The organism is Bradyrhizobium sp., assembly GCF_027451485.1.
GTDB lineage: Bacteria > Pseudomonadota > Alphaproteobacteria > Rhizobiales > Xanthobacteraceae > Bradyrhizobium.
On record NZ_DAIDJE010000132.1, the window covers coordinates 56,769 to 112,335 of the forward strand.

General features: G+C 62.4%; 55 protein-coding genes and 1 pseudogene (2 of these 56 only partly in view). 31 read left to right on the plus strand and 25 right to left on the minus strand.

The features are described from left to right. A protein-coding gene (locus NEZ08_RS16970; RefSeq protein ID WP_298109164.1) for an HlyD family secretion protein crosses the window boundary here: on the minus strand, positions 1-385 show its 5' end (the start). Its footprint begins 830 nt before the window's first position; 385 of the gene's 1,215 nt are visible here — the first part of the coding sequence; its start codon is at positions 383-385; its stop codon lies beyond the left edge, outside the window. A gap of 152 nt (positions 386-537) precedes the next feature. Here NEZ08_RS16970 and NEZ08_RS16975 point away from each other — a divergent pair, with 152 nt between their 5' ends. The 3 genes from NEZ08_RS16975 to pdxA all read left to right on the plus strand — a co-directional run bounded on the left by NEZ08_RS16975 (position 538) and on the right by pdxA (position 3,575). Beyond that, positions 538-1,212 (plus strand): TetR/AcrR family transcriptional regulator, encoded by a 675-nt coding sequence (locus NEZ08_RS16975; RefSeq protein ID WP_298109167.1) that lies wholly within the window; start codon positions 538-540, stop codon positions 1,210-1,212. Between the two features lie 192 nt (positions 1,213-1,404). After that, positions 1,405-2,493, plus strand: a complete 1,089-nt coding sequence (locus NEZ08_RS16980) for a four-carbon acid sugar kinase family protein (protein ID WP_298109169.1) — start codon at positions 1,405-1,407, stop codon at positions 2,491-2,493. A 59-nt stretch (positions 2,494-2,552) separates the two neighbouring features. Then, complete coding sequence (gene pdxA / locus NEZ08_RS16985; RefSeq protein ID WP_298109173.1) at positions 2,553-3,575, plus strand: 4-hydroxythreonine-4-phosphate dehydrogenase PdxA; 1,023 nt, start codon at positions 2,553-2,555, stop codon at positions 3,573-3,575. A gap of 158 nt (positions 3,576-3,733) precedes the next feature. On the opposite strand, the gene NEZ08_RS16990 is transcribed toward pdxA, so the two are convergent. The 5 genes from NEZ08_RS16990 to NEZ08_RS17010 all read right to left on the minus strand — a co-directional run bounded on the left by NEZ08_RS16990 (position 3,734) and on the right by NEZ08_RS17010 (position 8,352). Further along, positions 3,734-4,783 carry an ABC transporter substrate-binding protein gene (locus tag NEZ08_RS16990; RefSeq protein ID WP_298109176.1) on the minus strand — a complete coding sequence of 350 codons (1,050 nt, stop codon included), beginning with the start codon at positions 4,781-4,783 and terminating at the stop codon, positions 3,734-3,736. 100 nt (positions 4,784-4,883) lie between these two features. After that, on the minus strand, positions 4,884-5,816 hold the full coding sequence (locus tag NEZ08_RS16995) for an NAD(P)-dependent oxidoreductase (protein ID WP_298109179.1): 933 nt from the start codon (positions 5,814-5,816) through the stop codon (positions 4,884-4,886). Positions 5,817-5,819: 3 nt separating this feature from the next. After that, entirely contained in the window at positions 5,820-6,620 is an 801-nt protein-coding gene (locus NEZ08_RS17000) for an N-acyl homoserine lactonase family protein (protein WP_298109181.1), read from the minus strand. 12 nt (positions 6,621-6,632) lie between these two features. After that, positions 6,633-7,607, minus strand: coding sequence for an NAD(P)-dependent oxidoreductase (locus NEZ08_RS17005; RefSeq protein WP_298109184.1), 975 nt, complete (start codon positions 7,605-7,607; stop codon positions 6,633-6,635). Between the two features lie 25 nt (positions 7,608-7,632). Continuing rightward, complete coding sequence (locus tag NEZ08_RS17010; RefSeq protein WP_298109186.1) at positions 7,633-8,352, minus strand: enoyl-CoA hydratase/isomerase family protein; 720 nt, start codon at positions 8,350-8,352, stop codon at positions 7,633-7,635. Positions 8,353-8,642: 290 nt separating this feature from the next. On the opposite strand from NEZ08_RS17010, the gene NEZ08_RS17015 reads away from it, so the two are divergent. Then, positions 8,643-10,139 carry an aldehyde dehydrogenase family protein gene (locus NEZ08_RS17015; RefSeq protein ID WP_298109189.1) on the plus strand — a complete coding sequence of 499 codons (1,497 nt, stop codon included), beginning with the start codon at positions 8,643-8,645 and terminating at the stop codon, positions 10,137-10,139. Positions 10,140-10,208: 69 nt separating this feature from the next. On the opposite strand, the gene NEZ08_RS17020 is transcribed toward NEZ08_RS17015, so the two are convergent. Genes NEZ08_RS17020 through NEZ08_RS17030 form a run of 3 tightly spaced genes read right to left on the minus strand, consistent with a single transcriptional unit; the run spans position 10,209 to position 11,582 of the window. Continuing rightward, the gene (locus NEZ08_RS17020) at positions 10,209-10,379 is read right to left on the minus strand and encodes a hypothetical protein (protein WP_298109193.1); all 171 of its coding nucleotides are present in this window, start codon (positions 10,377-10,379) and stop codon (positions 10,209-10,211) included. 12 nt (positions 10,380-10,391) lie between these two features. Then, on the minus strand, positions 10,392-10,787 hold the full coding sequence (locus NEZ08_RS17025; protein ID WP_298109196.1) for a hypothetical protein: 396 nt from the start codon (positions 10,785-10,787) through the stop codon (positions 10,392-10,394). Positions 10,788-10,790: 3 nt separating this feature from the next. After that, complete coding sequence (locus tag NEZ08_RS17030) at positions 10,791-11,582, minus strand: sterol desaturase family protein (RefSeq protein ID WP_298109354.1); 792 nt, start codon at positions 11,580-11,582, stop codon at positions 10,791-10,793. A gap of 123 nt (positions 11,583-11,705) precedes the next feature. On the opposite strand from NEZ08_RS17030, the gene NEZ08_RS17035 reads away from it, so the two are divergent. Continuing rightward, on the plus strand, positions 11,706-12,023 hold the full coding sequence (locus tag NEZ08_RS17035) for a DUF6166 domain-containing protein (protein ID WP_298109199.1): 318 nt from the start codon (positions 11,706-11,708) through the stop codon (positions 12,021-12,023). Positions 12,024-12,049: 26 nt separating this feature from the next. Beyond that, the gene (locus tag NEZ08_RS17040; protein ID WP_298109201.1) at positions 12,050-13,159 is read left to right on the plus strand and encodes a Zn-dependent alcohol dehydrogenase; all 1,110 of its coding nucleotides are present in this window, start codon (positions 12,050-12,052) and stop codon (positions 13,157-13,159) included. Here NEZ08_RS17040 and NEZ08_RS17045 read toward each other — a convergent pair whose 3' ends face one another. Together NEZ08_RS17045 and NEZ08_RS17050 are read right to left on the minus strand one after the other, a co-directional pair. Beyond that, positions 13,160-13,924: a GntR family transcriptional regulator gene (locus NEZ08_RS17045; protein WP_298109204.1), complete on the minus strand. Its 765-nt coding sequence runs from the start codon at positions 13,922-13,924 to the stop codon at positions 13,160-13,162. A 93-nt stretch (positions 13,925-14,017) separates the two neighbouring features. Next, complete coding sequence (locus NEZ08_RS17050) at positions 14,018-15,424, minus strand: MFS transporter (protein ID WP_298109206.1); 1,407 nt, start codon at positions 15,422-15,424, stop codon at positions 14,018-14,020. A gap of 177 nt (positions 15,425-15,601) precedes the next feature. On the opposite strand from NEZ08_RS17050, the pseudogene NEZ08_RS25810 reads away from it, so the two are divergent. After that, a pseudogene (locus NEZ08_RS25810) lies at positions 15,602-15,691 on the plus strand (RidA family protein); the annotation flags it as partial. A 7-nt stretch (positions 15,692-15,698) separates the two neighbouring features. Here NEZ08_RS25810 and NEZ08_RS17055 read toward each other — a convergent pair. Further along, the gene (locus NEZ08_RS17055; RefSeq protein WP_298109209.1) at positions 15,699-16,280 is read right to left on the minus strand and encodes a TetR/AcrR family transcriptional regulator; all 582 of its coding nucleotides are present in this window, start codon (positions 16,278-16,280) and stop codon (positions 15,699-15,701) included. 302 nt (positions 16,281-16,582) lie between these two features. Between NEZ08_RS17055 and NEZ08_RS17060 the strand changes: the two genes are divergently transcribed. Then, positions 16,583-17,413 carry an IclR family transcriptional regulator gene (locus tag NEZ08_RS17060; protein WP_298109212.1) on the plus strand — a complete coding sequence of 277 codons (831 nt, stop codon included), beginning with the start codon at positions 16,583-16,585 and terminating at the stop codon, positions 17,411-17,413. A gap of 25 nt (positions 17,414-17,438) precedes the next feature. After that, the gene (locus NEZ08_RS17065; protein WP_298109215.1) at positions 17,439-18,605 is read left to right on the plus strand and encodes a zinc-binding dehydrogenase; all 1,167 of its coding nucleotides are present in this window, start codon (positions 17,439-17,441) and stop codon (positions 18,603-18,605) included. A gap of 77 nt (positions 18,606-18,682) precedes the next feature. Here NEZ08_RS17065 and NEZ08_RS17070 read toward each other — a convergent pair whose 3' ends face one another. Together NEZ08_RS17070 and gspD are read right to left on the minus strand one after the other, a co-directional pair. Next, positions 18,683-19,162, minus strand: coding sequence for a tetratricopeptide repeat protein (locus tag NEZ08_RS17070; RefSeq protein WP_298109218.1), 480 nt, complete (start codon positions 19,160-19,162; stop codon positions 18,683-18,685). After that, complete coding sequence (gspD, locus tag NEZ08_RS17075; RefSeq protein WP_298109220.1) at positions 19,143-21,527, minus strand: type II secretion system secretin GspD; 2,385 nt, start codon at positions 21,525-21,527, stop codon at positions 19,143-19,145. Before gspD ends, NEZ08_RS17070 begins: the two co-directional genes overlap by 20 nt. Before the next feature lie 284 nt (positions 21,528-21,811). On the opposite strand from gspD, the gene NEZ08_RS17080 reads away from it, so the two are divergent. From NEZ08_RS17080 to NEZ08_RS17125, 10 genes are read left to right on the plus strand one after another with little or no spacing between them, the layout of a single operon-like run. Next, positions 21,812-23,497, plus strand: coding sequence for a GspE/PulE family protein (locus NEZ08_RS17080; RefSeq protein ID WP_298109223.1), 1,686 nt, complete (start codon positions 21,812-21,814; stop codon positions 23,495-23,497). Between the two features lie 11 nt (positions 23,498-23,508). Continuing rightward, positions 23,509-24,720: a type II secretion system F family protein gene (locus NEZ08_RS17085; protein WP_298109226.1), complete on the plus strand. Its 1,212-nt coding sequence runs from the start codon at positions 23,509-23,511 to the stop codon at positions 24,718-24,720. Between the two features lie 19 nt (positions 24,721-24,739). Then, positions 24,740-25,228: a type II secretion system major pseudopilin GspG gene (gene gspG, locus NEZ08_RS17090; protein WP_298109228.1), complete on the plus strand. Its 489-nt coding sequence runs from the start codon at positions 24,740-24,742 to the stop codon at positions 25,226-25,228. Continuing rightward, positions 25,221-25,682: a prepilin-type N-terminal cleavage/methylation domain-containing protein gene (locus tag NEZ08_RS17095; protein ID WP_298109231.1), complete on the plus strand. Its 462-nt coding sequence runs from the start codon at positions 25,221-25,223 to the stop codon at positions 25,680-25,682. The genes gspG and NEZ08_RS17095 overlap by 8 nt, the downstream gene beginning before the upstream one ends. Continuing rightward, entirely contained in the window at positions 25,669-26,070 is a 402-nt protein-coding gene (locus NEZ08_RS17100; RefSeq protein WP_298109234.1) for a prepilin-type N-terminal cleavage/methylation domain-containing protein, read from the plus strand. Before NEZ08_RS17095 ends, NEZ08_RS17100 begins: the two co-directional genes overlap by 14 nt. Then, entirely contained in the window at positions 26,067-26,867 is an 801-nt protein-coding gene (locus tag NEZ08_RS17105) for a type II secretion system protein (protein WP_298109237.1), read from the plus strand. The genes NEZ08_RS17100 and NEZ08_RS17105 overlap by 4 nt, the downstream gene beginning before the upstream one ends. Continuing rightward, positions 26,864-27,799, plus strand: coding sequence for a general secretion pathway protein GspK (locus tag NEZ08_RS17110; RefSeq protein ID WP_298109240.1), 936 nt, complete (start codon positions 26,864-26,866; stop codon positions 27,797-27,799). The genes NEZ08_RS17105 and NEZ08_RS17110 overlap by 4 nt, the downstream gene beginning before the upstream one ends. Further along, positions 27,796-28,872, plus strand: a complete 1,077-nt coding sequence (locus tag NEZ08_RS17115) for a PilN domain-containing protein (protein ID WP_298109243.1) — start codon at positions 27,796-27,798, stop codon at positions 28,870-28,872. The genes NEZ08_RS17110 and NEZ08_RS17115 overlap by 4 nt, the downstream gene beginning before the upstream one ends. After that, positions 28,869-29,417: a type II secretion system protein GspM gene (gene gspM / locus NEZ08_RS17120; protein ID WP_298109245.1), complete on the plus strand. Its 549-nt coding sequence runs from the start codon at positions 28,869-28,871 to the stop codon at positions 29,415-29,417. The genes NEZ08_RS17115 and gspM overlap by 4 nt, the downstream gene beginning before the upstream one ends. Continuing rightward, positions 29,414-30,079, plus strand: a complete 666-nt coding sequence (locus NEZ08_RS17125) for a hypothetical protein (RefSeq protein WP_298109248.1) — start codon at positions 29,414-29,416, stop codon at positions 30,077-30,079. The genes gspM and NEZ08_RS17125 overlap by 4 nt, the downstream gene beginning before the upstream one ends. 7 nt (positions 30,080-30,086) lie before the next feature. Here the strand turns inward: NEZ08_RS17125 and NEZ08_RS17130 are convergent, their stop codons facing one another. The 5 genes from NEZ08_RS17130 to NEZ08_RS17150 form a co-directional block, all read right to left on the minus strand. Beyond that, entirely contained in the window at positions 30,087-30,551 is a 465-nt protein-coding gene (locus tag NEZ08_RS17130; protein WP_298109251.1) for an A24 family peptidase, read from the minus strand. Positions 30,552-30,637: 86 nt separating this feature from the next. Next, a complete protein-coding gene (locus NEZ08_RS17135) occupies positions 30,638-30,916 on the minus strand; it encodes a hypothetical protein (RefSeq protein WP_298109254.1) in 279 nt (92 codons plus the stop codon). Between the two features lie 131 nt (positions 30,917-31,047). Then, complete coding sequence (locus tag NEZ08_RS17140; RefSeq protein ID WP_298109257.1) at positions 31,048-31,935, minus strand: hypothetical protein; 888 nt, start codon at positions 31,933-31,935, stop codon at positions 31,048-31,050. A 113-nt stretch (positions 31,936-32,048) separates the two neighbouring features. Beyond that, positions 32,049-33,914, minus strand: coding sequence for a molecular chaperone HtpG (gene htpG / locus NEZ08_RS17145; RefSeq protein ID WP_298109260.1), 1,866 nt, complete (start codon positions 33,912-33,914; stop codon positions 32,049-32,051). A 67-nt stretch (positions 33,915-33,981) separates the two neighbouring features. Continuing rightward, positions 33,982-34,737, minus strand: a complete 756-nt coding sequence (locus NEZ08_RS17150; protein WP_298109263.1) for a GntR family transcriptional regulator — start codon at positions 34,735-34,737, stop codon at positions 33,982-33,984. A gap of 209 nt (positions 34,738-34,946) precedes the next feature. Between NEZ08_RS17150 and NEZ08_RS17155 the strand changes: the two genes are divergently transcribed. The 10 genes from NEZ08_RS17155 to NEZ08_RS17200 all read left to right on the plus strand — a co-directional run bounded on the left by NEZ08_RS17155 (position 34,947) and on the right by NEZ08_RS17200 (position 44,269). Continuing rightward, the gene (locus NEZ08_RS17155) at positions 34,947-36,179 is read left to right on the plus strand and encodes a S9 family peptidase (protein WP_298109265.1); all 1,233 of its coding nucleotides are present in this window, start codon (positions 34,947-34,949) and stop codon (positions 36,177-36,179) included. Positions 36,180-36,187: 8 nt separating this feature from the next. After that, positions 36,188-36,850, plus strand: coding sequence for a cysteine hydrolase (locus tag NEZ08_RS17160; protein WP_298109268.1), 663 nt, complete (start codon positions 36,188-36,190; stop codon positions 36,848-36,850). 35 nt (positions 36,851-36,885) lie between these two features. Further along, a complete protein-coding gene (locus NEZ08_RS17165) occupies positions 36,886-37,767 on the plus strand; it encodes a polysaccharide deacetylase family protein (protein ID WP_298109271.1) in 882 nt (293 codons plus the stop codon). Next, positions 37,764-38,468, plus strand: a complete 705-nt coding sequence (locus tag NEZ08_RS17170) for a fumarylacetoacetate hydrolase family protein (protein ID WP_298109274.1) — start codon at positions 37,764-37,766, stop codon at positions 38,466-38,468. Before NEZ08_RS17165 ends, NEZ08_RS17170 begins: the two co-directional genes overlap by 4 nt. A 6-nt stretch (positions 38,469-38,474) precedes the next feature. Continuing rightward, positions 38,475-39,353, plus strand: a complete 879-nt coding sequence (locus NEZ08_RS17175) for a polysaccharide deacetylase family protein (RefSeq protein WP_298109276.1) — start codon at positions 38,475-38,477, stop codon at positions 39,351-39,353. A 4-nt stretch (positions 39,354-39,357) separates the two neighbouring features. Further along, on the plus strand, positions 39,358-40,215 hold the full coding sequence (locus tag NEZ08_RS17180) for a branched-chain amino acid ABC transporter permease (RefSeq protein ID WP_298109278.1): 858 nt from the start codon (positions 39,358-39,360) through the stop codon (positions 40,213-40,215). Further along, positions 40,212-41,228 carry a branched-chain amino acid ABC transporter permease gene (locus NEZ08_RS17185; protein ID WP_298109281.1) on the plus strand — a complete coding sequence of 339 codons (1,017 nt, stop codon included), beginning with the start codon at positions 40,212-40,214 and terminating at the stop codon, positions 41,226-41,228. Before NEZ08_RS17180 ends, NEZ08_RS17185 begins: the two co-directional genes overlap by 4 nt. A gap of 148 nt (positions 41,229-41,376) precedes the next feature. Further along, positions 41,377-42,636, plus strand: coding sequence for an ABC transporter substrate-binding protein (locus NEZ08_RS17190; RefSeq protein WP_298109284.1), 1,260 nt, complete (start codon positions 41,377-41,379; stop codon positions 42,634-42,636). 180 nt (positions 42,637-42,816) lie between these two features. Continuing rightward, complete coding sequence (locus NEZ08_RS17195; RefSeq protein WP_298109287.1) at positions 42,817-43,572, plus strand: ABC transporter ATP-binding protein; 756 nt, start codon at positions 42,817-42,819, stop codon at positions 43,570-43,572. Continuing rightward, positions 43,565-44,269, plus strand: a complete 705-nt coding sequence (locus tag NEZ08_RS17200) for an ABC transporter ATP-binding protein (RefSeq protein ID WP_298109290.1) — start codon at positions 43,565-43,567, stop codon at positions 44,267-44,269. The genes NEZ08_RS17195 and NEZ08_RS17200 overlap by 8 nt, the downstream gene beginning before the upstream one ends. Positions 44,270-44,295: 26 nt before the next feature. Here the strand turns inward: NEZ08_RS17200 and NEZ08_RS17205 are convergent, their stop codons facing one another. Then, entirely contained in the window at positions 44,296-45,231 is a 936-nt protein-coding gene (locus NEZ08_RS17205) for a GNAT family N-acetyltransferase (protein ID WP_298109293.1), read from the minus strand. Between the two features lie 113 nt (positions 45,232-45,344). On the opposite strand from NEZ08_RS17205, the gene NEZ08_RS17210 reads away from it, so the two are divergent. Further along, on the plus strand, positions 45,345-46,373 hold the full coding sequence (locus NEZ08_RS17210; RefSeq protein ID WP_298109295.1) for a trypsin-like peptidase domain-containing protein: 1,029 nt from the start codon (positions 45,345-45,347) through the stop codon (positions 46,371-46,373). Positions 46,374-46,493: 120 nt separating this feature from the next. On the opposite strand, the gene NEZ08_RS17215 is transcribed toward NEZ08_RS17210, so the two are convergent. The 5 genes from NEZ08_RS17215 to NEZ08_RS17235 form a co-directional block, all read right to left on the minus strand. After that, entirely contained in the window at positions 46,494-47,276 is a 783-nt protein-coding gene (locus NEZ08_RS17215; RefSeq protein ID WP_298109298.1) for an alpha/beta hydrolase, read from the minus strand. Between the two features lie 168 nt (positions 47,277-47,444). Then, on the minus strand, positions 47,445-48,740 hold the full coding sequence (locus NEZ08_RS17220) for an O-acetylhomoserine aminocarboxypropyltransferase (protein ID WP_298109302.1): 1,296 nt from the start codon (positions 48,738-48,740) through the stop codon (positions 47,445-47,447). Positions 48,741-48,779: 39 nt separating this feature from the next. Further along, positions 48,780-50,084 carry a nicotinate phosphoribosyltransferase gene (gene pncB, locus NEZ08_RS17225; RefSeq protein WP_298109305.1) on the minus strand — a complete coding sequence of 435 codons (1,305 nt, stop codon included), beginning with the start codon at positions 50,082-50,084 and terminating at the stop codon, positions 48,780-48,782. Between the two features lie 42 nt (positions 50,085-50,126). Continuing rightward, the gene (locus NEZ08_RS17230; protein ID WP_298109308.1) at positions 50,127-53,675 is read right to left on the minus strand and encodes a molybdopterin cofactor-binding domain-containing protein; all 3,549 of its coding nucleotides are present in this window, start codon (positions 53,673-53,675) and stop codon (positions 50,127-50,129) included. Further along, entirely contained in the window at positions 53,675-54,142 is a 468-nt protein-coding gene (locus NEZ08_RS17235; RefSeq protein WP_298109357.1) for a (2Fe-2S)-binding protein, read from the minus strand. Before NEZ08_RS17235 ends, NEZ08_RS17230 begins: the two co-directional genes overlap by 1 nt. Before the next feature lie 372 nt (positions 54,143-54,514). Here NEZ08_RS17235 and NEZ08_RS17240 point away from each other — a divergent pair, with 372 nt between their 5' ends. Further along, on the plus strand, positions 54,515-55,567 hold the 5' portion of the coding sequence (locus NEZ08_RS17240; protein WP_298109310.1) for a 6-hydroxynicotinate reductase. The gene runs 396 nt beyond the window's last position; the window shows 1,053 of its 1,449 coding nt (coding positions 1-1,053); the start codon lies at positions 54,515-54,517; its stop codon lies off the right edge, out of view.

Below are 55,567 nucleotides of genomic sequence, written 5' to 3' on the forward strand. Positions count from 1 at the left end.
GGTCGAGTGCGACCTTGAAGTCGCGGTCGTCGATCCGCGCCAGCACCTGCCCGGCGTGGACGCGCTCATTGTCGCCGACCAGCACTTCATGCAGATAACCGGAGACCTTCGGGGCGACGGTGGTGTTATCGGCCTTGACATAGGCGTCGTCGGTCGAGATCAGGAAGCGGCCGACAGTCCAGTAGTCAAAGCCGTACCAGGATCCGCCGGCCATTAGGGCAAACGCGGTCCCCGCCATCAAAAGCCGCCGCAGCCTGTTCTTTCCGGAGGTGCCTGTTGCGGGCGCAGGGATTTCCGTTGACGGGGATGTTGAGGGAACCAGCTTTTGAGCGGCTTCGGCGGAAAGAGGCCGTTCGGTCTCGAAAGCGGTAGAATGGCGGGTCATGACGATCCTCGCTGTAGCTAACCCATTGCCGTAAAAGTGGAATTCTTCGATGTTCACGGCGGGGTAATTAGGAAACTTGATATTTTCCAAAATACAGCGCATAGTCGGACTGTCAATGGAATGACAGTCATCATCTAAAAGCATGGCTCGCTATGACGGCGAAGACTGACCGAACGAAGCAGGGAGATTCGTGCGCAGAAGCGCGGCGCGGTCGCGGACGTCCGCAGACGCGGTGCGACGAGGAAACGCGTGCCATCATCTTTGAGGCGGCGAGGCACGAATTTGCCGCGAGTGGCTATGCTGCCACCTGTATGGACGGGGTCGCGCGGCGCGCCGGCATTTCCACCAAGACGCTCTACCGGCTGATTCCGAACAAGGCCGCGCTGTTCGAGGCGATGATCACCGACCGCATCGACACGTTTGCGTCGGTCGTGCGCTTAAGAGCGTGCGACGGTAGCGACACTGAGAAGTCGTTGCGCGAAGCCCTGATCGTTTGCGGCGAGCTCATCCTGGATGGCGACGTGATCTCGCTGCAACGCGTGATTCTCGGTGAGAGCGAGAAATTTCCGGAAATCGCCGAAACCTTCTACCACAAAGCGATCCGGCGGACCGAGCGCACGCTCGCGAGCTGGCTGCAAGCGCAGAAGGAGCGGGGGCTGATCAAAATCGAGGACGCGGAAGCTGCGGCCGGCATGCTGCTCGGTATGCTGGTTTTCCAGCCGCAGCGCGCAGTATTATTCGGTCATGCCCCGACGCTGACCCGAGCGGAGCTGGAGCGGCGCGCGCACTCCGTGGCGGCATTATTCCTGCGCGGCTGCGCAGCGTGAAGGCAGGCCGCCCAGCCTGACTCAAGCCTCCATCGTTTTCCAACAGGACGCAGAACACGCCCCCGGTTCCATCTGCCGCAGGCAAACTTGGAACGTGGGCCGGCCCTGCCGCAATTATCAGGTGATTACCCGATATTATTCAGGTATCTCCCAGCCACTTGTAGCTCGCTCGCGACGCGGGACGCGGATGATATGCCTTCTCTGAGACTTCTCGCCGACGATTTGACGGGAGCGCTTGATACGTCAGCCGAGTTGGTCGGGCGGTTTGGCGCGCTGGAAGTCTGCTGGTCTGCATCTTCGATCGCACCTAACCTCTCGAGTTTCGCCATCGATAGCGGCACACGCGAGCAATCGTCCGACCAGGCCTTCGCCATCGTGCATGACCTCGCACACCGATTGTCAGGCGCCACCATCGCCTACAAGAAAATTGATAGTCTGCTTCGCGGCCCCTGGATCGCCGAACTCGATGCGTGCCTTCGCATCGGGACGTGGGACGCCTGCATTCTGGCGCCGGCGTTCATTCACCAGGGCCGGCGCACCATCAATGGTCAGCAATATGCGCGGGCAGCGGACGGTAGCTGGAGTCCCGTCGGCGAGAAGATCGTCGAGCAGCTCAGGGAACAAAAATTGCCAGCGAGGCAATCCAGCGCATCGGCTGGGCTACAACCCGGGATCAACGTGTTCGATGCTCAAACCGATGACGATCTGGAGCGGATTGTTGAGACCGGGAGAAGCTACTCGGGAAAGGTGCTGTGGTGCGGCAGCGGAGGACTTGCCGGCGCGCTTGCTGGCCGATCAGCTGTTCCCGTATCTCACGAGCTGAAGGGGCCGGTGCTTGGCGTCTTCGGCACCGATCACCGCACGACCTTGCTCCAGCTTGCGGCCTGCGAACGCGTGGTGATCCGAAGCGAAGGCATCGCGCGCGATCTCGACCGGATCAGCAAGGCGCTGGAAAAGGGCGTAGCGTTCGTCAAACTCGACGTGCCGTCTGCCGCTTCGCGAGACGAGGTGGCACAGCGATTTTCAAGGGAAATCGCGCTGCTCAGCCGATCGATCGAGCCGCCCGGAAGCCTGATCATTGCCGGCGGCGAAACGCTCAAGGCGCAGATGGTCGCGGTCGGCGCGCGAGCCTTGCGGGTGATCGGGCGTTTGGAGCCCGGGATTCCCAAATCGGTGATTGAAGGGGGGAACTGGTCCGGCGTGGAGGTGATCTCGAAGTCGGGAGCCTTCGGTACTGCTGACGTGTTGCGGAAAGTTTTGAAACAGAACGGCTTGATATAATAGAGTGGAGCGGATTTGACCTTCGCATCACCGCTACGCGCTCGCGATAAGAGAAAACAATGACCAAACGACATCTGGCGATCACGATGGGCGATCCGGCCGGCATCGGTCCGGAGATCATCGTCAAATCATGCGCGAAGCTGCGCGATCGCCTCGCGAGTGGTGACCTCAAGCTTCTAATCATTGGCAGCCGCCGCGCCTTCGATCGGGCGAGGCTTCAACTCGCTGCGGATCTCGATGTGCCGGACGTTACTGCCGAGGATACGGATTGGCCAAATTTGAGTTTTCTGCAGGCTGATACCGAGAGCGAGCGCATCGAGCCCGGCGTGCTCTCTGCGGACGGCGGCCGTTTCGCCTATAAGGCCGTGGAGCAGGGGGTTCGGCTTTCGCTGTCGAAGCGGGTCGGCGGCATCGTAACCGCGCCGCTCAACAAGGAAGCTCTCAACAAAGCCGGCTATCACTACCCCGGGCACACCGAGATGCTGGCCGAACTTACCGGCGTCCGCGGCTCGGTGATGCTGCTCGCCCACGGCAACATGCGCGTCAGCCATGTCTCAACCCATGTGGCGCTTCAGGACGTTCCGGCGCGGCTGACGCCACAGCGCTTGCGTCTCGTCATCGACCTCACTCATAAGGCGCTGCTGGGACTCGGTATCCCGCGGCCGAAAATCGCGGTGGCTGCGCTCAATCCTCATGCCGGTGAAGGTGGGCTGTTCGGACGGCAGGACATCGACGTATCGCAACCTACGATCGCGCAAGCCGTCAGCGACGGTCTTGATGTCGTGGGGCCGGTCCCCGGAGATACGGTTTTCGTCAAGCTGCGCGCCGGCCAGTACGATGCGGTCGTAGCGATGTATCACGATCAGGGCCACATCCCGGTCAAGCTGCTTGGCTTCGAGGTCGATCCGAAAACGGGCAAGTGGCAGGAGCTTTCCGGCGTCAACATCACCCTGGGCCTGCCGATCATCCGCACGTCGGTCGATCACGGCACCGCGTTCGACATTGCCGGGAAAGGCATTGCCAATGAGCGCAGCATGATCGAGGCGATCGAGTATGCCGAGCGTCTGGCGGGCGCCTGCTAAGGTCAGTCAATCCCGGGCCAGCACGGGCCCGCGCGATTGACGAAGCTGCGTAATTTGCCACGCCCGGTCGCGACGGCGACACTGTACCCAGTCAGTCACCGTTGGTCTTCTGCGGCGCCTTCGCGATGTTGCGAGGCATTCTGCCCGCGTCTGAGTTCTCATTGCGATACGGGCGAGTGATATTTACGCAGCGCGGTCTCGACAAGGTTGTTGTCATAGGTCAGGCTGAAATTGATGTTCGCGTGCTTTAGTACCGGATCGAGCACCGCAATCGAATCCAGCACGTTCTGGGCCGCTTCCTGTTTAACGATGCCATCCCACTGGAAGGCGGGCAGGTTTCGCTGCAACGACACCCGATAAAGCGCCTCGCCGCTCTTATAATAAGAGGGTGGCAGCGATTTCATGATGTCGTCGATCGACGCCGTCTTCAGCCATTGCATGGCGTGAACGATCGCATTGACAATCGCCTGCGACGTGTTCGGGTTGGCTTTCAAAAAATCGCTTTTTACCATAAGGCAATCCGCCAGATAATCACCGCCGAAGGCCTGGTGCGTGCCTTCCGCCGTCCGGCTGTCGGATAAAACGACCGCATCGCCATCCTCGACCAGCGTGTTGATGGCAGGGTCGAGGTTCACCAGGGCGTCGAGTTCGCCACCCGTCTTCATTGCCGCCACCGCGCTTGGGCCGGTACCGATCGAGACATAGCTTGCGTCCTTCCAGGAAACGCCGGCGCGTTCCATCAATCCGGCGACGAAGTTGTGGGTCGAGGATCCCGGCGCGGAGACGCCGATCTTCTTGCCCTTGAGATCGGCAATTGCCTTGATCTTGTCAGCTTCCGACTTGCGGACCACCAGCACATTGCCGGGATAGCGGCCGTAAGGCACGAGACAGGTGAGATTCACGCCCTTGGTCTGCATGCGCAGCGTATGTTCGTAGGCACCTTCCGCAACATCGGCGCTGCCGCCGACGAGGCTTTGCAAGGCCGCAGTGCCCGACGCGAAGGCATTGGATTCGATGGCGAGACCTTCCTGTTCGAAATACTTGCGGTTCAGGGCCACGAAATAGGCGACCTTGTTCATCTGGCTGATCGAGCCGCCGACCGCGATGGTGAGGTTCTTCTTTTCGAGCGAAGGATGATCCGCCGCCGCAGCTCCGCTCGCGGCCAGTACTGCGAGGCTGGCGGCCGAAATCGCCAAAGCGTGTCTCATTGTTCGTTTTCTCCCTGAGCGTCTGGTTCTCGGTTTTTGATTTTGAAGCGGCGCCTTTCCCTAACCCTTTTGTTGATCCCTGCTGAAATGCATCGCCCGCTCAGAGCGGTTCGTTGTTCAAGATGTCCAGCAAGACGTTGCGGGGAACGCGGATATCGAGACCGGTGCGTTCTTCCTGAATTAGCATGGCCGAGCGCGAGTCGCGTTTGCCCCAGCCCTTGTTGAGAGCCTCCGTCATCTCGGCGAGTGTCATGTTGGCAAAGCGCATCGGAACACCGATCTCACGGCCCAATGCGGTTGCCAGCGACACGTCTTTGTGCGCGAGCTCGAGCGCGAATGCCGGATTGTCGAATTCGTGCGGCAGGAACTGATCGGCCATACGGTCGATCGCGCGCTGCCGCCCGAGCGAGCCCTGGCGGATTGCGCTGAAAAGCATCACCGGGTCGACGCCAGCTTTCACGCCCAGCGTGAATGCTTCAGCCAGAACCATCTGGATGCCGTAATTGGCGCAGTTGTGCACGAGCTTGGCGACCGAGGCATTGCCGCTGTCGCCGAGATAGCGCACCTGATCGCCGAGCAGATCGAGGATCGGCTTGCAATTATCGTAAGTGGCTTTCTCGCCGCTGACCCAGATCGCGAGCTTTCGCGACGCTGCTCCCTTCGGACCGCCACTGACGGGCGCGTCCAGCATGGAGACGCCGATCTTTGAAAGATCGGCGGAGAGCTGGCGCACCAGCGCCGGCGAATTGGTGGAGCAGTCGATGTAGGGCGTTCCGGGCTTGAACCCGGCACGCAGGCCGTCTTCGCCCGCCATGATCGCTTCGATTTCAGGCGGGCCGGGGAGAACGGTAAAGACGAGCTCGGAATTCGCCGCCAGATTCCTCGGCGTATCCGCCCAGATCGCGCCGTTGGCAATTGCGGCCGCCGCTGATTCGCGGCGCCTTGTCAGGACATGAAGCGTGTGTCCCGCGCCGAGCAGGTGGGCGGCCATCGGGCCGCCCATGGCCCCCAGCCCGGCAAAGCCGATTTTCATCGCTTACTCCTTCGGTGGATCGTCAAGCCGTACCACAATTCCCTCCAACTCGGGGCGCGGCGCCTTGTAGCGCGTCATGACAAGAGGGTCGTGACCAGGAATGATGTGCTGGGGCGAGGGCGCTGCTGACCGCAGCTTGTCGAAGCCTTCGAGCATCTGGCCGATATGGAATGCCGTGACATAGGGCTTGTGCGCTTCCATGTTCTCGTAGAAGTGCGTGACGTCGGACGCGAGAACCACCCAGCCGCGCTTGGTATGCACCCTCACGAATTGCAGTCCCGCGGAATGGCCGGGGGCGGGATGGATCGTGACGCCCGGCGACAGCTCCGCGGGTCCTTCATAGAAATTGACGCGGCCGGCATAGTTGGCACGGACCATGCCGACGACGTCCTCTACCTCGTAGGAGTGCTGCAATTTCTTGTATCGCATGTAGCGGCCGACGGCATAATGCAGTTCGCTTTCCTGCAGGTGAAAATGAGCCGCGGGAAGCTTATCGAAATTGCCGACATGATCGTAATGCAGGTGGGTCAGGATGACGTCGGTTGCCTGACCCGGATCGATGCCAATCAGCTTCAGCGCCCCGATCGGACAGCGCAGATAGTCGCGCTTGCGCTTGGCGGCGATCTCCGCCGTGAAGCCGGTGTCGATCACATAGCTCCGGTCCGGCCCGATCGCGGCCCACACATAATAATCGAGCGGCATCGGTCCATCGTGCGGATCGCCGCCGATGAAATTATCCGACCGCTTCGAGGCGCGCGTGGCGTAGCGGATGGCATAGACTTCGTAGTTCGGAAGGACGGACATTGGTGTGCTCGTTCAGGACCGGGAGAGGTGGTGCCGAAAGGTTTCGGCATATTCCGCTATGCCTTTCTCAAGCGGCCATTGCGGCGACCAGTTCAAGAGGCGTTTGGCGGCAGCGACGTCGAGCGAGGTTCGCATCTTGACGTTCTGCTCTTCCAGCGGTGTCAGACCGTCGCCGATTTCGATGTCGGCGCCGGGGATGATAGCGCGGACGATTTCGGCGACTTCGCTGGCGGTTCGCGCGTGACCGCTGGCTACGTTGATGACGCGCTGTTCGCCGGCTTTCCACTTGGGCGCCTGAAGCGCGGCGATGATGCCGTCGCTGCAATCCGCCACATGCGTGTAATCGCGCTTCATCCGTCCGCCGGCCGCAAAGCGCGTCGGCTTCCCCAGCACTGAATTCTCGACCATCGGCTTGATATACATCGGGCTGCGCATGCCGAAGCCGTAAACCGCGGTGATGCGGATCGCGAGAAAGTCAAGGTTCTGGAAGTCAGCGTAAGCCAGCCCGATCGCTTCGCCGGCCATTTTGGAGGTGCCGTAGTGTCCGGCCGGATTGGCCTCGCGGATCGAAAAGGCCGGATCGGTTTCGACCAGGGTTGCACCGGAGCCTTTGTGATAGGCTGCATTGCTCGAGACGAACACGACCCGCCGCATCGATAGTTGCCGCGCGACCTCGCAAACGTGAACCAGGCCCATGATATTGGTCTGGTAGGTTGCGATCGGCTGCTCCAGCGACGCCTCGAGCCCCACCATGCCTGCCGAGTGAATGATCGCCTCGATATTCTCGCTGCGGCAGACCGCGAAGAGCCGGGCAAGGTCGCTGATCTGGGCTGAACGAAAGCGCGCCGCGATCTCAGGTGAGACCGCCAACGTCTCGGCGTTCGGCGGCGCGATGTCGTAAGCGAAGGGCTCATGTCCCCGTCGCAGCAGGGCCGCCATTATGTAGCTGCCCAGAAAACCTGCGCCACCCGTCACCAACACGTTCATTGGCTTTGCCTGTTGTCGAAAGGGCTCAGTGGGCGGCGTTCCGTTCGGCCAGCATGACGCTCATCAGCGCGACCGCGTGCTCGCTCATATGGCTGGAATGCAGCTCAGCCGATTGGCGTCCGAATCTGCGAAGCAGGCCCATCGCGTTGGGATCGAAAGCCGCCATCTGGCCGGCGATCTCCAGCGCGCGCTTCAGCGCGGCACCGGCCGGTACGATTTCAGTCAGGATGCCGGCGTCCAGCGCTTCCTTCGCCGCGATCTGCCGGCTGGTCACAGCGAGCTCGAAGGCACGCTTGTACGGCACGAAGCGGAATAGATAAGTGAAGACAATCAACGGCGGGAGGCCGTGCGACATCTCCAGCAGCGAGAATACCGCGTTTTCCGCCGCGACCGCATAATCGACCTGGGCCGTCATGCCAAAGCCAAATCCGTAGGCCTTGCCTTCGACTGCGGCGATGACAGGAACGCTGAGCGCATTGAGCGCGGCGTTGACTTTCAGAATGGCATTGAGATCTTCCGCGACCTCGGAGGCCCGCGTCAGGCCTTTGGCGCCGACCCGACCGCCGCAGAACATGTCGTTGCGCCCGGTAATCACGAGCGCCCGCAATTCCTTGTCAGAGGCGCATTTGGTCAGTGCCGTGGCCAGATCCAGCAGGTCCTTGGTGTAGAGGAAATTGTTCGCTTCCTGGCCTGCCAGGGTGATAACGGAAACGCCCTTTCCCTGGGCACTGATCTCGATCGCCATCGCGGGCATCCTCCCTTTATCGGCTTTTATATCGTTATTACGCCCGGGACTTTCGCCAGGACGCCACCATCGGAGAGTTGTCTAACAACCCGGCAATCCCTTGTCACGCCGGCTGAAACCTACGCGTTCGCATCTTGCGGCTCCGCGCCGCGATGGGACGGTGCTTATGCATGACAGATCGTCGTTCGGCGTATCGGTTCAGTTGCTTTACGGCCCCTGGGTGTCATCATAAATTCCGAAGATACGGGGATAACGGTGTCGCAAGACGCGGTCAGGAGGACAGAGCAACAATGGCTGTTTCGCATGCTACCCAGATTGCCCGCCATCCTTATGCCGACGGTTCATACAAGAAAATGCTGATTGACGGGCAATGGGTCGATGCCGCTTCGGGCAAGAAGTTCGAGACGCTTAATCCCGCGACCGGCGAAGTGCTGGCGACCGTGGCCGAAGGCGATGTGGAGGACATCAACCGTGCGGTGGCTGCCGCCCGCCGCGCCTTCGAAGGGCCGTGGGGCAAGGTTAGGCCATTCGAGCGGCAGAACCTGCTGTTGAAGCTCGCCGATCTCGTCGAGAAGCATTTCGAAGAGCTGTCGCAGCTCGACACGCTCGACATGGGCGCGCCGATCAGCCGCACCCGCGGCAACAAGCTGCGCGTACTCGGCATGCTCCGCTATTATGCGGGGCAGGCGACGGCGATCCACGGCGAGACCATCGAGAACTCGCTGCCTGGCGAAATCTTCTCCTATACGCTGAAGGAACCCGTCGGCGTCGTCGGTGCCATCATTCCCTGGAATGGGCCGCTCGGTGCCACTGTCTGGAAGATCGGCCCGGCGATTGCGACCGGCTGCACTGTGGTCCTGAAGCCTGCCGAAGAGGCGCCGCTGACCTCGCTGCGGCTCGGAGAACTCTGCATGGAAGCCGGTATTCCAGCCGGCGTCGTCAACGTCGTGCCGGGTTACGGCGAGACCGCAGGCGCCGCGCTCGCCGCGCATCCAGAAGTCGACAAGGTCGCCTTCACTGGCTCGCACCTCACGGGACAGGCGATCGTGCGCGCCTCGGCGGGCAACCTGAAGCGTGTGTCGCTCGAACTGGGCGGCAAGTCGCCCGATATCGTGTTCGCCGATGCCGATCTCGATGCGGCAGTGCCGGGCGCGGCGATGGCGGTGTTTGCCAACTCCGGCCAGATTTGCAGCGCCGGAACGCGCCTCTTTGTGGAGAGCAAGATCTACGACGAGTTCGTCGGTCGCGTCGCTGAATTCGGCAAGAAGCTCAACATTGGCAACGGACTCGATCCGAACACCCAGATCGGACCGCTGGTTTCGCAGCAGCAGCTCGAGCGGGTCTCGGGCTATCTCGACATCGGTCAGAAGGAGGGGGCGAGAGCGCTCGCCGGCGGCGCACGGCTGACCGAGGGGGCGCTGTCGAAAGGCTATTTCGTCCCGCCAACCGTGTTCGCCAATGTGCAGGACAACATGCGGATCGCGCAGGAGGAAATCTTCGGCCCGGTGATCTCGGCGATTTCGTTCAAGGACAGTGACGATCTGATCAGGCGCGCCAATGCCACGACGTTCGGCCTCGGCTCCGGCGTGTGGACCACCAATGTCAGCAAGGCGCACCAGGTCGCGAAAGCGCTGCGTGCGGGGTCGGTCTGGGTGAACTGCTACCAGGCTATGGACCCGGCAGTTCCGTTCGGCGGTTACAAGATGAGTGGCTACGGTCGGGAGTCCGGCAAGCAGCACGTCGAAGAATACCTCAACGTCAAGTCGGTCTGGGTGAAGACGGCGTGACGGCGTCCACCCCCGAAACAATAGTGCCGGCCTGATGGCCGCCACTATTTCTCTCCTTGGGGCCGGAGTCTATTTTCGCGAGACTTCCGGAAAAATCCACATCGCAACGACCATGAACGGCGCCAGGAACATGATCGCGATCTTCGGCCCGTGCATGCCGATCGAGTCCTGATAAAAATAGGCGGCGAGCGCGACGAGTAGCACGATGATCGAGAGCGCGGTCTTGATCGGGAAGGGCATCGGTTGTGCTCCTTACAAGGCGGACAATTTCATCAGCGGTGAAACGAGCAGCGCGAGCGAGACGAGTTGCAGCGCGCCGAGAAAGACGAGGCCGCCGTGGCTGTCGCGCCACTTGTTCGGGATAAATTCAAAAACCGATGGCACGAACAGGAAAATCAGGCCGCCTGCGACGACCACGGAGGTCCAGCGCAGCGTTTCGTGTGCGTAGAGCGCTACACCGCCGAGAAGTACGGCGAGCAACGCCAGATTCGATAGCACGAGCGCGTTGCCCACCAGGCCTGCGACGGGCGCCGGCCGGGCCCGCACGGGAAACATGCCGGCCAGCGTATAGAAGCCGAGGCAGCCCGCAGCAAAGGTCGTCGCAAATAGCGCTAGCGCGGCACCATTTGGTTCGATCCCGTTCAGCATGGACTACTCGGCCGGAACCGAATGGACTAGTTGTTCGATCTTCGGCGTGCGCGCGGTCTTGCGCATGTCGCGCTTGATGAAGCGGGTATCGTAGCCATTGAACAGGTGGCCGAGCAGGCCGCGGTTGAGATCGGAGGTGCCGAACAGCCAGTCCATGATCGGGAAGGTCAGGTTCATGTTACGCTCCATCATGATCGATTGATCGTGATGGGCGGTGTGGTGACGACGCAGCGTATTCACCATCGGCACGTTGGCCACGAACCAGTTCTCGTCGACATGGCAGCAGAAGTGCATGAATTCATAGATCAGGTACATCGACGTCGTCGTGGCAATCAGGAGCCAGCCGACGTTCGCCGAGATGATCCAGCCTGCCACGATCGCGAGCGGTATCGACATCAGCGTGAAGGTCGCGAGCGCGTAAGGCGGGAAGAAGGTCACGCGCCAGTCCTTGTGGTCGGCAAAGCGCATCTCCTTTTCGGTGAAGAACTGGTGATGCATCAGAGTGTGGCGGTTATAGATCGCGCGGAACGCCTTGACCTGGGAGGGGCGATGCATCACGTAGCGGTGAATCCACCATTCGAAGAAGTTGGCGCCGAGAAAAGCGACAGGGACGATCAGTAGCTCCCAAGGGCGCAGGTCGCGCACATTCGCCAGATAGATGTAAAGTGCGGTGAAGCCGATTGCGTAAATAATGAAAACGTGCAGCCAGCCATTATACCATCCGGCGACCCGCTCGCGGTACGTCTCGCGGTAGCGGCGTTGACGGTCGGACATGGGAGTCGATGCGAGTTCCATGGCGGTCCTTATCAAGTCGAAATCGGCGATGACATCGAGGTTGACGTCGTGATATATCACCAGTCTATCAAACCCGCAAGCGAAGCCGCAATCTGAGCCGCTACACGACCGGAGGAACTGTCCATGAAGAGATTTAGCGGCGACCGCACCATCGACGGCGTCAAGGCCTGGCTCGACGGTGCCCCGCTCGACCAGAGGCTTGATATCCATCGATACACGGCGAATGGATTCGAATGGAGCTACGAGGGCGATGAGCCGCGGCAGCTCGCGCTCGCGATTCTGGCGGAGCACCTCGGCGATCCGTCCAGGGCTCAAGCAATGGTCGAGCCGTTCATGAAGGCGGTCGTGGCCAATTTCGACAATGAGTGGGAGATGACTTCGGCCGATATTGATGCGGCGCTTGATGTGCTTCGCGGCCCGGCGCTGCGCGCTGCATCCTGATCGACATTCTTGCGAGGACTGTTTCAGTGGCACTGACGTACAAGGCCGCGGTCCTTCATGCGCCGAAGTCGCAACTCTCCATCGAGACGGTGGAGGCGACCGATCTCGCCGTTGATGATGTGCTCGTCCGGATCAGGGCAGCGGGTCTCTGCCACACCGATCTCGAGGTGATCGATGGTTCCTTGCGCAATCCGATGCCGATCATCCTCGGTCATGAGGCCGCAGGCGTCGTCGAGCAGGTCGGTCGCGGGACGCGAGGCATTGCTGTCGGCGATCATGTCGTGCTTTCGTGGAATCCGCATTGCGGACATTGCTTCTATTGCGACCGCAACCTGCCGATCCTGTGCGAAAGCTATCTGGGACAGGCGCCGCTCGGCGTGCAATTTGACGGCGCGAGCCGGGCGCGCTTGCGCGACGGGCGCGAGCTGAAACATCTGATGTATCTTGGCGCGCTTGCCGAATACTGCATCGTGCCAGCGCCGCAGGCAATTGTCGTGCCCAGGGAGTTACCGCTCGATCAGGCGTGCCTGATCGGTTGCGGCGTGATGACCGGAGTCGGCGCCGCGCTGAATGTCGCCTCGATCCACTATGGCGACGCCGTGATGGTGATCGGCTGCGGCGCTGTCGGGCTGGCAGCCGTGCAGGGCGCGCGCATGGCGGGTGCGGAGACCGTCATTGCGGTCGATCTTGCCGAGGACAAGCTGCGTCTTGCGCAAAAACTCGGTGCAACCGATGCCATCAACGCGACGACGGATGATGTGATCGACACGACGCGGCGGCTGACACATGGCCGCGGTGCGGACGTGGTGCTGGAAGCCGCCGGCAGCCCTCGAGCGTTTAGATTGACGAGTGAAGCCGTGCGGCCGGGCGGCGAGGTGATCTGGCTGGGCAAGACCGATGTCAACCAGGAGATTGCGTTTCGCTGGGGCTCGCTGATGCAGGAGAAGCGCATCCGCCGCTCAAGCTATGGCGGCGCACGTCCCCTGCGCGATTTTCCGATGCTGGCGCGCGCAGCCCTGGACGGACGGCTGAACCTGGAAAACCTCATCACGGCCCGCATCTCGCTCGAAGAAGTCAATGAGGGTTTTGCGGCGCTGAGGCGAGGCGAGGCAATCCGCAGCGTGGTGATCTTCTAATTACGGCTCAATCGTCTTGCGCGTAAAACTCTCGATGTAGTCAATCAGGCGATCCGAAGCCTTGGCGGCAGCATCCGGATTGCGTTTGGCAATCGCCTCCGCGACCTCGGCATGCAGCCGTGCCGACAGCGGCAGATCGCCGGATTCCCGATAATGCTGATACCAGAAGCGGCGGGACAGGCCATGCATCAGCCCCATCGCGCGCGAAGCGAATTCGTTGCGCGCAGCTTCGCTGACGAGTTCATTGAACTGCCGATCAAGGCGCATGAATGTCATGTCGTCGCTCTCGTCGGAGGCGCGCCGCATTTCGCGGGCGATGGTGGCGAACAGAGCGGTTTCCTCCGGCGTGGCGCGCTCTGCCGCACCCCGCGCCATCAGCCGTTCCAGTTCGCGGCGCACTTCGAGCAGCCGCATCTGCGTCTTCAGATTGATCTGCGACACCAGAATGCCCCGCCGCGGCAAGATCACGACAAGCCCGTCACGCGCGAGCCGCTGCAGGGCTTCACGGATCGGGGTTCGCCCGATCCCGAGCCGCGCGGCCAGCGACTGCTCCGATAGGATCGTCTCCGGCGGCAACGCCAGCGTGACGATCAGTTCTTCGATCAGCCGATACGCGCGGTCGGTCAGGGTTTCCGGATCCTCGACTTCGGGATGGCTGCCGATGACGTCGGGCGCTCGCTGCTCGGCCGCAGAAGCCCTGGCTGCAGTTTTGGGCGCTGCAGGCTTGATCGCGCGTGCCCGCCCGGCTGATCTCTGCGCGGCCATCCGTTTCGACTCTCCTTCGCCAATCGCTAAGGAGGGATATGGCACGCGCGGCCACAAGGTCAATCCATGCGGCCGCGTCGCTATGCGGATCCTTCAATGCGAGATGCTCTCGAGCGTCCGCCCGCGGGTTTCTTCGCCGAGCACGAGCACGGCGAGGGCGGCAAGCGCAAAGGCTCCGGCGCCGAGCGCGAATACGCCGGACTGTCCGGCGGTCGGCAGGATAAAGCCGATCACGGTCGGGCCGATCAGTGAGCCGATTCGTCCGACTGCTGACGCAAAGCCGGTGCCGGTTGCCCTCACATGGGTGGGGTAAAGCTCGGGCGTATAGGCATAGAGCGCGGACCACATGCCGAACGAGCAGAATTGCATGCAAAGGCCTGCGACGATCAATTGGGTTTGATCGGTGGCGCCGCCATAGAAATAGCAGGAGAGCGCGGCGCCGAGCAGCGTCGCGACCAGAGTCGCCTTGCGCCCCATCGCCTCGATCATCCAGGCCGCAGTCAAAAAGCCGGGAATGCCCGCGAGCGAAATCAGGATCGTGTAGTAGACCGACTTGGTGACCGGAAAGCCCTTGGCCTGGAGCAGCGCGCCGAGCCAGGTGGTGAGGCCATAGAAGCCGAGTAGCGCGAAGAACCACAGGCACCACAGCATGATGGTGCGGCGGCCATAGCCGGCCGAAAACAACGTCTTCACTCCGCGCGACATTCGCACGTCGATCTTCTCGGGGGATGGAGCGGGTAGCGTCCCGCCGCCAAGCTTCTGCAAAACCTTCTGCTCGATCCCGGACATTACAAGCTCGGCGCCTGCCGCATCGCCGCGGCTGGCAAGCCAGCGCGGCGATTCCGGTACATAGCGGCGCACGATCAGGACGAAGATCGCAGGCAAGCCTTGGAGAATGAACACCCAGTGCCAGTCGGCTAGCGACAGCACCGCAAAGCTGAGCAGTCCCGAGGCGACAAAGCCAAGCGGCCAAAAGCCTTCCAGGAGCGCGATGTATCGGCCGCGTTGCCGGGCCGGGATGATTTCCGACACCATCGACTGCGCAACCGGGAACTCCATGCCCATGCCGAAACCGAGCAGCACGCGCGCGGCGGCGAGTGACTGAACCGTCGGGGCGAGGCCACAAAGAATGCTGCCAACTCCCCAGAAGATCATGCTGACCTGAAACACCCGCGTGCGGCCGAAACGGTCGGCAAGCAGCCCCGCGGAGGCCGCGCCAGCGAACATGCCGAGAAAGCTCATGCTGGAGAGCAGGCCTGTCTGGGAAGTCGAGAGCCCAAAGGTCTGTTTGATCGGGCCGAGCACAAAGGTCAGCGCGCCCAGATCCATGCTGTCGAAGAACCAGGCGGTAGCGATGATCGCAAACAGGCCGCGCTGGTAGGACGTCAGCGGCAGCCGCTCCAGCCGTGCGGCGATTGCTGCGGATTGCGCTGCGCCTGCGGTACTGTCGGCCAACGATCGCGGAAACTCGATCGAGCGGCCTGTCGTCAAAGTGCTCATGAAAACCTCCCCTGAATGCTATTCTTTTTGCATATGTCTGACATATTAGTGACATTTCTACAAGCGGGTGCGCCGGTCGGACTTTCTTCGGAATTCTGAGATCGTTAGGTGGTCTTCGCTTGCGAAGGTTATCGTTGTCGAGGGGCGTCGTCGTATCGCAGCTAATTGTCTCTCGACCGGCTGCAGACGCGCGCCTGTGTTGGCGTCACCGGGCTCGCCTGTGATGCATTGATCGAGATCGACCTCGTCTGCAGCCGCCCGGACTGATCCACAGTCAGCGCGTCAGCGCGGCGTCGAGCAACCGCGCGAGTTCGCTGGCCGTGGTTTCGAGCGCGCGTCCGCTGCGTTCGACGCGCGCCTGGATCAGCGCGCCTTGAAGCGCGGACGTGCAGAGAACCGCCAGCGCTTCAGCGCGCGCTTTTGGGAAGCCGTCTGCGGTGAGCTTGTCTGAGAGGATCGAGACGCGCGCCCGATAGGCGGCGCGCCCGGCTTCCGTGACGTCGCGATCGCCGGGTGCAAGCTCCAGCAACACCGTCGTGATCGGGCAGCCGTCGCGAAAGCCGGAGGCCCGCATCCAGCCCGCGAGCAGTTCGGCATGCCGTCGCACCAGTTCACCGGTCGAGCGGCATTCCCCCGCGAGTTTTGTCAGGGTCGCAGCGATGCGGCGGCCGGCTTCTGTGACGGCGGCCACCGCGATCGAGGACTTTCCCAGCGGGAAATAGTGATAGAGCGAGCCCTTCGGCGCGCCGCTGACATCGACAATTTCGTTGAGCCCGGTGCGCGAATATCCTTGCCGCCGGAACAAGGTGAGGGCCGTGTTGACGATCGGCTGCCGGTGTTTGGGAACGGCGGGCATCGTGCTTCCTCTCAATGCCTTCTCCTCGAATATTATATTGATTGGTCTACATCATGCTCCGAACTGTCAAGCCTGCGAGGACATGTCGGTCCGTTTGCCGTGGCTGATCGCTTTGCGATCAGTCCGGCGCTGGACCGCTCCCCGGCACCAGCATCATGCTATTTCATCTAATGAAATTCACGATCGTCATGTGAAAATTAGGTTGCTTTCGCCAGGCGGAATGGGCCCTATTGGCGGCAAACGATGGCTGGGGAGGGCCGACGCCGATGTCATCCGAAAGGGCGAATGAAAGGCGAGGCGTGATGCCGGCGCGTCCGCCGATGGGACGCGACCATGGCGGCATCCAGGCGCTCGACCGCGCCTTTCTAATCCTCGATGTCATTGCGGATGCCGGCGGAGAGGCCAAGCTGACCGAAATCGCAGCGTCCGCGGGCTTGAACGTTTCGACCTGCCATCACCTGATCTCGACGCTGCACAATTGGGGTTACGTCTCACGCGGCATCAACAGCCGCAGCTATGTCCTGGGCTCGCGAATTCTCCACCTCAGCGCTGCCTGCCTGAGGCAGGTGGATCTGCCGCGGCGCGCGCAGAGTTTTGTCGATCGTCTGAACGACCAGACACGCGAAGCGGTCCAGCTTGCAATCATGCAGGACACCAATCTGGTCCACATCCTGCGCCGCGAGGCGCGGCATGCGGTTCGCGTCGAGGCAGGCTTTGGCGGCAACGCCAATGCGGCGCACGCGACCGCAACCGGCAAGGCCATTCTGGCCTGGCTCCCGCCGACCGAACTCGACCGCATTGTCGCGGACAAGGGGCTCACGGCGTTCACGCCCAACACGATTACCGACATCGAGAAACTGAAAGAGCATTTGCGGCTTGTCCGTCGCAACGGATTTTCGATCGATCGCGAAGAGTATCGTCCGGGCGTGATCTGCCTTGGCGCGGCTCTTCGCGACCATGCCGGCGCAGTGGTCGGCTCAATCAGCGTCTCGGCGCCGGCATTCCGCTCCACGCCCGATTACATTGAGCAGATGAAAGTCCACCTGATCGCGGCGGCCGATGAATTGTCGGTCGAACTGGGCGCGCCCGGTGCCATCCTGCGGGCACCGGTCAAGACGATAGCGGCAGAATAAATAACAACCATTCAGGAGTGAAACGATGTACCAGCCCAACCACGTCAAGACGTCGGCCGAGTTTCCTGTACCGGACACGATGCGGGCCTGGGTGCTGGGCGATCCCGATCAATTGGAGCTGACCACCAAGCCGGTGCCGGTGCCCAAGCGCGCCGAGGTTCTGGTGCGCATCGACGCGGTGGCGATTTGCGCGACCGATCTCGAGATCATTCACCACGGTCCGCCGGCGTTGATTCAGGGCGGCCAGCCCTTCAACAAGAATTTCACGCCGGGCCACGAATATATGGGAACGGTAGTGGCGCTGGGGCCCGGCGTCGACGAATACCGGATCGGACAGCGTGTCACGGTTGAAATCCATGCCGGGTGCGGCCAGTGCAAGCGTTGCCGCGAGGGCATGTACACGGCGTGTCACAACTACGGCCTCAACTACGGTGATGTCGACAAGGGCCATCGCGCCAACGGCTTCACCACCGACGGCGGCTTTGCCGAATATGCCGTCAACAACATCAACACGCTGGTGCCGATTTCCGACGAGATGTCCGATGAAGAGGCGACGTTGGTCGTCACGGCAGGCACCGCGATGTACGGTCTGACCGAACTTGGCGGCCTGGTTGCGGGCGAAAGCGTGGTGGTGACCGGACCCGGGCCGATCGGACTGCTCGGGGTCGCGGTCGCGAAGGCGCTCGGCGCCCATCCGGTGATCCTGACCGGCACGCGCGACAACCGCCTTCAGATCGGCAAGGAATTGGGCGCCGATTACGTCGTCAATGCGAAGAAGGAGGATCCGGTCGCGGCGGTGCGCAAGCTCAACGGCGGCAAGGGCGTCGACTACGTCGTCGAATGTTCCGGCGCGCCGGAAGCCGTCAACGAAGCGGCGCGCATGGTCAACCGCGGTGGGCGCATTTGTCTCGCAGCATTCCCGGGCAAGCCGGCCGAGGTCGATATCGCCCATATTGTTCGCAACAACATCTACGTCTACGGCATCCGCGGCGAAGGCAAGAGCGCCACACATCGTGCGGAAGCCTTCATGGCGCAGAAGCGTTTCGACGCGACAAAGGTGCATACCCACACCTTCGCGCTGGAGGACCTGCCGACCGCGCTGAAATATGCCCGCGAGCGCATCGAGGATGCGATCAAGGTCGTGGTCAAGACCCACGGACATGCGGCGCTCAATCGCGTCGCCGCGGAGTAGGTGGACGGACTCCGAACGGGGTCACGCCGGTTCACGTAATCCGTTGAAACCCAGGCGAACGAGGAGCCGACCGCCGTTCAGCGGCGGCGCCCGCCCGACCAGTTGGCAGCCCATATCAAGGCCAATCTCTGGCCCTCGGCGACCTGCTCCAGCGACATCTTCTCGGCCACCGCATCGCGAAGCCGCTGGTAGAAGTCATGCTCGCGACGTGACGACCGTGCGGCGGCAAGGTCGAGCCATTTATAGGCAAGGATGAAGTCGCGCGGCACGCCGTGGCCCCTGTCATAGCTGAGTCCCAGTCGCGCTTGCGCGAAAGCATCGCCTTGCTCGGCCGCGCGGTGGTAGAGATCGGCTGCAGTGGCATAATCTTGTGGCACGCCGAATCCGTTTTCATAGCGGAAGCCGAGCCGGCCCAGCGCGCGGGCGCTGCCGCGCGCCAGCACGACCGGCTCGCCGTCGGCCCGGTAATAAAGCTCTCCGGCGTATCCGGCGGTGTCGACGAGGCAGACAAAAGCCAGCACAACCGCCGGCAGAATTTTAATTGAGACGTTGAGCATAGGGACTGCTCGCACTCACGGTACCTCGCAGCTTCGAACGCAGCTCTTCGGCAACCGTGTGCGCATCCATGCTGTCGCGGATAATCTGCGGGCGAATGAAGATGATTAGCTCGGTGCGCATCTTCGTGTTGTCCTGGTTCGAGAAGGCATTGCCTATTCCCTCGAGCTGGTCGAGAAGGGGAATGCCGCTCTTGTTCTCGTTCTTCTGGTCCTGGATCAGACCGGCCAGCAGCACCGTTTGTCCGTTGGCCACGGAAATTTCGCTCTTGACCTTTCGCTCCTGGATCGTCGGCGTCAAGTTCGCTGCCGCATCGGTCGAAGGCACGACGCTGCTGATCTCCTGCTCGATGTCGAGCCTGACTTTGCCGTCAGCGCTGACGCGGGGGGCTACGTGCAGGATGATACCGGTGTTGCGATAGTCGACAGTGTTAACAACGGTGTTGTTGGCGGTCAGCACCGTTGCACTGCCAGTCGAAATTGGAACCTGGTTGCCAACCTGGAGCGTTGCGGCCTGGTTGTTGACCACGACCAGCGAAGGCGTCGACAACACCTTGACGCCCGTGACGTTGTGCAGGGCGGTGAGTATCATCGCGGGCTGGGCTTCCTGGCCGACCAGAAAATTGAAGCCCGGGAATGCGCGGTTGATGAAGGTGGTGGCCGCCGTGCTGGCGACCGTGCTTGCTGCCGTTGTCGCGCTCGTTGCCGTGGCCGCCGATTGCGCGGCCGCAAGCGCGGGCGATACGGGCGCTACCGTCGAGGTGGAATTGAGGATGGATCCCTGGTCCGGCCGCAGTCCCAGCGCGTGGCTGGTCAGAAAGAATTGAACGCCGTACTGGAGTTCGTCAGTGAGATCGACTTCCGCGATCGTAGCGTTGATGGCCACTTGCAGTTGCGGCTGGTCCACCTGCCGAAGCGCCGATTCAATGATCCGGTAGTTACCCTGATCGGCATAGATCAGGAGTTCATTGTTGACGACGTCAGGCGTGATCCGGACGTTCTGCAAGAGCGGCGCTCCGCCGGAGTTTGGGCTGTTTCCTTTGTCGAGTTGGCCGAGATTGCCGCCGGCTGCGCCGCCCGGGGCGCTGGCGCCGAAGCCGGAATTCTGGCGTCCTCCGAAGCTGCCGTTGCCGCTCGAAGAGGAGGCATTGTTGCCGCTCGCACCATTGCCATTGCCGTTGTTGTTACTGTTGAACGACAGGCGGTCTGCCGCGCTCGCCGAAGTGCCTGACCCCGGTGCGACCTGGTTGTCGGCGCTATCGAGCAGACTGCTCGAGGAGCCGCCGCCGAACATATCGGTAAGCACGCGGGCGATCTGCTTGGCATCGCCGTATTTCACCCGATAGACGTGAACGCTGGTTCTGGTGCTGTCTGAACGGTCGAGCCGCTTGATCCAGGTTTCGACGGTTTTCAGTAATGTCGGCTTCTTGGTCACCACCATGACGGCGTTAAGCCGGGCGATCGGTTGCAGCTTCACGAGGTTCTGGTTCAGGCCGTTTTCGCCGGAATCCACGATCTTTTCCAGTTCCGCGATAACGGGTTCGGGTCCGCTGTTCGCAATCGGGTAGATGCCGATCGACTGCCCGCGCATCCAATCGACGTCGAAACTCGTCGCCGTTTCGACGGCGGTGCGGCGTTCCGGTCCAGTGCCTTGAATCAGCAGGAGATTGCGGGTCGAGTCGGCGCGAACCACGCCGGGCTTGGTGGCAAAGCTGTCCATCAACTTGAGCAGCGTCTGCGCCGACACGTATTGCAGCGGAACGACCGAGACGCCGTATCCCGGTTCGGTGTTGTCTGCGGAATCGACATGGCCGGCGCCGATCGCATCGCCGATCGGGGTCAGGCGATAACCCGCCGTGTCGCGAACCAGCGCCACGCCGCTGATGCGAAGGGCATTTTCAAGAACGAAGATGATGTCCGACTTGGGCACCGGATGCACGGAAACGAGACTGACGGTGCCTTGCACCCTCGGGTCGATCGTGTAGCCGGTCTGCATGATGTCGCCGAGCACCACCTTTGCGACGGTCGCGACAGGCGCGCTTTCGAAATTGAGGTCGTAGCCGTTTCCGCTTCCAGTCCCGCCCGGTTGTGGATGTGTCGGGGCAATATCGGTGACCTCGGCGCCCTGGAAGACCACCGGCTGGGCCCGCGGACCGGCCGATGTTGTCGATGTACCAGCCTGCGTCGGATAGCGCGGCAGGATATCGATCGATTTCACCTTGTCGATGACGTCGATGTCCTGGGTCCCGACGGCGTTCATTGTGGCCGAATTGCACGACGCGAGGAGCAGAACTCCCGATACCGTCAAAGCAGCGCCGATACCGCGCCCGACCGCGACGGACGGACGGCTTTTGCCGACACTTGCCATGTTGCCGATCCAACCTGTTACTAACGCCTCCGACCCCTTGGCGGGATCAGGTCCGATCGCGGTTCTTAACCTCCGAACATGACAGAATTGTTTGGCGCGTGTGTTCTCGCGAGAGAAATGCGAAGGCGGGCTTTGTGAACAGTCCTCGACGAGGTCTTTCGTACGACTGTCATGTTTCGGACCGATAACCTTGCCGTGGCCGAGTATCAGGCGACCAGCGGCGGGATGTGCCGCGGCACCTGTCGGCGTGCGCCTTCAAGACAGCGTTGCGACTGGAAACGCCGATGACCAGCGAGGAGTCCCTGCAATTCCTGGAGCACCTTCGGCGCAACGACCATCTTGCGAAGCCGGACGGCGCCAGCGGTCAGCCGATCGAGCAGGGTGCACCCTTACGGCCGCAATCGAGGCTCTGGGAATTGACCGACCTCTCGCCGGGCGATTTTGCCGACGAGGTCGCCCGCTTCGCCGGCCTCGGGCGGGTCACGCTTCAAGAACTCATGGCGGCACCGGCGCTCAATGAAATGTTCTCGCAGCGCTTCTTGCGGGAGATGACCGTCTTTCCCTTTTCGGACTCCGATGGCAGCGCTGTCCTCGCGGTAGCTGATCCGACCGACAAGGCAGCACAGCGTGCCGCGGAAATCGTGCTCCGGCAGGGCGTGTCGCTCAAGGTCGCATCGGTCGATGATCTCAACGTCGTACTCAACCGGAGGCTTGGCGAAGACAATGCTGAGCCTGCGGATTCGACCGGGGAGCTCCTCCCGCGTGAAGACGATGTCGAGAGCCTGCGGGATCTCGCGAGCGGCGCGCCGGTGGTTCGTGCGGTCAACGATCTGTTGGAAAAGGCGGTTGAGCTGCGCGCCAGCGACATTCATATCGAGCCGTTCCAGACCGGGCTCGTGGTTCGCGTGCGTGTCGATGGCTTGCTGCGGCCGGTGGCGTCGCCGGCAGGCGTGCTGCCGCAGGCGGTGATTTCGCGCATCAAGATTGTCGCCAATCTCAACATCGCCGAACGCCGGTTGCCGCAGGACGGCGCAGCACGTCTACGTGTCGGACGAACCGATATCGATATTCGCGTCGCCATCATGCCGATGCAGCACGGGGAATCCGCGGTCATCCGCATTCTGCCGAAGGATCGCAATCTTCTGGTTGTCGAAAAGCTCGGCTTTTCTTCTTCCGACGAGATGAAATTGCGACGGCTGCTGAAGCTGCCGCACGGCATGATCGTCGTCACGGGGCCGACCGGCAGCGGCAAGACCACGACTCTGGCCACCGTGCTGTCGATCCTGAACGAGCCGGGCCGCAAGATCCTGACCATCGAAGACCCCGTCGAATACGATATCCCCGGCGTCAACCAGGCCCAGGTCAAGCCCGCTATCGGGCTCACCTTTGCTGCGGCGCTGCGTTCCTTCGTTCGCCAGGATCCGGATGTGATCATGGTCGGCGAAATTCGCGACGACGAAACCGCGCATGTCGCCATCCATGCCGCGCTGACCGGCCATCTTGTGCTGACCACGCTGCATACGGAATCGGCGGCTGCTGCGGTACCCCGCCTGCTCGACCTCGGCGTCGAGGGATATCTCCTGCGCTCAACCTTGCGGGCCGTGGTGGCGCAGCGGCTGGTCCGGCAGCTCTGCGAGCGCTGCAAGACGCCGAAGGCGCTCACCGAAGCCGAGTTCGCAGAAGATCCGAGGCTGACCGCGCTTGGCTTCCGCACCGGAGAAACGCTTCACATGGCGTGCGGATGCGAACGCTGTGGAGGCACCGGCTATCGCGGGCGGCTCGGCGTGTTCGAAGTGCTCGAACTGAGCGAGGAAATTCGCTCTCTGATCGGCGAAAAGACCGATGGTCACCGGATTGATGAGGTGGCGATCCGCGGCGGAATGACCACGATGGTCGGTGATGGCGTCGCGAAGTGCCGGGCTGGCCTGACGTCCCCCGCGGAACTGCTTCGTGTCACCACCGTGCGCTGAGGTGCAAGATCGTGCCGAATTTCCGCTACCGGGCCCTGACGCAGAACGGCGAGGTCGTGCATGGCACGCTTTCGGCGCCGACCGCTTCGGAAGTGGCGCGCCGCATCGAATATCTTCGCCTGCTGCCGATCGAAACCGTCGAAGACAAGAAGTCCGCTTCGGCGCAGGATGGTTTCAGTTTCTTCGGCCGGCCGAGTGCGGCGGAGGTAACGACGTTCACCCGTGACCTTGCGCTGCTGCTGAAGGCAAGCGCCCGCCTGGACGATGCCCTGGAACTCCTTGCCAATGATAACGATGTCGGCAGGCTAAGGCCCGTGGTCGCGCGCTTGCGCGCTTCAGTCCTCGCCGGCGAGAGCTTTGCCAGCGCAGTTGCGGTACATCCGTCGCTGTTTCCCCCGATGTATGTGGCGCTGGTCAAGGTCGGCGAGGTATCGGGAACGCTCGACCAGGTGCTCGAGATGCTTGGCGCGGAACGGGCGCGGTCGGAAGCGATGCGCCGCAAGCTGACGGACGCGATGCAATACCCGGCTTTCGTCTTGGTCGCCGCGGTCTGCGTCATGCTGTTCTTCATCCTGTTCGTGTTGCCGCAATTTTCTTCGGTCTTGCAGGATTTCGGCGCAACATCCGACACCGCGCTCAGCTCCTTCATCAGGCTATCGGACTTCCTGCGGGCGAATGCCACCCCGGTGTTGCTGGGTGCGGCCTTCACCATTGCAGGCATGTGGTGGGTGCTGCGCCGGCCCGCCACGCGGAGCGCGCTCATATCGTTTGTTGCGAGAACCCCCGGCATCGCCAACATCTTCCAATTTTATCGCACCAGCCTTTTTTGCCGGAATCTTGCGGTGCTGCTCGGCAGCGGCGTCAATCTCACCTCCACGTTGCGCATTCTGGTCGATATCATGGCGGTTACCGGAAACGTCGCAGTGTGGACGACGGCCGCCGACCGCGTCCGCCACGGCGGCAAGCTTTCGGACGCGCTGCTCGCATCGAGCAACATGCCGCCGATGGCGATCCGCATGCTGCGGCTCGGCGAGGAGACCGGCCAGCTGCCGGTGCTCGCGGGCAGGGTTGCCGAGTTCTACGAAGCGAAATTGCAGCGCAGCCTGGACCGCATTGTCGGCATCGTCGGGCCGCTTGCCATCGTCACCATCAGCACCGTGGTCGGGGGACTGATCGTCTCGGTCATGACTGCGCTGCTGTCGGTCACACAACTGGTCGGATAAAGCGAAGGGGTTGCATCAGATGCTCAGAGGCGTTTGCATTGGTTTTGCGGACAAGAAGCGCGAACTCCGGCGGAGGGAAGGCGAGGCCGGATTCACCCTGGTTGAGATGCTGGTGGTCATCACTATCATCGGCCTGATCATGGGCCTGATCGGCCCGCGCGTTCTCAACTATCTCAACGAGTCCAAGGTCAAGGCAGCGCGGATTCAGCTGCAGAGCTTTTCGAGCGCGCTTGACCTGTTCTATCTCGATGCCGGCCGCTATCCGTCGACTTCGGAAGGTCTCGCCGCGCTGGTGCAGCGGACATCGGGCGTTTCGGCCTGGAACGGGCCCTATCTGAAGGGTGGAAACCTGCCGAACGATCCCTGGAAACATCCTTATATTTACCGTTCGCCGGGCGAGCGCGGCCCCTATGAGATCATCTCCTACGGTTCGGACGGCCAGGAGGGCGGCAGCGGAATCGCCGCCGACATTTCAACCGAAAACCTGGTCAGTGCCAAAAATGAATAGGCCGTCGGAGCACGGTTTCACGCTGCTTGAAATGGTATGCGTGCTGGCGCTCATCGCCATGATGGCAGCTGTCCTGCTGCCGGTTTTTCCGCGCCATACCACGCGCTCGCGCTTGCAGGGCTATGTGCTGCAGACGGCGGCGCTTCTGAAGGAAGATCGCAACGCCGCGATCCGGCGCGGTACGGGCGTGGCCACGTTGGTCGATACCGGCGGCCGCGTGATCCGGTCGGGCGCCGGCGCGGACATGGTCCGCATTCCCGATGACGTCCGCTTCGAGGCTCTTCTGCCGCGCACCTGCAACCAGCGCGAGGCGCTGTCGACGATTCGGTTTTTCGCTTCGGGGATGTCCTGCGGCGGCGCCGTCGCCCTGATGCGAGAGGATGCCGGTTACGAAATTCGCGTCAATTGGCTGACCGGAAGGATCGAAATTGTTTCGCGCAATGCCGCCAACTGACCGCCGCGATGCCGGCTTTACCCTTATCGAGGCGCTGATCGCGCTGGCGGTCGTTGCCGTATCGATCATGGCGATCGGCTCGGTGATGTCGACGAACGTGCGCGGGGTTCGCACGCTGGAACAGCATGTCACCCTGATGCAGACCGCGCGTTCGGTGATGGCGACGGAAGTGCCGCCGCCTGCCGAGATCGGCTTCGGTACGTTGTCGGGCAAGACCAACGGCGAACAGTGGCGGGTCGAGGTCGGCCCGATGGCGGGCGAGTGGAGTGCAGCCGGTGACAAAGCCGCATGGATTCCGGCCCTCGTGAGAATTCAGGTGCGCGCGCCGTCCGGCGCGGTGATGGACGTGAGGACGGTGCGCCTGGTGCATGGGCAGCAGAAGCCATGAGCACACCGGCCACGCAGCGAACGAGCGAGAGCGGATTCACGCTGATCGAAACCCTGGTGGCGCTGGCCTTAATGGGTCTCGTGCTGTCGGCGCTCGCCAACCTCACCGCGCAATGGCTTCCGAACTGGAATCGCGGCCTTGATCGGATTCAGCGCAGCGAACTGATCGGCATCGCCTTGCAACGGATTGCCGATGATCTGGCCGCGGCGCAAAGCGTGCCGGTCAGCGGCGGCGGCAAGCAACCGCTGTTTGCCGGAACGGAGCGCTCGGTCACCTTTGTGCGCACGGCGCTTGGTCCCAACGCTGGTCCCGGGCTCGATGTGGTGCATTTCGGAGAAGCCACCGACAGAGCGGGGCTTGCGACGGTTCGTTCGCGCATGCCGTTTCACCCGCTGCCCGACGGGACGTCGCTTTCCAATCAACTGCATTTCCGCGAGCCAGTCGTGCTGTTGCGCGCGCCGTATCGGCTGTCGTTTGCCTATGCGGGCGAGGACCGGGCATGGAAGGGCAGTTGGCAAGGCTCGCCAAAGCTGCCGGCCAAGGTCAGGCTGACTGTGGAAGACGCCTCGAGCGGCCGCGTTCTCACGATCTCGACCGTCGCGTCCATTCACGTGCAATCGCCGGCGCAAGGCGGCTGCGAGCAGCCGCAGCCGAGCGGGCAGCAGCAGAACGGACAACAACAAAACGAGCCATCACAGGTCGGCGAGTGTGATGACACCGGCGGCGCGCCGGCCAATGCGCAAGGCAACTCACAGCAGTCCGGCCCCCCAGCCGTGGCGCAGGGCAATCGCTCATGAGACGCGTCCTTACGCCGAGAGTGCAGTCCTCAGAGCGCGGCTTTGTCATCGTCGCAGTGCTCTGGATTCTGGCGGCACTGTCGGCGCTTGCGGCGATCTTCTCGATCTATCTGTCAAATTCCGCCCGCGCGCTCGGCGCGACCGATATCAGCGTTCAGAGCGAGGCGCTGGAGTCGGCCAGCCTGGAGCTGACGGCGTATCAGTTGCTGCGTTCGGATGATAAGGAGCGCGCGGCGCAGGGCTCATTCCGTTTCCGAATGGACGACGCCCAAGCGGTCGTCACCTTTACGTCGGAAGCGGCGCGGGTCGATCTCAACAAGGCCTCGAAGGAGCTGCTCGGTAGCCTGTTCGAGGTGCTCGGCGCGGAACCAAAGGCGGCGGCCGATATCGCCGACCGCATCATCGGCTGGCGGACGCAGGCCAGACCCAACGCGGCCAACGATGAGGAAGCGCTCTATCTGGCGTCGGGTCTCGCCTATTCGCCGAGGCAGGCGCCGTTCGCCCATGTCAACGAGCTCAGCCTCGTGCTCGGCATCTCGCCGGCCATGGTCGAGCGGGTTTTGCCCTTTGTGACGGTCTACAGCAACTCGGCCGATGTCGATGTCTTGCTCGCTCCGTCTGAAGTCGTCGCGGCGCTGCCGGGCATGACGCCGGAAGCACTCAACGACTTCCTCAAGCAGCGATCGTCATTGCCGCGAGATCCGAAGGCGATCGCCGCGGCGCTCGGTCCAGCCAAAGCCGCAGCGACCTTGCCGGAAGCCAAGGCTTATCGGGTGGTTACAGCGCTCCGCTTCGACAACGGCCGTCGCACCTCGACCGAGGCGGTGATCTCACTGGGCAGGGATAAGGCCAAGGACCCCTACAACGTGTTGTTTTGGCAGGATCAGGCGGAGACCGGAGCCGGCTCCCTCAAGCAGGCAGGCACGCGATGACGATCATATCGGAAGCAAAAAGCCTGTTCGACGAGTGGATCGCGGCGGTGAGCGAAGCGATAGAACTCGCCGTCGGCCGATATATGCGGCGCCCGACGATCCTCCTCAGCGGGAACGGCGCGGGCGTTCTGACAGCGAAATTGAACTCGGCGCCGAACGGTCCAGCATTGCCGGAGGTTTCGTTTCGGCTCGCCGACGGACGGCCGAGCCCATCGCTGCCTGCAGATTGGCAGGCGGCTTTCCGCGGCAGCCGGATCGAAGCCGTGCTCGCACCGGCGCAAGTTCTGCTGCGGCCGCTCGATTTTCCGAAGCAAGCGCAGGAGTTCCTCGACGGCATGATCCGCAGCCAGATCGACCGTCTGACGCCCTGGCCGGCTGACGAGGCCGTGTTCGGCTGGAGCGAGCCGTCGGCGCACGGGCAGGAGCGAATTGAGCTGATATTGGCGGCGACCTCGAAACAGGAAGTCGAACCGCTGCTGCAACTCGCAACCAACCTCGGTGCGCAGTCGCTTGCAGCCTTTGCAGCCGCTTCGGACGCGAGCCATGCATCTGCAAACATCAAGGTCTTCGACCGGCCGCTGGGCAGCGCAACCGGCCGCCGGTTCGACACGCCCCGCATCCTGCGCATGGCCCTGCTGGCGACCGGCGCGGCGGCCGCAGTCGCGCTTCTGGTCGCCACCTATGTCGGCGATAGCCTCGACAGCGAGCAGCAGCAATTGATGGGCCGCATTTCGCAGCGACGTACGGCACTGCGCCTTGGTTCTGACGGAAGTTCGGCGCTGGGTCTGCTCGCGAAGCGCAAACAGACCAGCCCTTCCAGCATCGTCGTGCTGGAAGCGCTGTCCAGGGCTTTGCCGGACCGCACCTATGTCACCGAGCTGCGGATCGATGGCGACAAGGTACAGGTGGTTGGCATGACGCAGGATGCGCCGTCACTCATCCGATTGCTTGAGAAATCGCCGCAGTTCGCCCGCGCGACGTTTTTCGCGCCGACGACGCGTGCGCCGAACGAGCCGGGCGAGCAATTCCACATCGAGGCCCGCATTACGCCGTCATTCGGATCGACCATATGAACCTCGTCGCTGACTTGCGAAAATCGCTTGTAAACTCGCCTATCGTGGCGGCAACAGCCTATGCCGCGCTGCTGATCCTGCTGTTGGCGGTAACCGTCAGCTCCATCGCCGCCATCCTTGGCCAACGCTCATCCGTAGCGGCAACGGCAGCGATGCTGGAGCAGCTCGAGGGCCGCAAGGCTCCCGCGGCCGGGCGAGCGGCCGATGCCGGGATGCCCTCGGGATCGGCTTTTCTCGAAGGCGCGACGGTGACCATCGCCGGTGCGGCGCTGCTGCAACGCGTCGCGACCGCGGTCACAAAAGCCGGCGGCAACGTGTTGTCGTCGCAGCTCGACGTGCAGGGGCCGCACGCCAAGGCCGGCTTCGTCAGCATGGTTGCGAATTGCGAGCTGGACCAGTCGGCGCTGCAGTCGCTGCTTTACGATCTCGAAGCCGGCATGCCGTTCTTGTTCATCGACCAGCTCGATATTCAGGTGGCCACCGCCGGCGAGAGCAAGCTGCGGCTCCTGCTCGGCGTCTCCGGGCAGTGGCAAGGTGTAAAATGACGGTGCGAATCTATTTCATCCGGATTGCGGTGCTCGCTCTGCCGTTCTGCGCTGCTGCGTCCGCCACCTCGGCGATTTCCGATCCGTTCGACGACCAGACGGATGGGGCAAGGCCAAGCGGTTCGGCACCTTCGAACTGGAGCGAGCCGACGAGTTCTGTCGTGGAGGTCACGATTCCGCCGGCCAGGCCGGTTCTGGCCGGCGACCGCCCCCTCAGCGCCAATCCGCTCTGGGCGATGCCAGTCAAACAGTTCTCCGTCACGCGCGAGCGTCCGATCTTTCTGCCGTCGCGCCGGCCGCCGGCGCCACCTCCATCAGCTCAGACGGTGGCGAAGGTGGTTGCGCCACCGAAGAAGGAGCCGGAGCGGCCACAGCTTTCCCTGGTCGGCACCATCGCCGGCGACGACGACAAGTTCGGGATTTTTGTCGACCAGGCTACCAAGGCGGTGCTTCGCTTAAGAATAGGTGAGGAGTTTCACGGCTGGACGCTGCAATCGGTCAAGGGCCGGGAGGTCGCCTTTCAGAAAGATCAGCAGAGCTTTGTTGTGGCCCTGCCGCAGCCTGGCCTTTCACACCCTTCCGTCGCCGTTCGTGAGGAGCCGGCAGTCCTGCCAGACACCGGGCTGGTGCCGGTCAACGTGCGCCGCCCCGGCCGGCATTAGGGATCGGTCAGAAGCCGAGTTGCTGAAAGGCGGCGGTCACAACGAGTCCGCCGGCCAGAAACGGCCCGAACGAGAGCGAGGTCTGACCGGTCAGGGCGCGACCTGAAAGCTGCATCACGCCGGCACAGGCGAGTGCCGTTACGGTTCCGATCAGCAAGACCATTGGAATGCCTGGGATGCCGGCCCAGATCCCCGCCGCAGCGAGAAACTTGACGTCGCCGAGCCCCAGTCCCTGGATTCCCCGATAAGCAAAATAAAGCCGCCGCATGAGCCAGAAAATGCCGCCAATGACAATGCCTTCGCCGAGTGCCTCGAATGCAGCGGTGAGATCGCCGGTTATCATGATCCGGAACAGGCCAAGCGTGGCAACCGCCAGGTTCAGCCAGTCGGGAATGATGCCGTCGCGGAGATCGATCCAGGCGATGGCGGCGCAGAGGATGCACAGCAATCCAAACGGCAGCAGGTTGGCCATCGGTGTCCCGATCAGGGTGATGGGACACCTCTAGCAGAGAGTTGCAGGAAAGAACAACGCGCGCGGCCTGCTATCTCGCGCAAACCTCAGTTCAGCAGCCTTTGCAGTGTGACCGCTTGCTCCCGGGTCTGAAGCGCGATGGCGGTGTGGCTGTAGTCAACATGGACGCCGTGATCAGCGATCTGTCGCAGGATCGCGTCGCCCTTGATGACGTGCAACCCGAGTCCGTCGCTGGCAGGAAAGATGCCCAGCACGACATCGTGCGCATGAACGATGGCTCTCAATGCCAGGGCCTCGTCGCCGGAAGAATTAATGAAATGGCGGGTCTGGGCCGCGAGCTGGCGCAGTTCGTCGAACTCGGTCACTGTTTACTCCAACGCAACTAACCGCGGTAAAGTCGCACGACATGCTTACGGAAAGCTAAACGTCCGCGCCGTAGTCCTCAAAAGAAGCGAATGGAGCGACTGATTTTTGGAGCCCCGGCCGCTTTTGCGGCCTAGCCGTCGTACTGGTTCGGTCCCATCGCCCAGAGCCACTGGTCATGGCCTTCGGCAAAGGTACGGTTGGTCTGTGCCGGATTGCGGTTGACGAGCGGCCGCAGGAACATCGGGTGCGTAGCACTGCGCACCTCGTGCTCGATGGTGAAGAGGCACTTGCCGCTGGCGAGATCGACGATGTCGCGGAAGCGGTATTGATAGGGGTTGTCTTCGCTGAAGATCAGCTTGCGCTCGGCGAGCGCGCGATGCGGACCCGAAAAGTTCGTGATGTAGATCTGCACGTGATGACCGTCATAATCGGCGACTGGCCGGTCAGTCTCGCGGAACAGCATGGTCTGGTTCTTGCCGACCTGCACCGAGGTGATGTTGGCTTCGCCATCCTTGAAGTGCGCCGGCATTCCCATGACATTCGGATAAAACGCGGCAATGCCCCTGGCATGGCCGACGGGCACGTCGAACTCGACATAGGGAATGCCCAGCGTGATGCGCCCGAAGCGGTCGGCGTCCGGCTCATAGCAGCGCAGGCGGTTGCCCCATGGGCAGGTCGCCTCGACATAGCCGTTATGTTCCTGAAAAGAAAACTTCGTGCCGGCAAGCCTGGGAGCGACCGAGGCCAGCCGATCAAGCAGCGCCTTGCGGTTGGAAATGACCAGACCGGTATGTCCGCGCAGCACCTGCGCTTCTCCGGTCGGCAGGTGAAACTGGCTGCGGCCGACATTGATCCACATGTTGTCGTCGGACGTCATCAGGTAGGGATCGCGCGTCAGCCCGAGGCCGGACACGTAGAACAGCGCGGCCAGGCGCTGGTCCGGCACCTGCACGTTGACATGCTCGAGATGGATCGAGTTGCCGAGGTCCTCAGCGGCGCGATCGAATTTGTGTTGCATGGCGGCGATCCCGAAAGATGGAGTATGCGCGATCATAGAACAGCGCTGCATATCGCGCCAACGTTTGCCGTCGCCGAGAAGTTTTTCACGCCGTCAAAGATCGCGCGCGATTTTCATCCCTTCGAAAGACCGCTCACCACCAGCCGATTGAGACGGCTGGCGAACGCGGCCGGGTCGTCCGGCAGTTCACCGTCCAGAATCTGCGCCTGTTCCAGAAGCAGAAACGAGAGATCGGCGGCGTTATCGCCGGCTGCTGGAATGGCTGCGACCATCGGATGACGAAGGTTGATCTCGAGAATGGGTTTTGCGCCGAGCCCACGGTTTTGCCGCGCCAGCAAACGCTCCAACTCGCGGTCGGGACCGTTACTGCCGGCGACCAGGCATGACGCGCTCGATGTCAGGCGCTGCGAGGCGCGGACGTCGGAAACACGATCGCCGAGGTTCAATTTGATAGCGGCGATGATGTTGGCCTCGTCGGCTTCGGACTTGGTCTCATCCTTTTTGCTGTCGTCGGTGAGCGGGATCATGGAGAAATCGACATCGCCCTGACTCAGCGACTTCAGCGGCTTGCCTTCGAAATCAAGCGGGGCGGCGGTCCAGAACGCATCGACCGGATCGGTCAAAAGCAGCACTTCGATGCCGCGCGCGGTCGCCGATTCCAACTTGGGGTTGCTCTTCAGCCGTTCGATGCTGTCACCGGCGAGGAAATAGATCTCGGTCTGGTTCGGCTTGAGGTCGGCGACATATTGCTTCAGCGTGCGGTTGTCGCCTGCCGTCGTCGTGAAGCGTGATAATGCGAGCAGCTTTTCGCGGCGCTCGAAGTCTTCGTAGATTCCTTCCTTGATGACGGAGCCGAAAGCATCCCAGACCTTGGCGAATTCTTCCGGTTGCTTCTGGCTGAGCGTCTCCAGCTCGCCGATGACGCGTCCTGTGACGGCCTTGCGAATTTGCGCGAGCTGCGGATTGTTCTGCAACATCTCGCGCGACAGGTTCAGCGGCAGATCTTCGCTGTCGATGACGCCGCGGATGAAGCGCAGATAAGCCGGCAGGAGATCGGCATCATCGGTGATGAAGACGCGGCGTACATACAGCTTCACCCGGCCCTTGCGCGCAGGATCGAACAGATCGAACGGCTTGGTGGACGGCGCGAACAAAAGAACGGCGTAGGAATAGCGTCCTTCGGCGCGGTAATGCAGCGTCATCGCCGGTTCGTCGAAGGCGCCGGCGATCGACTTGTAGGCTTCCTTGTAATCTTCCGGCTTGAGCTCGGATTTCGGCCGTTGCCAAAGCGCGCTGGCCGAGTTGATCTGCTTTGCCTCGCCCTTGTCGTCGACCAGTTCGATTGGAAACTGGATATTGTCCGAATAGGCGCGGACGATGCGCTCGATCTCGTAAGCCTCGAGATATTTGGCTGCTTCCTTTTTCAAATGCAGCACGATGTTGGTGCCGCGCTGGGGCGCCTTTGCATCGGGCTCGACCGGAGCGATCTCAAAGCCGGCACCCCCGGCAGAGGACCAGGTCCAGGCTTCCTCTGCGCCGGCGCGGCGGCTGGTGACGACAATGCGTTCGGCCACCATGAAAGCGGAATAAAAACCGACGCCGAACTGGCCGATCAGGCCGCTGCCGTCCTTGGCGTCCTTCAGCCGCGACACAAAGGACTTGGTGCCGGAACGGGCGATGGTGCCGAGATTGTCGATCAATTCCTGCCGGTCCATGCCGATGCCGCTGTCGGCAATGGCCAGCGTATTTGCGTTCTTGTCCGGGACGATGCGGATTTTCGGCTGCTCGCCGTCACCGATCAGGGCAGGGTTCGCGATCGCCTCATAGCGCAGCTTGTCGCAGGCGTCCGATGCATTTGAAATGAGCTCGCGCAGAAAAATGTCGGTTTCCGAATAAACCGAATGCACCATCAGGTTCAGGAGTTCGGAAACCTCGGCCTGGAACGCCTTGGTTTCGACGGTCGGGTCGGCAGTCGTCATGATCTCGGCTCGCATGGCTTTCTTGCGGAAAACCCCGATATAGCGGGCCGCGATTCAAGATCAAGCGCTACGGGCTCTCGCCGGCCGTCTGAAATTCGGCGGCGGGATAGGTCTTGCGCTCGCTCAAATGCCCCACCAGCGAGGTCTTGATGCTCGCGACATGCTCGCGCATCAGCATTTCAGCCCGCCAAGGCTCGCGCCCGACGACTGCCTGGAAAATGCGGTGATGGTCGTCATGCCGGCGACGGACGTCATGATATTCGAACACCACGATGTTGCGGGTCGATGAGACCGGTACGTGATGGCATATCCGGATCATTTCGCTCAGCATGCGGTTGCCGGCTGCAGCCAGCAGCGCGTCATGAAAGTCGCCGTTGATGTCGCGATAGAGGGTGAGATCTCCGGCCTCGAACGAGCCGCGCTCCAGCAGCTTGTCCCCGGCGGCCAGCGCGCGCTCGATGATATCGCGCTCTTTCGTGGCAAGCCCGCGCTCGGCGGCAAAGCGGACGGCGACGCCCTCCAGTGCGGCGCGGATGTCATAGGCATCGACGATGGCGGGCAGCGGAAACTCGCGAACGGTGAAGCCGCGGTTCGGCGCGTAGTCGAGCAGGCCTTCGCCGGCCAGCGCCTGCAACGCCGCACGCACCGGGGTGCGCGACACGGACAGGGTTTTCGAGAGCTGGACCTCGTTGAGCCGCGCGCCGGCGCCAACCGCGCCGCCAAGAATGGCCTCGCGGATCTGATCCATCACCGAAAGCGAACGGTTGCCGGCGCGCATGCCACCCGCCGTGCCTTCAATCGTCTGGTCGATCAATTCGGTCATCTCGGAGAGATGCTGCTCCATGAAGTGTACACAGTTTGTGCAATCTAACAGGCGGTTTGACCGAAAATCCAGCAGTTATTCGCTCGTGTTTTGTCCTAAGCTAAGCCAGCTTCGTCGAAGTGTATGTAATTGCTATTGACTCGTTTCCGGCTTTGTCGAACCATGGCGTCAACAAAGAACCAGGGGTGGTATCGTCTATGGCGCACAGCATGGCCGAGATCAGCGAAAACGCCATCGAACTGATCACCGCGGACCGCACTCCGCATTACGAGCCGTTCGGCTGGCATCACTGGCCCGAACATCCTTGGACATCCTATCAATTCCGCCGTGGCCTTGGCGAAAGCCAGGAAGGCGGCGGCGCCATCAGCGAGATCATGCAGGCCGGATCGCGCATGATTCCCGGCGATCTCGAAAGCTGGCATGCCGAATGGATGCGGATCGCCGACCGCAACTGGAAGCGCGGTCTCGCTGAAGAAGCCGCCGGCCATATCCGCACTGCGATGAACTGTTTTTTGCGCGCAGCGGATTATTACCGTCAGGCCGAATTTCATCTCGAGCCGGATGACGCACGGCGGCTCCCGACGTTCGCGAAGATGGAGGCGTGCTCGCACAAGTTCATATCCTATCTCAACCCGCCGGGCGAGGTGGTTGATATTCCCTATGAGCCTGGCAAGCCGATCTGCGGCTATTTCATCCGCGCGCCGTTTCCGGGAGAGAGGCTGCCGGTGCTGATCTGCATGGGCGGACTGGATTCGATCAAGGACGAGATGTGGTTCATGCAGGCGCACGGCTGCCTGCAACGCGGCATTTCCGTTCTGATGATCGACGGGCCAGGGCAGGGCGGGACGCTGCGGCGACACAAGATCCATACGCGGCACGACAGTGAAGTGCCGATCGGCAAATGCATTGATTGGCTGGAACAGCGCGATGACGTCGACAGGGCGCGGATTGCGGTGTGCGGCTCCAGCATGGGCGGATATTATGCCGCACGTGCGGCCTGCTATGAGCATCGCCTCGCGGCAGCGATCTCGCATGGTGCGATCTGGTCGGTGCATGACATGTGGGGCTCCAAGGACGACGATTTCGGACTCGCGATGCACATCAGATGGGTGTTCGGGGCCAAGTCGATGCGCGAAGCCCATGAGCTGATGAAGCCGTTCACGCTTCAGGGGCATCTCGAACACATGAAATGTCCATATCTGGTGCTGCATGGCGGTCACGATGTCCTGACCGTGACGGCGGCGCGCAGCACCTACGATTACGCCAAGGCGCACGGCGTCGATGCGACCTTGCGCATCCTCGATCCCGAGGAGACCGGCGCCGAACATTGCCAGCACGACAATCCGACCATCGGCCAGGAAGTATTGGCGGACTGGCTCGCCGATCGCTTCGGCATCGATCAGCGCGCGCTGTTGAAGACCTCCATCAATCCGCTTGTATGAGGCGAGTCATGAAGCCAGCCATCAATCTCGGCGTCGATCATCCCAAGGCCGCGGTTGTCGCCATCGACCTGCATCGCGGCCATCTCGACATGGCGGTGGCGACCATGCCGACGACGCCTGATGTCGCGGCGCGCGTGATCGCCGCCAACAAGCGGCTGTTCGACTGGTGCCGCAGCGTCGGCATTCCGGTCATCCACCAGGTGACGTCGTATCGCGACGTCGATGAAATCCGCGTCAATCCATTCTGGCGCACCCGCGCCGAGGACCCGAACTCGACGCGCAAGAACGCGATGCGGCACAACATCATCGGCGGCCCGGGGTGCACCGTGATGCCGCAACTCTTGGACACGCGGGATTTCATCGTCAACACCAAGAAGCGCTACGATTGCTTCCTCGGCACCGACCTCGATTTCCTGCTGCGTTCGCACGGGATCAATACGCTCCTGATCACCGGCGTGAACACCAATTCCTGCGTGCTCGCGACCACGACGGCCGCGAATGTGCGTGACTATTCCGTCATCGTCGTCGAGGACTGCGTCGACAGCATGGACGGGCCGGAACTGCACAAAGCCGGACTCGAATGCATCCGCACCGCGTTCGGCTTTGTGATGGACACGGACGAAGTGATGGCGCTGGATGGGCTTGCGCCTCGCAAATCCAGCGCCGCATGATGATCGTAGTTTCTTGAAATCAGAGAGTGCCCGCTATGACTGCTCCCATGCTTCCGCGTGAACGCTGCGAATATTCCGCGATCGTCGATCGTCCGCCGCTGAAATTGCCGGACGGAGCGCGCATGATCGTCTGGACCATCGTCAATCTCGAGGTCTGGGACATTTCCAAGCCGATGGCGCGGCAGGTGCTGCCGGCTCCGACCGGCGTGCCCTTGCTGCCGGACGTGCCGAACTGGAGCTGGCACGAATACGGCATGCGGGTCGGCGTGTGGCGGTTCTTTGATCTCTACAAGAAGCTTGGCATCGCGCCGACGCTCTCGATCAACGCGCGCGTCTGCGAGGACTATCCGCGCGTGGCACAGCAGGCCAGGGATGCCGGCTGGGAATTCATGGGCCACGCCTACGAGCAAGGGCCGATCCACAAAGAGACCGACCAGAAGGCGATGATCGCGCGCTCGATGTCGGTCATTGAGAAATTCACCGGCAAACGGCCGGTCGGCTGGCTTGGTCCCGGCCTGACGGAGACGCTGGAAACCCCGGAAAATCTCGCCGAAGCCGGCGTCAAATATATCGGTGACTGGGTCTATGACGACGAGCCGACGGTGATCCGCACCGATAAGGGCCCCTTGGTCACGCTGCCTTACACGGTCGAACTGAACGACATTCCGATGATGCTGGTGCAGCACCATGACAGCGATCACCTGCTCCGCCGCACCATCGACAGCTTCGATCGCCTCTACGCCGAAAGCAAGGAGCGGCCGAAAATCATGTCCATCGCGATCCACCCCTACATTTCCGGCCAGCCGTTCCGGATCAAATATCTCGAACAGATTTACGACTATGTGAACAGTCATCCGGGCGTGGTGCACTGGAATGGCGAACAAATCCTCGACTGGTATCTGGGCCAGAAGAAATGAGCGCGCAGGTTTCTCACCCATTGCCGACGGTTGCGCCGACCGTGGTTGCGGTCGCTGGCGGCGGTGCGTTTCCGGTTCGCCGCATCTACTGCGTCGGCCGCAACTATCTGGACCACATCCGCGAAATGAAGGAAGCCGACGAGCGCGATCCGCCGTTCTTCTTTCAGAAGCCCAGAGATGCGATCGTGCAGGATGGCGCGCATGTTCCTTATCCGCCGTTCACATCGGATTTTCAGTTCGAGGTCGAACTGGTTGTCGCCATCGGCAAGGGCGGCCGTGATATCGCCGTCGAACAGGCTAACGGCCTGATCTGGGGTTATGCCGTCGGCATCGATCTCACCCGGCGCGACCGCCAACGCGACGCCCGCGACATGCGCCTGCCATGGGAGGTCGGCAAGAGCTTTGATGCGTCGGCACCATGCGGTCCGATCGCGCAGGTAGCCGAGCCCGCGAATTTCCGCGATTGCACGATCACACTTGCCGTCAACGGTGTGGAGCGCCAGCGGGGCAATATCGGCCAGATGATCTGGAGCGTTCCCGAGGTGATCGCGCAATTGTCCAAACAGGTCCGGCTCGAAGCGGGCGACCTGATCTATACCGGCACGCCCTCCGGCGTCGGGCCCGTCATGCCGGGCGACGTGATCTCCGCCCATATCGACGGATTGCCGCCACTTACGCTTACCATCACACCATCTGAGTAATCAGCCATGCTGCCGACCGAACGCATCTCCTATTCGCCGATATCAGAACGCGCGCCGCTGCAACTGCCGGACGGCAAGCGCATGGCAGTCTGGGTGATCGTCAATATCGAGGAGTGGGATGCGAAGCTGCCGATGCCGCGCACCGTGCTGACGCCGCCGGCCGGCGGATCGCCGTCACCCGACATCCCGAACTGGGCCTGGCACGAATATGGCAATCGGGTCGGCTTCTGGCGTCTGCTCAAGACTTTCGACGATTTCAAGTTACCGGCGGCGCTCGCTATCAACGGCTCGGCGATCGCGGCGTACCCTGCGATCGTTGAGGCTGCGAAGAAGCGCAACTGGGAATTCATGGGCCACGGCTTCACCCAGCGCAACATGCAGAAGGTCGAGAACGAGCGCGAGGATATCCGCAAGACGGCCGACGTCATCGAGAAGGCTACGGGAAAACGTCCGCGCGGCTGGCTTGGCCCAGGCCTCACCGAGACCTGGGAAACGCCCGATCTCCTGAAGCAGGAGGGCTATGACTACGTCGCCGACTGGGTGCTCGACGATCAGCCGGTGTGGCTGAAGACCACGACGACGCCGATCGTCAATATTCCCTATACACAGGAGTGCAACGACGTCGCCATGATGCTGATCCAGCATCACAAGGCTTCCGAATATTGCGATCGCGCGCTCGATCAGTTCGGGCAGATCTACGAGGACGCCGCCGATTCCGCGCGCGTCATGGCGCTGGTGATCCATCCCTACATCATGGGGGCGCCGCACCGTGCCAAGTATTTCCGCCGCATCTTTGAAGTGATCCGGCAAAAGCCGGATGTCGCCTTCATGACCGGTGAACAGATTTTCGACTGGTATCTCAAGACGGGACCGAAGGCGCCCTAAGAGAATGAGCGCATTCCAGCTTCTCAATGGATTGACCTATGCGGCGCTGCTGTTTGTTGTCGCTAGCGGTTTTACATTGATTTTCGGGCTGTTGCGCATCGTCAATCTCGCCCATGGCGCGCTCTATCTGCTCGGCGGCTATATCGGCTTTGCCATCGCGACCAGAACCGGCAGCTTCGCGCTCGGTGGTCTCGGTGCGATGGCCGCGATTGCGGCGATCGGCCTCGTACTGGACCAGGGGCTGTTGCGTTTCGTCGGCGACAACGAACTGCGCCAAGTGCTCCTGACGCTGGGTTTCGCCTTTGTGCTGGACGACATGGCGCTGGTCATCTGGGGCGGCGACAGCTTCACCGTGCCGATCCCGCAGATGCTGAAGGGCGGCATGCGGGTGTTCGGCGTCTATTATCCGACCTATCGCCTCTTTGTGCTCGCGACAGGCGTTGTGGTCTTCGCCGGCCTGTGGCTCCTGTTGAACCACACTAGGCTCGGCGCGCTGATCCGCGCCGGGGTCGACGATGCCGAGATGGTGGAAGCCTCCGGCGTCAACATTCGCCGCGTGTTTCTTGTTACCTTCCTGCTCGGCTCGGCCCTGGCAGGTCTCGGCGGACTGATGGGCGGCGCGTTCCTGTCGCTTTATCCGTCGGCGGACGCCGAGATCCTGGTGTTCAGCCTCGCCATCGTCATCATAGGCGGGCGGGGAAGTCTCGTTGGCGTCGGCGTCGGCAGCTTGCTCGTCGGGCTTCTCAACACACTCGGGCAGGTGATGTTTCCCGAGCTTGCGTACTTCGTGATCTTCGGGCCGATGGCGCTGCTGCTTGCGTTCCGCCCTCTTGGACTGTTTGGAAAAGCGACCGCCGCATGAGCAACCCCGGATCAGCGCCGATGAAGATCGCCGGCATGACCAGCCGCGCGGCCGTCGCCGTCCTCGTGGTGCTCGTGATTGCGGCGGCGCTGCCGCTTCTGCTCTCCAATTACCGGATCGAACTGGCGACCGAGATCCTGATCTTCGGCGTGCTCGCGATGTCAATCGACATTCTCTCCGGCTTTGCCGGACGCACTTCGCTTGGTCATGGCGCGATCTTCGGCGTCTCCGGCTATGTCGTGGTCTATGCTTCCGCGCAGGCGGGTCTGTCGCCGGCAGCCGCGATCCTGCTCGGCGTAATCGCGGCCACGCTCGTTGCAGTGGTCTTCGCGCTCCTCGCGGTGCGTACTTCCGGCGTCTATTTCCTGCTGCTGACGCTGGCGCTCGGCATGATCGTCTGGGGCATCTGCCTGCGGTGGACCCAGGTGACGGGCGGCGAGAACGGGCTGCGCGGCGACGTGCGGCCGGCGTTTCTGGTGGGGCACCGCGCCTTTTACTGGGCGGTGCTCGCGGCCACGACGCTCGTGAGTTACGCAATGTGGCGCTTCGTCCGTTCGCCCTTCGGCCTTACGCTGCTCGGCATTCGCGACAGTGAAAGCCGCATGAAAAGCCTTGGCTATAACGTCCCCTTGCATCTGTTTATCGGCTTTGCCGTCTCCGGCTTCTTCGCCGGCGTTGCCGGCGCGCTCTATGCGCTTTTCAACAACTTCGTCAGCCCCTCAACGGTGGCACTGCAGCAGTCTGTCGAGGGCGTCCTGATGATGATCGCTGGCGGCGTCGGCACGCTGTTCGGTGGCTTCGTCGGCGCTGCAGCCATCATCGCGCTGGAGAACGTCGTTAGCGCCTATACCGAACGCTGGCAGACCGTTTTGGGTTTGACCTTCATCGTGATCATGATCTTTGCGCCGGATGGCATCATCGGCATGCTGCGCGCCATTCTAGTGTTCCGATTCCGAAGTTCGCCGCATATCGCGGAGCCACGTTTCGAGCTTGGGAATAAGGACACCAGCTGACTTGCTGATTTGGTGTGGCCCAGGTTCAGAAGTCCCGCACAGACCGCTGCACAAGCGACTCGGAATCCTGAACCGCCACACCGGCGCGCGGCCGATCGGTTAAGGAACGCTATGGGAACACGTGATCTTTGCGAAAGGGGACATTGAAATGGACCGCAGGCAATTTCTTAAAAGTTCGACTGCCCTTGCCGCTGTTGCCGGTGCCGCCGCGATGCCGTGGCGGCGGGTGCGCGCGCAGACTGGTCCGATCAAGATCGGTCTTCTCACGCCGCTCACCGGCGTCGTCGCCTCCGGCGGCAAGGAGATGGTCGAGGGGGTGCAATTTTATCTTGAGTCGGTGAACTACCAGATAGCCGGCCGCAAGGTCGAACTTGTGATTGAGGACGATGCCTCCAATCCCGATACTGCGTTGCAGAAGGCGCGGCGTCTGGTCGAGCAGGGCAATTGCCAGATGCTGATCGGCGACCTGCTTGCCAATACCGGGCTTGCGGTTGCCAACTACGTGAAGGGGACGGGCACGCCGTATTTCATTCCGATCATTGCTGCCGACGACCTGACGCAGCGACATCGTATCAGGAACGTGATCCGCGTCGCCGGCTATTCCGCCAGCGCCTTCACTCATCCCTTCGGTGATTGGTGCCTGAAACAGGGCTATAAGAAGATAGCGACCATCAGCCAGGATTACACCTTCGGCCACGAGCAATGCGGCGGTCTCGCCCAGGTTTTCACCGAAGGCGGCGGCCAGATCGTCCAGCAGTTCTGGCACCCGCTCAACACGGCCGACTTCAGTCCCTATCTCGGCCAGCTCGCCGACCTGAAGGTCGATGCGATCTTCGCGATGGAAACCGGCGCAGATGCAACGCGCTTCATCCAGCAATATGCAAGCTTCGGCCTGAAGGGAAAAACACCGCTCCTGGGATCGATGAATGCTACCGATCAGTCGGTGATCCGCACGCTCGGCGAGGAATGCGATGGTATCGTCTCCGCCGCTCATTTCGCGGAGGGGTCGGACAATCCGGTCACTCGGAAATTCGTCAAGGAGTACGAAGCCAAGTACGGCAAGATCCCATCGCTCTACGGCTTCTCGATGTATTCCGGGATCATGTGGGTCGCGCAGGCGCTGGAAAAGATCGGCGGCAAGGTCGAGGACCGCGACGCCTTCATCGATGCCGTGCTCAAGACCGAGTTGGTCGGCTCGCCGCTCGGCAAGACGGTCAAGCTGGATGCCTACGGCAACCCGATTTACGACGTGCAGATCCGCAAGACGGTGAAGCGCGCCGACGGCAAATACTGGAACGTGCCGGTTACCAGCTATCCCGGCGTCTCGCAGTTCTGGAAGTACGATCCCGAGACCTACATGAAGCAGCCGCCTTATTCGCGCACGTTCCAGGGCATCAAGAAGGCCTGATCACAGCATTGGGGCGCGGAACGATCCGCATCTTTCGTAAACGGAAATCATGGTACCGCCGCCGATAAGGGACGTCAGATCGAAAGCGGTACCACCATCATTTGCCGGTACCCGCGACTTTCCGAAATTCGTGAAAGGTCGGGGCTGAGGTTGAGCACGAAATTCGGAAAGTAGGTACGAGTGTCCGAACCGATCCTCTCGTTGTCCGACGTCGTCGTGGCGTTCGATGCGCTTCGAGCCGTCGACGGCGTCAGCCTCACGGTGCCGAGGGGGCAGCGTCGCGCCATTATCGGTCCCAACGGCGCCGGCAAGACCACGCTGTTCAACACGATTGCCGGCGTGCTGCCGCCGACCGCGGGCAAGATCGCGTTCGATGGTCACGATATCACCTGCCTGCCGTCGCACCGGCGCGCGCGGCTCGGCGTGTCGCGCACGTTCCAGATCACCAATCTGTTTCCGCGTCTTAGCGTGCGCGACAACATGGTGCTGGCGTTACGCGGGCGGTCGCCGCGCAAATATTCGCTGTTCGGCAAGCCGGATCCTGACGCCGCCGAGAGAGCGCAGATCGATAACGCGCTGGAGGCAGTGCGGATCGCCGGCCGTGCCGACGTGACGGTGAACGATTTGTCTTACGGCGAGCAGCGTCAGCTCGAGATCGCACTGTCGCTTGTCACCTCGCCGCGGCTGCTGTTGCTGGACGAACCCGCCGCCGGCCTCTCGCCTTCGGAACGGTCGATGGTCGCTGAAATCATCCGCTCGTTGGGGCGGGACATCACCGTGGTGCTGATCGAGCACGACATGGACCTCGCGCTCGGCCTCGTCGATCGCGTCACCTGCATGTTCGAGGGCCGCGTGCTGGTCGAGGAGGCGCCGGACGAGATCAGGCGCAACAAGAAGGTGCAGGAAGTCTATCTGGGGCGGCCGCGCCATGCTTGAGGTTCGCAACCTGCACAGCGGCTATGGCGAAGCGCAGGTTCTGCGCGGAGTCTCGCTCGACGTTGCGCCAGGGGAGATCGTCGCCGTACTAGGCCGCAACGGCATGGGCAAGACGACGCTGATCCGCTCCATTATGGGACTGACGCCGCCGCAGATCCGCTCCGGCACGATCACCTGGCGGGGCGAAAACCTGGCCGGCCTGCGACCGCATGACATCGCCTCGCGCAAGATCGCCATCGTACCGCAGGGGCGACGGCTGTTTCCGTCGCTGACAGTGACCGAGCACCTGACCATGCTGAAGGGGACGCGCGCCAGGTCAGGCTGGACGCTCGAGCGCGTTTTCGGACTTTTTCCGCGATTGGCCGAGCGGCGTCACCACCGCGGCGGGCAACTGTCGGGCGGCGAGCGCGGCATGCTCGCCGTCGGTCGCGCGCTGATGATCGATCCCGAACTGATCCTGATGGACGAGCCTTCCGAAGGGCTCGCACCGGTCATGGTGCAGCATCTCGAAGGGATCGTGCGCGATCTCAAGCGCGAAGGGATGTCGATCCTCCTGGTCGAACAGAATCTCTACAGCGCGCTCGCGGTCGCCGACCGCGTCTATGTGCTGGAGACGGGGCAGGTCGTGCATCAGGCCGATGCGACCGCGCTGGCACGGCAGACCGATGTGTTGTTCGCCCGCCTTGGGGTGCAGTAGGAGGCTGGCGCGCGCAGCAGCCAGCGCTACACGTAATCCGAATCGATCAACTGAAAGCGGTCAAACGTCGGATCGGCTTCGCAGGCTGTATCGCGAAACTGTACAAGGATGGGCGGCCGCAGTCGTGCGGACAGCGCAAGTCCAGGCAGATATGGCAGCCTTCTGTTGAGGCCGGCATAGATAAAGAGGGGATGTTTCCAGAGACGGCAGGCCGCGCGGACCAGGGTGCGGATATCTCGAGAGTCGACCGCCGCCTCCGGACGTGCGAAAAATCCGCAGAGCAGTGCGTGGCTGATGCCGCGCGTCCGGCGGGAAGAGGAGACGAGCAGCAGGTTATCTGTTGCATGGACCGCGTACTCGCAAGTCGGATCGCTGATGCGCTCGAACAGCGTCGCGGTGTCCCAGCTCAACCCGTTCTCGCCGGGTGGCGTTGCAAAGGCCGACAACCGTTCGATCACCTCGTCTCTCGGCATTGTTTTGACCCGTGCTGAAAACTGCAAACGAGTGCGGCGCGGCCAACCAATGCTGACGCCGATGCGCGTCGGCAGCGAGAGGAAGGGGTGCACCCTCATGAAACGGGCGTTCAGTGGGGCAGAAACCGGGTTTGGCAAACCGAGAATGACGCGAACCCTGTTGGCCTCACAAAGCCGTTCGGCTTCCTTGTAGAGACGGCGAACCAGCGTCGGCGAACGGTAGGCTCGCAGGATGAAGAGGTCGATCAGCTGGGTCGCCACCACGGGCTCGCCGTTCAGATTGACCTTCTGGTGAAGCAGAACGATCTGCCCGACTTTCTTGTCGCCGTCGAAGGCTGCGACGACCGAACTGCCTCGGCCGAAGCCACGCTCGTAGAGCCACTTCATCCGCTGCGGGTAGAATTTGACGTGCTTTGATCCAAAAGCCTCGGTCGCAATCTGCGCCGTGCTTTCAAAATCGACAGCGCGCTCTTCCGAAACGGTGATCATCAAAATCTGCCCAGCAGCGCAGGTGAATCGCGAGCCCGGTCACCATAGCCCAAAATCCAACCCTTGCGAGGGCGGCCTGCAACACCCATCTGAGCGGCCCAAAGGATTTAGTCATGCTGGATTTTACACAATATAGCGATAGCGCGGGCAGCCTCGATGTCGACGCTGCGCCCGCCGCAACGTCCGACAGCGATCAGTCCCTGCTGGATGCCTATTCCAACGCCGTGATCGGCGTCACCGAACGTGTCGGGCCCGCGGTCGTCCGTGTCGAAACCGGTGCTCACACCCCCGGAGGTCGCGGACCGGGCGGCCTCGGCTCGGGAATCGTGATTTCGCCGGACGGCCTCGTTCTGACCAACAGCCATGTGGTCGGATCATCCCGGCAGATCCGCTTGCGGGATATCGAGGGCGTCGTCACCGATGCCCGCGTGCTCGGTGTCGATCCCGACACTGATCTGGCGCTCTTGCGGGCCGATGGCGCGCGCGATCTGCACTACGCCTCGCTCGGCAATTCGCGTCACCTGCGCCACGGACAATTGGTCGTCGCCATCGGAAACCCGCTCGGTTTTGAATCGACGGTCACCGCCGGCGTGGTGTCGGCGCTCGGCCGCTCGATCCGCTCGGTGAGCGGCCGCACCATCGAGGACGTGATCCAGACCGATGCGGCGCTCAATCCCGGCAATTCCGGCGGCCCGCTAGTGTCGTCGGCCGGCGAGGTGATCGGCATCAACACCGCGATCATCTCCGGCGCGCAAGGCATCTGCTTTGCCGTCGCAAGCAACACCGCGCAATTCGTACTGTCGGAAATAATCCGTCATGGCTACGTCCGCCGCGCCTATATCGGCGTGTCCGGCCAGACCGCGCCGGTGCCACGGCGGCATGCCGTGATCGCCGGCGTCGACAATAAGATGGGCGCGCTGCTGGCGCAGATCGAGCCGAACGGTCCCGCCTCGCGCGCAGGGCTTTTGCCAGGCGATGTCGTGATCGGGCTCGACGGCGTCGCCATCAACGGCGTCGATGATTTGATCCGCGTGCTCGATCGCGACCGGATCGGCCGCACGCTGAAGATGGATGTATTACGGCTCGGACGGCTGCGTGAGATCGACATTCACCCGGTCGAGCGGAAGACCGCGGGGAAGTAAGTGTCAGCTCGTCACGGTAAGGAGCTGAGCTGAGCAAGCACGTCTCGCGCCATGAGGCCAATGCTGGTGCCTCATCCTTCGAGACGGCGCTTACGCGTCTATCCTCCGGCTGACGCGCAACTACGACTGCAGCGCCGCCAAGAGCTCATCCGGCTGCTCGACCATCATCATGTGGCCGGCGCCGGCTAGCACGATGGTGCGGGCATTCGGGATTGCGGCGGCGAGCGCCTTGCCGGCTTTCGCCGGGGTCATCATGTCGCGCTCGCCGACGATCACGGTCGTGGGCACCTCGATCTGCGCCGCGGTGGCCAGCGCGTTCTGGTAGGCGTTGCAGGCCGCCAGGTCGTTGTAGAGCACACCGGGCGCACATTTCTGCAAGGTCCGCTGCGCGCCCTGGTGCATCCAGAGACCGGGAGCGAGGCTGCCGCCGAGTTCGGCTTTGAAGCCCAATCCCCAGATCGAAACCATATCGATCGCTGCGACGTCGTTTGCTTCGGCGGCCTTGAGCAAATCCGGACCGACCGTCATGACAGCGGCTGTCCCGATCAAGCTGAGGCCTGAGACCTTGTCGGGATGCCGTGCCGCGGTCTCGACCGCGATCAGCGAGCCCATGGAATGTCCGATCAATCTTGCTTTCGCTGCGCCGGCCGCGTCGAGCAGGGCAGCGGTCCAGTCCGCCATGTCGGCGATGGTCGGCAGCGGTTTGCCGGAAGAGTGCCCGTGGCCCGGCAGGTCCGGCGCCAGCACCGAAAAACCATGATGCGCGAACCAGCGGCTATGCAAGGCCCAGGTCGCGTGATCGAAGCCCGCGCCGTGCAGCAGCACCACCGCCGGCAAGGATTTGTCGAACGACTTGCCGCCGGTTGCGACGAAGGCTTCAACGCCGTTGACGGAAAGCTGCATGGTACCAGAGCTCCGATTCCGATGTTCGCAAGCTGTTGCGGCACTCCTCTGATGCGAACTTCGAAATCAAAGGAGCTCTAACAAAGTTACCAATCCAGTGTGGCTTTGGTTCAAAAGTCCGCATGACGAACTCGCGGCACCAATATTGCGGGCTTTTGAACCGCCGCACTAGCCCTTCTGTGAGGCGCGCAGCGCCTGCCCGAGATCGTCTATGATGTCAGACGCCGTCTCGATGCCGACCGACAGCCGCACCAGTTCCGCGCCGATGCCGGCGGCCTTCAATTGCTCTGCATCCATCTGCTGATGCGTGGTCGATGCAGGATGGATCACGAGCGTCTTGGCGTCGCCGACATTGGCGAGATGGCTGATCAGCTTGAGAGATTCAATGAACTTCTTGCCGGCGGTGCGGCCACCCTTGATGCCGAAGCTCACGATCGAGCCGGCGCCGCGCGGCAGGAGTTTCTTGGCGAGCGCATAATCCGGATGGCTTTCGAGTGCGGGATGCAGCACCCAGTCGACTGCCTTGTTGGACTTTAGAAATTCCAGTACCGCCAGCGTATTGCTCATGTGCCGCTCCATGCGAATCCCAAGCGTTTCGATGCCTTGCAGGAGCTGGAAGGCGTTTGTCGGGGACAGACACGCGCCGAAATCGCGCAATCCTTCGGTGCGCGCGCGCATGATGAACGCGGCCTGGCCGAATTGTTCGTCAAAGACGATGCCGTGATAGCCGGCATAGGGCTCTGTGAGCACGGGAAATTTGCCGGACGCGCGCCAGTCGAATCTCCCGCCGTCGACGACAACCCCGCCGATGGCGATGCCGTGGCCGCCGAGCCATTTGGTCGCCGAATTCATCACGATGTCCGCGCCGAGTTCGATCGGCCGGCTGAGAAACGGCGTTGCAAAGGTGTTGTCGATCAGGAGCGGAATTTTCGCGTCATGAGCGATCTGCGCGACGGCGGGAATGTCGAGCACCTCGAGCCCGGGATTGCCGATGGTCTCGCCGATCACAAGTCGCGTATTCGGCCGGATCGCGGCGCGGAATTCATCGTGCGCGCGCGGTTTCACGAAGCTGGTCGTGATGCCAAAGCGCGGCAGCGTGTGCGCCAACAGATTGATGCTGCCGCCATAGAGCGAAGACGAGGCGACGATGTGACCGCCGGCGTCAAGCAGCGTTGCAATGGCGAGATGCAGCGCCGCCATGCCGCTGGCGGTCGCGACCGCGCCTACGCCGGCTTCGAGCGCCGCAATCCGCTCTTCCAGCACCGCGGTGGTCGGATTCGAGATCCGCGTATAGATGTGGCCGGCACGCTCCAGATTGAACAGCGCGGCTGCATGATCGGCATCCTGAAAGACGTAGGAGGTCGTCTGGTAGATCGGCACGGCGCGCGCACCGGTCGCGGGATCAACGCGCTGACCGGCATGCAGGCTCAGGGTTTCGAAGGCGGGCGGCTTGGGAGGAGGCATGCAGGGACTCGCCGAAGAATGAGGGAACTGCGCGCTATTTCACACATGCACGGGCGCGCGAACCCGTCCGGCATTGCCGAAGACGCGCAAGTATCGCTCGACCTCGCTCGGGATTCCCGTGGCCTTTTCCGGATTGTCCGAGAGCTTGACCGCAGGCCGGCCATCGACCGACGCCACCTTGCATACGATCGAGATCGGATCGAGGTCGACCGAACCGTCCGGCGAGCATCCGATGAAATCATTGGTGAGGTTGGTGCCCCAGCCGAAACTGATGCGGACGCGGCCGGCAAAATGGCGGTGGATTTCCTCGATCGAATCGACGTCCATGGCGTCGGAAAACACCAGAAGCTTTTCCCTCGGGTTCTTGCCCTTCTGCTTCCACCAGCTGATGATTTCCTCACCGGCCTGGATCGGCGGGGCGCTGTCCGGCCGAAATCCGGTCCAGTCGGCAACCCATTCCGGCGCGTCGCGCAGGAAAGCCTTGGTGCCGAAGGCATCGGGCAGGGCGATCAGGAGATTGCCGCCATAGGTATGGCGCCACTGATCGAGAATGCGATAGGGCGCCCAGCGCAATTCGCTGTCGTCGTTGGCGAGCGCGGCTGCGACCATCGGCAGTTCGTGGGCGTTGGTTCCGATCGCTTCGAGATCGCTGTCCATCGCGAGCAGCACGTTCGAGGTGCCGGTGAACGCCTCGCCCAGGCCCTCCTTGACAGCCTCCACGCACCAGCGCTGCCACAGGAAACCGTGGCGGCGGCGCGTGCCGAAGTCCGAGAGCCGCAAGCCTTCGAGCTTCCGCAAACGCTCGACCTTGGCCCAGAGCTTGGCCTTGGCGCGGGCATAGAGCACATCGAGCGCAAAGCGGCCCTGTCCTTTCATCGCCTGGCGCGAGCGAAGTTCATTGAGAATCGAGAGCGCCGGAATCTCCCACATCGTCGTGTGGGTCCACGGCCCGTAGAAATTCAGCTCGTACTGGCCTTCGACCTTCTTGAGCTCATATTCGGGAAGGCGGAAGTTCGAGAGATAATTGATGAACTCGGGCGAGAACATCTGGGTCTTGCCGTAAAACGTGTTACCGGCGAGCCAGATCAATTCCTTTTTGCTGAAGCGGATCGAACGGGCGTGATCGAGTTGGGCGCGCAGTTCGCCTTCATCGATGACGTCGGCGAGCCGGACGTGCCTGGAGCGGTTGATCACCGAAAAGGTGACCTTCTGGTCCGGGTAGAACTCCCGGATCATCTGCACCATCAGCAGCTTGTAGAAATCGGTGTCCAGCAGGCTGCGCACGATCGGATCGAGCCGCCAGCCGTGATTGTAGGTCCGGGTCGCTATGTCAGTGACTGCCATAAGACAATTCTAGCCTGCCCTGGGAACCTCAACCAGTGGGTATCAGCCCGCCGTGCTTTGCCGGATACGCATGATCGCGTCCTTTACCCCGGTCCAGGCCGGCTTTTCCGGCGCGAATTGCTGGCGGAGATACCCGACCAGCTCGGCGAGCTGGCCGTCGGACAGGTGGTCGGCGAACCCCGGCATATAGCCGAGGTCGCTCGAGACCGGATTTGCAATGCCGTGCAGGATCACCTGGATCAGGTTGTCGGGAATTGCCGCGTGCATGTTGCTGTTGAGCGCCAAAGACGGTCGGCTGCCGAACAAGGGCGGACCCCCGACCGCGTGGCAGACCGCGCAGGCGCCCTCGTACAGGCGCTGCCCGAACGGCGAGGCTGCGACGATGCGCCTCGCCGTTGCGCTTTCAAGCTTCGCGGCCAGCACGTCCAGGTCCGGATTGCCTTTGGCTTTGTTGAAGGAGCCGAGATAGACCGCCATCGCGCGGATGTCTTCGTCGGGCAGCGCTTTCAAATCCCGCACCACCGGCGTCATCGGACCGGCGGCAACGCCATGAAAGCGCGAGAAGCCGGTCCTCAGATAGGTGAACAGCTCGCCCTCGGTCCAGGGAATCGGAGCGTGCGAGAGCGACGTCAAAGGCGGGGCTTCCCAACCTTCGGCAAAGCCGCCGGCAAGGTAGGCGTCTGCCTTCTCGGCGCCCAGGGCGTTGCGCGGTGAATGGCAGGCAGCGCAATGGCCGAGGCCTTCGACCAGATAGGCGCCGCGATTCCACGCTGCCGATTGCTGCGGATCGGGCGTGAATGTTTCCGCACGATGAAAAAGCGCATTCCAGCCGGCGAGCAACGGCCGCAAGTTGAAGGGGAAGTCCAGCGCGTGCGCGCGATTGTCCGACGCGACCGGCGCCTGCGCCATCAGGTAGGCGTAGAGCGCCTGCAAATCGGAGTCGCTGGCGAGCGCAAAATGCGTGTAGGGAAACGCCGGATAGAGGTGCCGGCCGTCGCGGTGAATGCCTTCCCGCATGGCGCGCTCGAAGGCTGGATACGACCAGTTGCCGATGCCGGTTTTGACATCGGGCGTGATGTTGGTGCTGTAGATCACGCCAAACGGCGTTTCGATCCGGCGCCCGCCGGCATTCAGGGCACCATTTGGCATCGTGTGGCAGGTCGCGCAGTCGCCGAGCGCCGCGAGCTGCCGGCCGCGCTCGATTGTGGCCGCCGAAAATACGGAAGGCTCAGGCCGCGCAATCGGCGCGATCGACCGCCAGGGCAAGACCGCGGCAGCAATGCCGATGCCGCCGGCGATCAGGGCTGCAGCGCTTGCGAGGAGGCCGCGGCGCTTGGCAAACGGGTTTTTCCAGCGGCCCAAATCTGCCTGGCTTGGCGGCGGCGCGAGGGCGGCTGGATGTAGCGCCTGTTCACCGCGAAGCCCAGCCAAAATGCGCTCCGGCGTGAACGGCGGTTCGCGGAAGCGCACGCCGGTGGCGTCAAAGATCGCGTTGGCGATCGCCGCGGCGCTCGGGACGGAGGCGGATTCGCCCACGCCAAGCGGCGGCTGGTCCGCCCTTGGCAGCATCAGCACGTCAATCTGGGGAAGCTCGGGGAACTTGATGATGGGATAGGCGCCCCATTCGCGGCTTGCGACCGAAGGGCCGCTGAACGAAACCTCTTCCATCAACGCCCGGCTGGTCGACTGGATGACGTTGCCTTCGACCTGATGGCGCACGCCCTCCGGATTGATCATCAGCCCGGAATCCTGGCCCGCGACGACGCGTGTGACACTGACGTCGCCGGTTGCCTTGTTGACGGCGACGTCGGCGATCCAGGCAGACCACGCCGCGCCGTAGCCCGGAAACTTGCTGTGCACATAGAGCGCGTAGGCAAAGCCGCGCCCCTGCACCACATCGCCTTCGCCTTCCTTTTCCTGCCACACCGGGCGCGGCTTCCAGCCGGCGCGTTCGGCAACAGCCTTCACGAGGTCGACGGCGCGCGGATCCTTCAGGTAACGCAGGCGGTATTCGATCGGGTCGACCTTGGCCTCTGCTGCAAGTTCATCGATGTAAGATTCATGCGCAAACGTGTTCGGCAGTGCTGACACCCCGCGAAGCCAGGCGGCGCGCATGATCGGCGGCATGTCATGCGCCACCACGCGCAGGTGGTCGTAGTCGTAAGGCGGGATCGCGGTGCGGTCGCCCATTTCGGAGACGGAGGGCGTCGGCGAAATTGCGCCGGTCAAGAGCAGCGCCAGCGTCGGCGCGCCGTTGGAAGGATAACGCGTTGCAAAATCGTAACCGGCAATGCCGTCGTCGGCGTCCAGCCCCCCCTTGACGTCGATCAGTTGCGCGGTGCCCTTGGGCTCCCACACATGCTCCTGTTCGCGCGTGAGCTGGACGCGGACCGGGCGTCCGACCGCCCGCGAAAGCAATGCGGCATCGGCGGAGACATCGTCGGCACAGTTGCGCCCATAGCAGCCGGCCGCTTCCATCCGGATCACCTCGATCTCGGATTCCGGCCGCTGCAGCAACAGCGCCAGGTCACCGCGCAGGATGTGCGGGTTTTGCGTGCCGGACCAGACGCGAACCTGATTGTCGCGAAAATCGGCAACCGCGCAGGACGGGCCGATCGAGGCGTGCATCTGGTAGGGCCAAAGGTAGCTGCGATCGATCGTTTTCGCCGCTTGCCTGAGGGCCGTCTCGACGTCGCCCTTGTCGATCAGGGTTCGGGGCCTCGACGGATTGGCGCGTAGCGCTTTCTCGACGTTCAAGAGGTCCGGCAGCGTCGGCGCCTTCTTCCAGCTGAGCTTGAGCTGGCTGGCCGCCTTGACCGCGTTTTCCTCGCGATCAGCGACGACGCCGACAAAGTCGGCGATCCGCACCACCGCGACGAGGCCGGGAATGTCGCGCACCGAGGATTCATCGACGTCAAGCAAACTCGTGCCGACGAAGTCGCCGCTATCGACGCCAGCATAGGGCGGCCGCACCACGCGGCCGTGCAGCATGCCGGGCACGCGGATGTCATGGACATAGACAAGTTCGCCGGTCGCTTTCGCCGGAAGATCGACTCGCGGCACCGATTGGCCGACGACGCGATAGTCCTGCGCGGACTTGACGTCGACCTCGTCGGCAAGTTCGAGGCGAATGGTGTCGTCGCCGATCAATTCGCCATAGCTGACGCTCCGATTATGGCCGCGGACGAGTCCGTCCTCGATCGAAAGGTCCTCCGGCGGCAATTCGAGACGCTCGGCCGCACGCGCGATCAGGAACTGCCGTGCCTGCGCCGCGGCCTTGCGCAGCGGCACCGCGGTAATCTGGATGGTCTCGCTCGCGATCGTCGCGCCCTGGTTGGGCGCTCGAGAGGTGTCGCCGAGCACGACGACCACGCGCGCAAAGGACACGTCCAGCTCTTCAGCGACGATCTGCCCCAGCGCAGTGCGAATGCCGGTGCCGAGATCGACGTGGCCATTGAAGGCCGTCACCGAACCGTCTGCCGTGATCCTGATGAAGGTCTCGAACGGGCTGCCTCCGGGGGCTGCCGCCGGGCGCACCACGGCCAGCGTGCCCGGTCGTTGCTCCAGGTCAGGAAAATCGGCCGGGCCCATCAGTCGCGGGCCTCGACCGCGGCGCCGGCCGCGCGCATCACCGCGCGGATGATTTCGATATGTGCGCCGCAGCGGCAAAGATTGTAGCGCAGTGCTTCCATCACCTCGCGCTCGGTCGGATGCGGGTTACGCGTCAGCAGCGCCTTCGTCGTCATGATCATGCCGTTGAGGCAATAGCCGCATTGCGCGGCCTGCTCAGTAATGAAAGCTTCCTGCACCGGATCGGGAGCATCACGCGAGCCCAGGCCTTCCAGCGTAACGATCTCGCGGCCGGTGCAGCCTTCGATCGGGATCACGCATGAGCGCGCCGCGACGCCGTCGATCAGCACCGTGCAGGTGCCACATTCGCCGAGGCCGCAGCCGTATTTCGGTCCGTTCAAGGCAAGGTCGTTGCGCAGCACGTAGAGCAGGGGAGTATCGGGAGATGCGCTCACCTGATGGATCCGGCCGTTGACGTTCAGGCGCATCATGCGTGCGGTGTCCGGGGCGCGAGGCTGTTCGTGCTTCGATTGTGGGCGTTTCGAGAATACCGTTTGCATACAAACGTGCAAGGCCAGCGTCCCGGTTCTGAGATTCGCAAGATATCGCGGTGCTGGTTCGCCTGCGAATGTCAGAACAGAAGCGACACTGGCGAGTACTCTTAATTCCGGCGTGGTTGCGGATCTGATGTTCCCTCGAGAAGATCGGTCAAGGCTGAAAGGAACGTCGGAGCCAGCCACGCTGACGTCCAAACGCGCTTGACAGTGCTTTGCCGCGCGCGCAACATCGTTCGTGTACGAACAAAGTGTCCCGCCCTTTCGGGCGCTTTGCCGCTGCCAATGCCGGCGCGAGGGCCTTTCATGTCGACCGACGCTGTGGCCGCCGACAAGATTCGCTGCGATGCCTGCCCCGTGATGTGTTACATCAAGCCGGGCGCCGCCGGCGCGTGCGACCGCTACGCCAATCACGACGGACAACTGGTGCGCGTCGATCCGCATGTTCTGTTGGCGCGGACGGTGTCGCATGGCGGACGGCTGGTGCCGTTTCAGGCGAGCGGCGACTGGGACGGCAAGATCGTTCACGAGCCGGACGTGTTCGTCACCGCGATCGGTGCCGGCACCACGTATCCCGACTATAAGCCCGCGCCATTTATCGTCTCCTCGGAGGTCGACGGCGTCGACATGGTCACGGTGGTGACCGAGGGCATCTTCTCCTATTGCGGCGTCAAGGTGAAGATCGACACCGATCGTTTTCTCGGGCCGGAAACCGCGACCGTCCGCGTGCAGGGCGAGGCGGTAGGGCACGTCACGACCAGCGAATATGGCTCGCAGATGCTGTCGCTCGGCGGTGTGCATCATCTGACCGGGGGATCGAAAAAGGAAGGCCGTGTCACCTGCGACACGCTGATGGATCTGAGCAACTGCAGGCCGGTGGAGATGACCATCGACGGCGGCGCTACTGTGGTCGTGCAGGCCGGCCATCCCCCCATCGTCAATGGCATCGTGGAAGAACGCATGCGGGTTGGCTGCGGGTCGGCCACCATCGGCATGTTCGCCAAGCAATGGCAGGGCAAGGTCGACGAAGTCGTTGTGGTCGACGACCACATCACCGGCGTGCTCTCGGAACATCAGGCCGGCAAGGTGCTGGATATCGCTGACACCGGCATCAAGATGAAGGGACGGCGTTCGACGCCCGGCCGCTATTTCCAGGTCGCCGAACCCGGAACGGGGTGGGGAGGCACGCAGATTTCGGACCCGCTGTCGATCCTTGGGCCTTTCGATCCGAAAGTGGCAAGGCCCGGCACGACGATGCTGATGGTCTCGACCACCGGCGAACATGCGGCTTATTTCGAACTCGACGAGGCTTTAAGACCCGTCGAGAAGGCGATGCCGGAGGACCTGCAGTTTTCGGTC

Coding starts and splice junctions, on each gene's coding strand:
- NEZ08_RS16975 (WP_298109167.1), top strand. CDS start 538: ATGACGGCGAAGACTGACCGAACGAAGCAGGGAGATTCGTGCGCAGAA.
- NEZ08_RS16980 (WP_298109169.1), top strand. CDS start 1,405: ATGCCTTCTCTGAGACTTCTCGCCGACGATTTGACGGGAGCGCTTGAT.
- pdxA (WP_298109173.1), top strand. CDS start 2,553: ATGACCAAACGACATCTGGCGATCACGATGGGCGATCCGGCCGGCATC.
- NEZ08_RS16990 (WP_298109176.1), bottom strand. CDS start 4,783: ATGAGACACGCTTTGGCGATTTCGGCCGCCAGCCTCGCAGTACTGGCC.
- NEZ08_RS16995 (WP_298109179.1), bottom strand. CDS start 5,816: ATGAAAATCGGCTTTGCCGGGCTGGGGGCCATGGGCGGCCCGATGGCC.
- NEZ08_RS17000 (WP_298109181.1), bottom strand. CDS start 6,620: ATGTCCGTCCTTCCGAACTACGAAGTCTATGCCATCCGCTACGCCACG.
- NEZ08_RS17005 (WP_298109184.1), bottom strand. CDS start 7,607: ATGAACGTGTTGGTGACGGGTGGCGCAGGTTTTCTGGGCAGCTACATA.
- NEZ08_RS17010 (WP_298109186.1), bottom strand. CDS start 8,352: ATGGCGATCGAGATCAGTGCCCAGGGAAAGGGCGTTTCCGTTATCACC.
- NEZ08_RS17015 (WP_298109189.1), top strand. CDS start 8,643: ATGGCTGTTTCGCATGCTACCCAGATTGCCCGCCATCCTTATGCCGAC.
- NEZ08_RS17020 (WP_298109193.1), bottom strand. CDS start 10,379: ATGCCCTTCCCGATCAAGACCGCGCTCTCGATCATCGTGCTACTCGTC.
- NEZ08_RS17025 (WP_298109196.1), bottom strand. CDS start 10,787: ATGCTGAACGGGATCGAACCAAATGGTGCCGCGCTAGCGCTATTTGCG.
- NEZ08_RS17030 (WP_298109354.1), bottom strand. CDS start 11,582: ATGGAACTCGCATCGACTCCCATGTCCGACCGTCAACGCCGCTACCGC.
- NEZ08_RS17035 (WP_298109199.1), top strand. CDS start 11,706: ATGAAGAGATTTAGCGGCGACCGCACCATCGACGGCGTCAAGGCCTGG.
- NEZ08_RS17045 (WP_298109204.1), bottom strand. CDS start 13,924: ATGGCCGCGCAGAGATCAGCCGGGCGGGCACGCGCGATCAAGCCTGCA.
- NEZ08_RS17050 (WP_298109206.1), bottom strand. CDS start 15,424: ATGAGCACTTTGACGACAGGCCGCTCGATCGAGTTTCCGCGATCGTTG.
- NEZ08_RS17055 (WP_298109209.1), bottom strand. CDS start 16,280: ATGCCCGCCGTTCCCAAACACCGGCAGCCGATCGTCAACACGGCCCTC.
- NEZ08_RS17060 (WP_298109212.1), top strand. CDS start 16,583: ATGCCGGCGCGTCCGCCGATGGGACGCGACCATGGCGGCATCCAGGCG.
- NEZ08_RS17065 (WP_298109215.1), top strand. CDS start 17,439: ATGTACCAGCCCAACCACGTCAAGACGTCGGCCGAGTTTCCTGTACCG.
- NEZ08_RS17070 (WP_298109218.1), bottom strand. CDS start 19,162: ATGCTCAACGTCTCAATTAAAATTCTGCCGGCGGTTGTGCTGGCTTTT.
- gspD (WP_298109220.1), bottom strand. CDS start 21,527: ATGGCAAGTGTCGGCAAAAGCCGTCCGTCCGTCGCGGTCGGGCGCGGT.
- NEZ08_RS17080 (WP_298109223.1), top strand. CDS start 21,812: ATGACCAGCGAGGAGTCCCTGCAATTCCTGGAGCACCTTCGGCGCAAC.
- gspG (WP_298109228.1), top strand. CDS start 24,740: ATGCTCAGAGGCGTTTGCATTGGTTTTGCGGACAAGAAGCGCGAACTC.
- NEZ08_RS17095 (WP_298109231.1), top strand. CDS start 25,221: ATGAATAGGCCGTCGGAGCACGGTTTCACGCTGCTTGAAATGGTATGC.
- NEZ08_RS17100 (WP_298109234.1), top strand. CDS start 25,669: ATGCCGCCAACTGACCGCCGCGATGCCGGCTTTACCCTTATCGAGGCG.
- NEZ08_RS17105 (WP_298109237.1), top strand. CDS start 26,067: ATGAGCACACCGGCCACGCAGCGAACGAGCGAGAGCGGATTCACGCTG.
- NEZ08_RS17110 (WP_298109240.1), top strand. CDS start 26,864: ATGAGACGCGTCCTTACGCCGAGAGTGCAGTCCTCAGAGCGCGGCTTT.
- NEZ08_RS17115 (WP_298109243.1), top strand. CDS start 27,796: ATGACGATCATATCGGAAGCAAAAAGCCTGTTCGACGAGTGGATCGCG.
- gspM (WP_298109245.1), top strand. CDS start 28,869: ATGAACCTCGTCGCTGACTTGCGAAAATCGCTTGTAAACTCGCCTATC.
- NEZ08_RS17125 (WP_298109248.1), top strand. CDS start 29,414: ATGACGGTGCGAATCTATTTCATCCGGATTGCGGTGCTCGCTCTGCCG.
- NEZ08_RS17130 (WP_298109251.1), bottom strand. CDS start 30,551: ATGGCCAACCTGCTGCCGTTTGGATTGCTGTGCATCCTCTGCGCCGCC.
- NEZ08_RS17140 (WP_298109257.1), bottom strand. CDS start 31,935: ATGCAACACAAATTCGATCGCGCCGCTGAGGACCTCGGCAACTCGATC.
- htpG (WP_298109260.1), bottom strand. CDS start 33,914: ATGACGACTGCCGACCCGACCGTCGAAACCAAGGCGTTCCAGGCCGAG.
- NEZ08_RS17150 (WP_298109263.1), bottom strand. CDS start 34,737: ATGACCGAATTGATCGACCAGACGATTGAAGGCACGGCGGGTGGCATG.
- NEZ08_RS17155 (WP_298109265.1), top strand. CDS start 34,947: ATGGCCGAGATCAGCGAAAACGCCATCGAACTGATCACCGCGGACCGC.
- NEZ08_RS17160 (WP_298109268.1), top strand. CDS start 36,188: ATGAAGCCAGCCATCAATCTCGGCGTCGATCATCCCAAGGCCGCGGTT.
- NEZ08_RS17165 (WP_298109271.1), top strand. CDS start 36,886: ATGACTGCTCCCATGCTTCCGCGTGAACGCTGCGAATATTCCGCGATC.
- NEZ08_RS17170 (WP_298109274.1), top strand. CDS start 37,764: ATGAGCGCGCAGGTTTCTCACCCATTGCCGACGGTTGCGCCGACCGTG.
- NEZ08_RS17175 (WP_298109276.1), top strand. CDS start 38,475: ATGCTGCCGACCGAACGCATCTCCTATTCGCCGATATCAGAACGCGCG.
- NEZ08_RS17180 (WP_298109278.1), top strand. CDS start 39,358: ATGAGCGCATTCCAGCTTCTCAATGGATTGACCTATGCGGCGCTGCTG.
- NEZ08_RS17185 (WP_298109281.1), top strand. CDS start 40,212: ATGAGCAACCCCGGATCAGCGCCGATGAAGATCGCCGGCATGACCAGC.
- NEZ08_RS17190 (WP_298109284.1), top strand. CDS start 41,377: ATGGACCGCAGGCAATTTCTTAAAAGTTCGACTGCCCTTGCCGCTGTT.
- NEZ08_RS17200 (WP_298109290.1), top strand. CDS start 43,565: ATGCTTGAGGTTCGCAACCTGCACAGCGGCTATGGCGAAGCGCAGGTT.
- NEZ08_RS17205 (WP_298109293.1), bottom strand. CDS start 45,231: ATGATCACCGTTTCGGAAGAGCGCGCTGTCGATTTTGAAAGCACGGCG.
- NEZ08_RS17210 (WP_298109295.1), top strand. CDS start 45,345: ATGCTGGATTTTACACAATATAGCGATAGCGCGGGCAGCCTCGATGTC.
- NEZ08_RS17215 (WP_298109298.1), bottom strand. CDS start 47,276: ATGCAGCTTTCCGTCAACGGCGTTGAAGCCTTCGTCGCAACCGGCGGC.
- NEZ08_RS17220 (WP_298109302.1), bottom strand. CDS start 48,740: ATGCCTCCTCCCAAGCCGCCCGCCTTCGAAACCCTGAGCCTGCATGCC.
- pncB (WP_298109305.1), bottom strand. CDS start 50,084: ATGGCAGTCACTGACATAGCGACCCGGACCTACAATCACGGCTGGCGG.
- NEZ08_RS17230 (WP_298109308.1), bottom strand. CDS start 53,675: ATGGGCCCGGCCGATTTTCCTGACCTGGAGCAACGACCGGGCACGCTG.
- NEZ08_RS17235 (WP_298109357.1), bottom strand. CDS start 54,142: ATGCGCCTGAACGTCAACGGCCGGATCCATCAGGTGAGCGCATCTCCC.